Annotated in this window: 41 protein-coding genes and 2 pseudogenes (1 of these 43 cut by a window edge); 19 read left to right on the top strand and 24 right to left on the bottom strand. The window is 58.9% G+C overall.

What is annotated here, in order from left to right:
• On the bottom strand, positions 1-405 hold the 5' portion of the coding sequence (locus tag LDL32_RS17230; RefSeq protein WP_233069163.1) for a TetR/AcrR family transcriptional regulator. The gene continues 168 nt to the left of window position 1, outside the view; only the first 405 of its 573 coding nucleotides appear in the window; the start codon lies at positions 403-405; its stop codon lies beyond the left edge, outside the window.
• Positions 406-487: 82 nt separating this feature from the next.
• On the opposite strand from LDL32_RS17230, the gene LDL32_RS17235 reads away from it, so the two are divergent.
• Positions 488-1,549, top strand: coding sequence for an aldo/keto reductase (locus LDL32_RS17235; protein ID WP_110571302.1), 1,062 nt, complete (start codon positions 488-490; stop codon positions 1,547-1,549).
• A 52-nt stretch (positions 1,550-1,601) separates the two neighbouring features.
• On the opposite strand, the gene LDL32_RS17240 is transcribed toward LDL32_RS17235, so the two are convergent.
• A complete protein-coding gene (locus LDL32_RS17240; protein ID WP_170120491.1) occupies positions 1,602-1,799 on the bottom strand; it encodes a hypothetical protein in 198 nt (65 codons plus the stop codon).
• On the opposite strand from LDL32_RS17240, the gene LDL32_RS17245 reads away from it, so the two are divergent.
• On the top strand, positions 1,799-2,410 hold the full coding sequence (locus tag LDL32_RS17245) for an SDR family NAD(P)-dependent oxidoreductase (protein WP_211308939.1): 612 nt from the start codon (positions 1,799-1,801) through the stop codon (positions 2,408-2,410). The two genes, LDL32_RS17240 and LDL32_RS17245, sit on opposite strands and share 1 nt — an antisense overlap.
• Before the next feature lie 38 nt (positions 2,411-2,448).
• Here the strand turns inward: LDL32_RS17245 and LDL32_RS17250 are convergent.
• From LDL32_RS17250 to LDL32_RS17310, 13 genes and pseudogenes are all read right to left on the bottom strand, one after another.
• Positions 2,449-3,763: pseudogene (locus tag LDL32_RS17250) on the bottom strand (AMP-binding protein); the annotation flags it as partial.
• A gap of 249 nt (positions 3,764-4,012) precedes the next feature.
• Positions 4,013-5,179: an IS110 family transposase gene (locus tag LDL32_RS17255; RefSeq protein ID WP_051672012.1), complete on the bottom strand. Its 1,167-nt coding sequence runs from the start codon at positions 5,177-5,179 to the stop codon at positions 4,013-4,015.
• A gap of 73 nt (positions 5,180-5,252) precedes the next feature.
• Positions 5,253-5,768: pseudogene (locus LDL32_RS17260) on the bottom strand (AMP-binding protein); the annotation flags it as partial.
• Between the two features lie 15 nt (positions 5,769-5,783).
• Positions 5,784-7,031, bottom strand: a complete 1,248-nt coding sequence (locus LDL32_RS17265; protein ID WP_233069167.1) for an MSMEG_0569 family flavin-dependent oxidoreductase — start codon at positions 7,029-7,031, stop codon at positions 5,784-5,786.
• 16 nt (positions 7,032-7,047) lie between these two features.
• Positions 7,048-7,335 (bottom strand): MSMEG_0570 family nitrogen starvation response protein, encoded by a 288-nt coding sequence (locus LDL32_RS17270; protein ID WP_233069168.1) that lies wholly within the window; start codon positions 7,333-7,335, stop codon positions 7,048-7,050.
• Positions 7,323-8,501 carry an MSMEG_0565 family glycosyltransferase gene (locus LDL32_RS17275; protein ID WP_233069170.1) on the bottom strand — a complete coding sequence of 393 codons (1,179 nt, stop codon included), beginning with the start codon at positions 8,499-8,501 and terminating at the stop codon, positions 7,323-7,325. Before LDL32_RS17275 ends, LDL32_RS17270 begins: the two co-directional genes overlap by 13 nt.
• Positions 8,498-9,472 (bottom strand): sll0787 family AIR synthase-like protein, encoded by a 975-nt coding sequence (locus tag LDL32_RS17280; RefSeq protein ID WP_233069206.1) that lies wholly within the window; start codon positions 9,470-9,472, stop codon positions 8,498-8,500. Before LDL32_RS17280 ends, LDL32_RS17275 begins: the two co-directional genes overlap by 4 nt.
• A complete protein-coding gene (locus tag LDL32_RS17285) occupies positions 9,469-10,032 on the bottom strand; it encodes an MSMEG_0567/Sll0786 family nitrogen starvation N-acetyltransferase (protein WP_233069172.1) in 564 nt (187 codons plus the stop codon). Before LDL32_RS17285 ends, LDL32_RS17280 begins: the two co-directional genes overlap by 4 nt.
• Positions 10,029-11,138 (bottom strand): MSMEG_0568 family radical SAM protein, encoded by a 1,110-nt coding sequence (locus LDL32_RS17290; protein ID WP_233069173.1) that lies wholly within the window; start codon positions 11,136-11,138, stop codon positions 10,029-10,031. Before LDL32_RS17290 ends, LDL32_RS17285 begins: the two co-directional genes overlap by 4 nt.
• Positions 11,135-12,118 carry a Nit6803 family nitrilase gene (locus LDL32_RS17295; RefSeq protein WP_233069174.1) on the bottom strand — a complete coding sequence of 328 codons (984 nt, stop codon included), beginning with the start codon at positions 12,116-12,118 and terminating at the stop codon, positions 11,135-11,137. The genes LDL32_RS17290 and LDL32_RS17295 overlap by 4 nt, the downstream gene beginning before the upstream one ends.
• A gap of 24 nt (positions 12,119-12,142) precedes the next feature.
• Positions 12,143-12,625: an MSMEG_0572/Sll0783 family nitrogen starvation response protein gene (locus LDL32_RS17300; protein ID WP_086613587.1), complete on the bottom strand. Its 483-nt coding sequence runs from the start codon at positions 12,623-12,625 to the stop codon at positions 12,143-12,145.
• A 340-nt stretch (positions 12,626-12,965) separates the two neighbouring features.
• Positions 12,966-14,369, bottom strand: a complete 1,404-nt coding sequence (locus tag LDL32_RS17305; RefSeq protein ID WP_233069175.1) for a PLP-dependent aminotransferase family protein — start codon at positions 14,367-14,369, stop codon at positions 12,966-12,968.
• 612 nt (positions 14,370-14,981) lie between these two features.
• Positions 14,982-15,872, bottom strand: coding sequence for an alpha/beta fold hydrolase (locus LDL32_RS17310; protein ID WP_233069176.1), 891 nt, complete (start codon positions 15,870-15,872; stop codon positions 14,982-14,984).
• A 21-nt stretch (positions 15,873-15,893) separates the two neighbouring features.
• Here LDL32_RS17310 and LDL32_RS17315 point away from each other — a divergent pair, with 21 nt between their 5' ends.
• Both LDL32_RS17315 and LDL32_RS17320 read left to right on the top strand, forming a co-directional pair.
• A complete protein-coding gene (locus LDL32_RS17315; protein ID WP_233069178.1) occupies positions 15,894-16,244 on the top strand; it encodes a hypothetical protein in 351 nt (116 codons plus the stop codon).
• Between the two features lie 67 nt (positions 16,245-16,311).
• Positions 16,312-16,743: a GFA family protein gene (locus LDL32_RS17320; protein ID WP_233069180.1), complete on the top strand. Its 432-nt coding sequence runs from the start codon at positions 16,312-16,314 to the stop codon at positions 16,741-16,743.
• A 153-nt stretch (positions 16,744-16,896) separates the two neighbouring features.
• On the opposite strand, the gene LDL32_RS17325 is transcribed toward LDL32_RS17320, so the two are convergent.
• The gene (locus LDL32_RS17325; protein WP_233069181.1) at positions 16,897-17,649 is read right to left on the bottom strand and encodes a helix-turn-helix domain-containing protein; all 753 of its coding nucleotides are present in this window, start codon (positions 17,647-17,649) and stop codon (positions 16,897-16,899) included.
• 141 nt (positions 17,650-17,790) lie between these two features.
• Between LDL32_RS17325 and LDL32_RS17330 the strand changes: the two genes are divergently transcribed.
• A complete protein-coding gene (locus LDL32_RS17330; RefSeq protein ID WP_233069182.1) occupies positions 17,791-18,951 on the top strand; it encodes a CynX/NimT family MFS transporter in 1,161 nt (386 codons plus the stop codon).
• Positions 18,952-19,052: 101 nt separating this feature from the next.
• Here the strand turns inward: LDL32_RS17330 and LDL32_RS17335 are convergent, their stop codons facing one another.
• The 6 genes from LDL32_RS17335 to LDL32_RS17360 form a co-directional block, all read right to left on the bottom strand.
• Positions 19,053-19,700, bottom strand: a complete 648-nt coding sequence (locus LDL32_RS17335; protein ID WP_233069183.1) for a glutathione S-transferase — start codon at positions 19,698-19,700, stop codon at positions 19,053-19,055.
• Positions 19,701-19,802: 102 nt separating this feature from the next.
• Positions 19,803-20,693: an aldo/keto reductase gene (locus tag LDL32_RS17340; RefSeq protein WP_233069184.1), complete on the bottom strand. Its 891-nt coding sequence runs from the start codon at positions 20,691-20,693 to the stop codon at positions 19,803-19,805.
• A 48-nt stretch (positions 20,694-20,741) separates the two neighbouring features.
• A complete protein-coding gene (bdcA, locus tag LDL32_RS17345) occupies positions 20,742-21,455 on the bottom strand; it encodes an SDR family oxidoreductase (protein ID WP_233069185.1) in 714 nt (237 codons plus the stop codon).
• A complete protein-coding gene (locus LDL32_RS17350; RefSeq protein WP_233069186.1) occupies positions 21,452-21,904 on the bottom strand; it encodes an SRPBCC family protein in 453 nt (150 codons plus the stop codon). Before LDL32_RS17350 ends, bdcA begins: the two co-directional genes overlap by 4 nt.
• A gap of 31 nt (positions 21,905-21,935) precedes the next feature.
• Positions 21,936-22,697: an SDR family NAD(P)-dependent oxidoreductase gene (locus tag LDL32_RS17355; RefSeq protein ID WP_233069213.1), complete on the bottom strand. Its 762-nt coding sequence runs from the start codon at positions 22,695-22,697 to the stop codon at positions 21,936-21,938.
• Between the two features lie 159 nt (positions 22,698-22,856).
• Positions 22,857-23,495, bottom strand: a complete 639-nt coding sequence (locus LDL32_RS17360; RefSeq protein WP_233069187.1) for a TetR/AcrR family transcriptional regulator — start codon at positions 23,493-23,495, stop codon at positions 22,857-22,859.
• A 105-nt stretch (positions 23,496-23,600) separates the two neighbouring features.
• On the opposite strand from LDL32_RS17360, the gene LDL32_RS17365 reads away from it, so the two are divergent.
• The gene (locus tag LDL32_RS17365) at positions 23,601-24,809 is read left to right on the top strand and encodes an MFS transporter (protein ID WP_233069188.1); all 1,209 of its coding nucleotides are present in this window, start codon (positions 23,601-23,603) and stop codon (positions 24,807-24,809) included.
• Positions 24,810-25,077: 268 nt separating this feature from the next.
• Positions 25,078-25,542: a nuclear transport factor 2 family protein gene (locus tag LDL32_RS17370; protein WP_110571284.1), complete on the top strand. Its 465-nt coding sequence runs from the start codon at positions 25,078-25,080 to the stop codon at positions 25,540-25,542.
• A 49-nt stretch (positions 25,543-25,591) separates the two neighbouring features.
• On the opposite strand, the gene LDL32_RS17375 is transcribed toward LDL32_RS17370, so the two are convergent.
• Positions 25,592-26,350 (bottom strand): SDR family oxidoreductase, encoded by a 759-nt coding sequence (locus tag LDL32_RS17375; RefSeq protein ID WP_233069189.1) that lies wholly within the window; start codon positions 26,348-26,350, stop codon positions 25,592-25,594.
• Positions 26,351-26,491: 141 nt separating this feature from the next.
• Here LDL32_RS17375 and LDL32_RS17380 point away from each other — a divergent pair, with 141 nt between their 5' ends.
• The 12 genes from LDL32_RS17380 to LDL32_RS17435 all read left to right on the top strand — a co-directional run bounded on the left by LDL32_RS17380 (position 26,492) and on the right by LDL32_RS17435 (position 43,683).
• The gene (locus tag LDL32_RS17380; RefSeq protein WP_233069190.1) at positions 26,492-27,457 is read left to right on the top strand and encodes a helix-turn-helix domain-containing protein; all 966 of its coding nucleotides are present in this window, start codon (positions 26,492-26,494) and stop codon (positions 27,455-27,457) included.
• Positions 27,458-28,317: 860 nt separating this feature from the next.
• Positions 28,318-29,340: a ParA family protein gene (locus LDL32_RS17385; protein WP_014106763.1), complete on the top strand. Its 1,023-nt coding sequence runs from the start codon at positions 28,318-28,320 to the stop codon at positions 29,338-29,340.
• Positions 29,340-30,221, top strand: a complete 882-nt coding sequence (locus tag LDL32_RS17390; protein ID WP_110571281.1) for a ParB/RepB/Spo0J family partition protein — start codon at positions 29,340-29,342, stop codon at positions 30,219-30,221. The genes LDL32_RS17385 and LDL32_RS17390 overlap by 1 nt, the downstream gene beginning before the upstream one ends.
• A 90-nt stretch (positions 30,222-30,311) precedes the next feature.
• Positions 30,312-31,130 (top strand): replication initiator protein A, encoded by an 819-nt coding sequence (locus LDL32_RS17395; protein ID WP_010511482.1) that lies wholly within the window; start codon positions 30,312-30,314, stop codon positions 31,128-31,130.
• 805 nt (positions 31,131-31,935) lie between these two features.
• Positions 31,936-32,772 (top strand): IS5 family transposase, encoded by an 837-nt coding sequence (locus LDL32_RS17400; protein ID WP_048856220.1) that lies wholly within the window; start codon positions 31,936-31,938, stop codon positions 32,770-32,772.
• A 123-nt stretch (positions 32,773-32,895) separates the two neighbouring features.
• Positions 32,896-33,692 (top strand): IS5 family transposase gene (locus tag LDL32_RS17405; protein WP_082779839.1). Its coding sequence is split into 2 segments (ribosomal slippage): positions 32,896-33,235 and positions 33,235-33,692, totalling 798 coding nucleotides; the frame shifts between segments, so codons are not numbered across the junction.
• A 425-nt stretch (positions 33,693-34,117) separates the two neighbouring features.
• Entirely contained in the window at positions 34,118-39,214 is a 5,097-nt protein-coding gene (locus tag LDL32_RS17410; protein WP_233069191.1) for a lactate dehydrogenase, read from the top strand.
• A 177-nt stretch (positions 39,215-39,391) separates the two neighbouring features.
• On the top strand, positions 39,392-41,287 hold the full coding sequence (locus LDL32_RS17415; RefSeq protein WP_233069192.1) for a ParB/RepB/Spo0J family partition protein: 1,896 nt from the start codon (positions 39,392-39,394) through the stop codon (positions 41,285-41,287).
• A gap of 182 nt (positions 41,288-41,469) precedes the next feature.
• Positions 41,470-41,808: a hypothetical protein gene (locus LDL32_RS17420; protein WP_141261647.1), complete on the top strand. Its 339-nt coding sequence runs from the start codon at positions 41,470-41,472 to the stop codon at positions 41,806-41,808.
• On the top strand, positions 41,801-42,214 hold the full coding sequence (locus LDL32_RS17425; protein WP_233069193.1) for a hypothetical protein: 414 nt from the start codon (positions 41,801-41,803) through the stop codon (positions 42,212-42,214). Before LDL32_RS17420 ends, LDL32_RS17425 begins: the two co-directional genes overlap by 8 nt.
• A gap of 157 nt (positions 42,215-42,371) precedes the next feature.
• Complete coding sequence (locus LDL32_RS17430; RefSeq protein ID WP_233069194.1) at positions 42,372-43,403, top strand: phosphoadenosine phosphosulfate reductase family protein; 1,032 nt, start codon at positions 42,372-42,374, stop codon at positions 43,401-43,403.
• Between the two features lie 31 nt (positions 43,404-43,434).
• Positions 43,435-43,683, top strand: a complete 249-nt coding sequence (locus LDL32_RS17435; protein ID WP_233069195.1) for a hypothetical protein — start codon at positions 43,435-43,437, stop codon at positions 43,681-43,683.
• 251 nt (positions 43,684-43,934) lie between these two features.
• Here LDL32_RS17435 and LDL32_RS17440 read toward each other — a convergent pair.
• Positions 43,935-45,047 (bottom strand): IS110 family transposase (locus tag LDL32_RS17440; RefSeq protein WP_233069196.1); only part of this gene is annotated, 1,113 nt, incomplete at its 5' end.

Consider the following 45,047-nt stretch of genomic DNA (forward strand, 5'->3'; position numbering starts at 1 on the left):
TGCTTCCAATAACTGGCGGACTGCGCCGACCATGGGCCGATAGGTTTCCCGCAAATCATCTTCGGAGATTGCCGAACTGAGCGTATCGGCAACGCCATGCTTCACCTCGCCAAACCGGACAAAGCGATCGCACCATAGTCGCAAAGCGTGCAGCGGCGCATGTCGGGCGAGCAGGTCTGGGGCCAGACCCACCAGCGCGTCAATTTCCTTCCGGTATACCCCCACCAATAATGCCTCCCGGCTTGGAAAGTGGCGGTAGAGCGTGCCCGCGCCGACCCCGGCCGCCTTTGCTATGGCATTGAGAGACACTGCCGGATCAGCGGCGAACGCATCGCGCGCGATGTCAAGAATGCGCTCGCGGTTTGCTTGCGCGTCTGCGCGCAGTCTTACGTGAGGATCAGCCATCACATCCCTTGACCAAACGGAGAGTTCTCCGTTAATAACTAAGCGGAGAACTTTCCGTTTAAATGCCCTGCAAGGACACCCTATGCAATATGTGAAGCTCGGCCACTCCGGCCTTGAAGTGTCGCCCGTCTGCATCGGTTGCATGGGCTTCGGAAACCCCGCCCTCGGCCATCCCCGCTGGTCGCTTGATGAAGAAGCCAGTCGCTCGCTGATCCGTCACGCGCTCGAAGCTGGCATCAACTTCTTCGACACCGCGAATCTCTACTCGAACGGAAACAGCGAGGAGATCGTCGGCAGGGCGTTCGGGGATTTCGTGAGCCGGGACAGCGTGGTGATCGCCACCAAGCTGTGCGCGCCCATGCACAATGGTCCCAATGCGTTCGGCCTGTCGCGCAAGACGATCATGACCGAGGTGGACCACAGCCTGCGGCGGCTTGGCACCGATTACATCGACCTCTACCAGATTCACCGCCGCGATCAGACCACCCCGTGGGAGGAGACGCTGGAAGCGCTCCACGATCTCGTGAAGGCTGGCAAGGTGCGCTATCTCGGCGCGTCCTCGATGATGGCATGGGAATTTGCCAAAGCGCTGCATCTCCAGAAGACGAACGGCTGGACGCGCTTCATCTCAATGCAGGACAATTATAATCTGCTCGCCCGCGAGGAAGAGCGCGAGATGATACCGCTTTGCGCCGATGAGGGTGTGCAGACCGTCGTTTACAGCCCACTGGCGCGCGGCCGTCTGGCGCGTCCCTGGGGAACGATCACCAAACGAAGCGAAACCGAGCCCGCAGGCGCTGGGCAGAATGAGGCCACCGCTGGCGCCGACCGTCAGATCATCGATGCGGTGAACGCCATCGCAACCGAACGCGGCGTCAGCCCGGCACAGATCTCGCTTGCCTGGCTGCACCGCCAGCCCGTCGTTGCGGCACCCATCGTCGGAGCGCTCAAGTCGAAACACATTGACGATGCAATCGCGGCGCTCTCGATCACCCTCACCGACGATGAAGCAAGGCGACTGGAAGCTCCGTATACGCCGCGTCGCGATGGCCAGGGTGCATCCGACCCGGCCGCGCTTGCGCGAATCCTCGAAGTGGTGACCGGGTTCAAAAAGGACGTGCCTGATCTCATCGAAAGAAAGTAACTCTCGGATTCCGATATCGGGTAAGTCCACTGATGACGCATCGTTGACGGCACTACGCCGCCATGCCCCGGACTACCTCGGCCAACATCCCGACACCCAGCCTGATCTGGTGGACATCCAGCGCTGCATATCCCATGACCAGCCCCACACAGGCCGGGGCGTCTTCCGGCCGTGCGGGATCATAAAGCGGCGATACCGGATAGAGGCCGATCCCCTTCTGGCGGCCGCGCGCCACCAGTCCGGCTTCCACTGTCGCGGCCAGGTCGCGCAGTGGCCCTGCAACTCGACACCGGCGACACGCACGCCTTTCCTGCCTTCGCCGACGAAATCCGGCGCGTGCTGCGCGAATGGGGTGCGGAGCGCTTCAATTATCTGGTCAACATGGCCGGTACGTCCCATAGCGGGCTGTTTGGCGAGGTAACGGAAGAGGATTTTGATGCCGCCTATCGCGTGCACGCCAAAGGTCCGTTTTTCCTGACGCAGACGCTGCTGCCACTGGTCGCGGATGGTGGCCGGATCGTGAACATCTCATCCGGTCTGACGCGCTTTGCTTATCCCGGCCGGATTGCCTACGCCGCCATGAAGGGAGCGGTAGAAGTCATGACGCACTACATGGCCAAGGAACTTGGGGCCCGTCGCATTGCCGTCAACACAGTGGCGCCGGGTGCGATCCAGACGGATTTCTCGGGAGGTATGGTGCGGGACAATCCGGACATTGCCCGGCATATTGCAGAAGTAACCGCACTCGGACGTCCCGGCCTTCCTGATGACATCGGTCCGATGATCGCCTCCCTGCTGTCCGAAGACAATCGCTGGGTGAACGCGCAGCGGATCGAAGTCTCCGGTGGTCAGGCCATCTGAACGGGCCGTTCCACAAATGGCATGCCGTACTGCTACCATCAGGATACCAGCAGACGTTTGCGTGTAATCTTACCAGATACGGTGGTCGGCAGGTGACTGACGAAGTGGACTTCTTTCAGACCAATCCAGCGCCCGAGGACTTCATTGACCCGTGCTCCGATTTCCTCGGCAGAAGGTGCGCATTCCACCTCGGGATCAGGAACCACGTAGGCGACAGGTCGCTGCCCCCGCAGTTCATCCGGGGTTGCAACCACGGCGCAGGCATGAACGGCAGGGTGAGAAGCAATGATCTTTTCGATCTGTACGCCCGAAATCCGCCGGCCTGCGACCTTGATGACGTCGTCAGAACGCCCGAGCATATGAACGGCGCGGTTGGCCTCGATCATGCCTTCGTCGAAGGTACGATAATACCTGCGTGTTTCATCAAGATACGCTGCAGGAGCACGGATCGTCCTGTCCTTCCAGACACCCGCCAGACAGCCAGGGGGCAACGGCAGGGAGAGAACAATCTCGCCGCACCGTTCCCCCGGCATGGACGGCACTATGGCCGGACGGAATCCCGGCGCAGGCCGCCCGATGTCATTCATGAGCGCCACCGGTTCACGCTCGGCCAGGCCGAAGAAATGCGCGGTGATGCTCCACCCGGTTTCGGTCTGCCACCAGTGATTGACCACGGGTTTACGAAAATACGACCGCGCCCAGTCCAGCAAGGTTGGATCCGCATATTCCCCGGCAACGAAGATACGGGCCGGCGCAGGCAGGATTGCTCCTGACAGATGGCGGCTTTCCTGTCGCATGAGTCGCATCTGTGTTGGCGTCGTGAACAGGCATTTCACCTCGTGCTCATGACAGAGAGCGTGAACGGCGGAAGCAGATGCGCCCCCTTCCACGATTACGCTGGTGCAACCGCTGATCAGCGGCGCATAGACGCCATAGGAATGGCCGACGACCCAGCCGAGATCCGATGTGGTGAAGAAGGTATCTCCGGGTTTGCAGCCATAGATCAGTTCCATGGACAGGGCGAGGGCTACGGCATGACCGCCATTGTCGCGCGCAATGCCCTTCGCATGACCCGTCGTGCCAGATGTGTGAAGAATATAGAGAGGATCTTCGGAACGCAGCGTGACCGGCTCTGCTGGAGCGAAGTGTTCCAGCATGTGGAAATCATGATCCCGCACCGGCAGAAGTGAGGCCGGACAGGCTTTGCGCTGCACGATCACGCAGGCCTGTGGTCTATGCGCGGCCTCAGCCAGCGCCTCATTGAGGGCAGGCGCGGACGGGATTGCTGTCTGCCCCTCACATGAGGAGTTTCACGTCAATGGCCACTTTCACTGCGAGATCATTTTTTCTTCTCCGTGTTTTGGATCCATGGTCTGAGCCTGTTTAACGACTACCGGCGCGATGCCGCACCTGTAGAACCTCACATCCGGTCGCCGCTCGCGCGCGGCAGCACCACTATCCCGCATTCGGGGCAAAGGCTCAGGAGAACGGGACCATTCTGAAAGGTCGGCATTGCAAGCCATGGGGCCGATCGGTCCGTTCACCTGGATCCACAGGACTGATCAGGTCCTGGGGATGGGGTTTATGTCTGTGGTGTTTCCATCAGCGGGACGCCGGATGCGCGCCATCGATAACGACACCACTCGTGACATATTTCCAGAGCGCAACAAGAAGCTTGCGGGCCAGGGCAACGATCGCCGTTTTGCGGCTCCGGTTACTTCTTGCGCCCACGTGTTCATGGAACCACTGCGCCAGCGCGGTGTCAGGCTGGTAGCGGAGCCACAGCCAGGCAAGCTGGATCATGGCCGTGCGCAGGCGCGGATTACCGGATTTCGAGACGCCTTGTTCACGGTCGATCGATCCGCTTTTCCACGGCGAAGGCGCCAGACCGGCATAAGCCGCGACCTGCCGCCTGTTGTCGAAATGCCGGAACAGTCCTTCCTGCGTCAGAACGGTGGCAAACTCGGCGCCAATCCCTCTGAGACCCTGCAACAGGACAACTGGCGAACATTGATTGTTGTCATTCACTTTTGCCAATTCGTCCCGTTCGCTCTCAACCATTTTAATCTGTTCCATGAGAAGTTCGATGCGGTCCAGTTCTCGTCCGATCTGCGCCTTGAGATGCTTCGGCAAGGGATGACCATCGCCCGTTCGCAACTCGTCGAGACAGGCACGCCGATCCCGTCGCAGCGGCCGGTAACCTCGAATGCCCTGGCTCAGCAGCAGGCCCTGGACGCGGTTGATATGCCGCGTGCGCTCGCCCACCAGAACCTTACGCTCCCGACTGAGACGTCGGCGGTCTTCCTCTTCCCGTGATGGAGGGCGGACCATTGAGCAGACCCGTGCCTCTCCGCGTTTGAACGCCAGCAGCGTACGGACCAGCATCTCCCCGTCGATACGATCCGTCTTTGCACGCCGGTGCTTGCGGGGAACTGCGATCGACGCCGCATCGACGACATGGCTCTCGATCCAGTCCTCCTGCTTCAAGGCTCTATCGATCCAGAATCCATCCAATCCGGCTTCCTGAATCACCACAAGCGGAAAAAGTCTTCCTTCCCGAGCGCGGGCCTTGTCACGAAGACTAGTGAAACAGCCGAACAGGCCCGCAATATCGCCACCTTGAACCGAGTGGCGCGACATCTTCTCGCTTCCGGGTGAGAGCGATGTGACCAGCCAACTCGATTTTCCAAGTTCCAGTGAAACGAAGATCGCGCCAAGATCAACGCGGATAGCGACCGGGGTCGTGGGATGATCAGATGCCTCGAGCATGGTTCTGCCCTCCAGAGAGTTTCAGCAAGCACACTCTGACACGGCGCGGCTCGCTATCCACTCCTCATGGAATCTGAAAGCTGCAACTGGCGGTGATGATGACTTTGGGGGCCACATCATCAATCCGGCGCGCCAGTTCCGGCCCCGCATAACCGGCAAAAACCACCACATGCACCGCCCCGATCCGCGCACAGGCCAGCATGGCGATGGCTGTTTCGATCATGGTGGGCATTACGATCAGGACACGGTCGCCTTTTTCCACGCCGAGCGAGCGTAGACCACCGGAAAACCCCGCCACCCTGCCCTGCAGTTCCCGGTAGGTGACCACCTGTCGTTCCCTGGTGGCGCAGGAATGCCAGATCAATGCTGCCTGTCCGCCGCGACCATTTTCAACATGCCGGTCCACAGCATTGTAGCAGGTGTTGAGCGTGGCGTCAGGAAACCAGTCATGCCAGCCATCCGCCCGTGTCCTGCATGCGGTCACTGGCGGCTGCTTCCATGTCACGCGCTGTGCCGCAGCCAGCCAGAACTGCTCTGGCCGATTCAGCGCCGCATCATACATCGCCTCGTATGTCGTCCATGGAAGCATGGTATTTTACTCCGTTCAGGCTACGGGCACGTCTTTGCCGATGATCTGGCTGGCCAGCCACGCGGCGTCACGCGAGACACCGGAGAACCGTCCTGATCCCCATGTGTGCAGCCAAGGCAGGCCGAGGAAGTAGAATCCTGGCGCGTCGGTTACGCCTCGATGCCAGACCGGCTTGTTGGCCCCGTTGAAGACCGGAACGTCGATCCAGCGATAGTTCGGACGGAAGCCAATGCACCAGACGATCGAGGTGATGCCTGCGGCTTTCAGGTCCAGCGGGGTGTTGCTGCCATCAGGCTCCCACACAGGTGCATAAGGGGCTTCGGTTGGGGCCGTAATCCCTTCGCGGGCGATGTAGGCATCGATGGATTTCTTGATGTCGGCATTGGTCCTGTCCGCATCATCAAGGTTTTCCGCAAGATCCGGCGCGAAGTGCGCGATTTCGTCACGAATGGTCTCAAGCGTGCCATGCAGGCCCACGCCCTCCCTGGCAAAGAACCGCAGATCAAGATCATGGCCTCCATTTCGGCCGGTGACATAATGATTGGTCTTGTCGCGTGCACCGTCACGCAGGGGGTGATTATCCACCGTCAGATCGTAGAAGTGCATGTCCGCAAGCCAGTCCACCACGTCGCGGCCACGGTAGAAGCGCGAGACACGCGGGGCTGAGCCAACGCAAAGGTGGACCTTGCGTTTCTCAAGGAACAGGTCCTCGACAATCTGCGCACCGGACTGACCGCTGCCCACGACCAGAACCGCGCCGTCCGGAAGTTGGGCGGCATTGCGGTAATCCTGTGAGTGGACCTGAAAGATTGATGGATCGATGGCGCTCGCATAGCCGGGGATAACAGCGTCCTGATAGGCGCCTGACGCGATGACCACATGCTTTGCATGCCATGTCTCTCCGCCCGCCACCACGCGGTACCCCCCGCCTTCATGGCGCGTGATGGAGGTGACAGCCGTGTGTTCACGAAGCGGTGGATTGAAGGACTCAACAAAGCCTTTGACGTAGTCGATAATTTCCTGCTTCACCATGAAGCCGTGAGGATCGCTCCCTTTGTAGGGATGGCCAGGGAGTTCGCATTGCCAGTTCGGTGTGACCAGGCAGAAATTGTCCCAGCGTTCATCGTCCCATGAATGGCAGGCCGTCTTTGCCTCAAAGACAATGTGCTCCACCTTCTCGCGGCAGAGATACCAGCTCATGGAGAGCCCGGCCTGTCCGCCACCCACGATAATGACGGGAATGCTTTTTTCGTTCTGTGTCATGGTCGTTCTTTTCGTCTCAACAACTGAAAGACAGGACGCGCACCTGCGCATCGGGTCGATTAAGGAAGGGCGCACCGGCCTGTCGAATGGCGTGCAGCTGGCCAAGGGCGCGGCTGCACGGGAAGCCGTAGCGGGCGCGAACCCGCTCACTGGCCTCTGTCAGGGCAGTATCCGCCTTTTCAAGAAACTCCCTGACCGGATAATCCTGACCAGGCGTGAAATGGTCCCTTATGACCAGTGATGGGGAGTAGCACTCGGTCTCCTTCCCATCGGGCCAGCGCACGCGAAAAGTCATTTCGGGCATGGTGACAAAACTCCGGAAACAGGGGCATCGGCATGCCATAGGACTGCCAGACGCCGGTACGCAGGGAGGTGCCGACTGGCCACGCGGCTCCAGTCGAAACGGCGGGCCGTTGCGGGGCCGCTGACCCGGAAATGATCGCAGTTTTTGACGCTTAGCGCGTCCCGCAAGGCCATAAGCAGGGTGTCGGGGCGCGTGAGGTCGCACCACAGCGCATCTGCCCGCGAAAGGTGCCCGGTAAAGGGCGCGACTTCTGGCACAATGGCGGGCGTGCCGCAGGCCAGCGCTTCCAGCGGGCACAGGCCGAACCCTTCTGTTATGGACGGATAGGCCAGCACGGCAGCCTGCCGGTAAAAGGGTGGCATGTCGTCATCCGCAACCGGTCCGGTTATGGTCACGTGATCCGCTGCACCGCTTTCGTGCAGACGTGCCGCGAACAGCGTGCGGTAGGCAGAATGATCCAGCAATGAAGCCCCGCCCGCCACGACCAGATGCACATCAGGCTGTTCGCGGCGAAGGGCCAGAAACGCGTCGAGCAGTTGCAGGGTATTCTTGCGGCGCTCAATACCGCCTACGGTCAGGATCAGGCGATGGCCAACCGGCAGACGATACCGTGCCCGCAGCGAGGCATCATACGTGGTTGGTGCGGGCGAAAAGCGCACGGGATCGACCCCATTGCCGACAACGGGCGCTTTGCGCCCATGGTTGTCATGCAGGGCACTTTCCCACATTGCGCTGACGGTAAAGAGTTCGGTCGCCGCCATGAAGCCCCGCTCCTGTCGCGCGGCAAGGACGGGGTGGGAGAAACGGTCGAGATGGTGGACCGTGCGGGCAAAGCCCGGTATCTGCCCCTTTTCCACCAGATCGGCCAGCGCATTGGCGCTGATGGGGTCCTGCGCGTGTAGCACGTCAAAATGCTGCCCATGCAGTGCGTCCCTGATCTCACCAATGCGGCGCTCCACCAGCGTTGGCAGATCGCTCTCCGGCACAACCGGAATACAGTATGTGGCGCAGCGGGGCGCGCGGAAAAAACCAGTCCCGGTCACATCCGGGGCGATCAGCGTCGCGTCATGGCCAGCATCGCACAGGGCTTCCGCCAGCGCCATACCATGCACCACACCGCCGCGCGGATTGGTGGAATGGGTCAGGATGCCGATGGACAGACTCATGGCGCAAACCCCATGAGCGGCGTCCGGGCAAGATCCCAGAAGGTTTCCTTCTCATCCGTCCATGTGATATCCACACGCCGCGTCTCATTGCACTGGCCGATGGCAGAAGCTGCAATGCCCCGCCCATGAAAGCGGGCGATGACCGCATCCGCATCTTCGGGATGCACCGTGAGCAGATAGCCATAGCTGGGGAATGCGGACAGCCAGCGTTCCATAGGCGCAGCATCGGGGCGCGGAATGTCATCAAGCGTGATCGTCATGCCCACGCCTGAACATTCGGCCAGCATGAGGGCGGTACCCAGCAGCCCCGCCATACTGATGTCCTTGGCGGCACGGCTTAGCCCATCTTCGGCTATGCACGGAAGAAGTTCGAGATCCCCCCGCAGACGTGCCGCCCCTTCGGTGCCGCACAGGGCGGAGCTTGCATCCCAGAACGGATGCGGATCGTGCCAGCGGCCACGCAGGTCGATGGCGGCGATCAGAACCTCGCCCGGTCGGGCATCGAAGCTGGTCAGCAGATGACGGGCACGGCCAAGGATCGCCACTGACAGCGAGTTGTGAGTGCTGCGCATGTTGGTATGTCCGCCAACAACAGGCACTTCATAGGTGCGTGCTCCATCATGCAGACCGGTCAGTATGGACGCGGCCGTCTCGGACGTATCGCTCCACAACGCATCCACCACGGCCACCGGACGACCACCCATGGCCGCGATATCGCTGACATTGACCATTACGCCGCAATACCCGGCAAACCACGGCATTGAGCGGACAAAGCTGTCCTGAAATCCCTCGGCGGCCAGCAGAAGATAGCCGTTACCGTCCGGAATTGCAGCGCAGTCATCGCCAAGGCGGATGGCATCAGGATTTGCAGGCTTCAGGATCGCAGCCGCTTCAGCAATATCCTGTTTGCCCGCAAGGGCGCGACCGTGACGCAACGTGCGCAGCAGTGAGGCAAGTTCGTATGCCATCACGCCACCTGCCGCGGTCGGGGTTGCGGACGCAGTAGCCATGTCTGGTCCTGACCGTGCGCCGGATAGCGCGAAAGGTTGGCCTCCATGTCGTGATGCGGCAGGCCATGCAGCGTGATGACGCCGAGACTCTTCCAGTGCAGGCGGCGGAAAAACAGCACATTCTGTTCCTGCACCTGTGCCAGGAACCGCGTCGCTCCAAGCCCATGAGCCGTGCTGACCGCCATACGGATAAGCTCCGCCCCGATCCGTCCGAGCTTGCGATGATCGGCATGGACCGCCAGACGGGAACCACGCCAGACACCGGGTTCGGCTTCATGGATACGTACCGCGCCCACAACCCGATCCGGCATCCCCGCCATGCAGCAGGCCGCGATGATGGGAATGGCAACCGGGTCGGTTGTATCCCGGTCATCGTCCACAAAAACACGCTGTTCGGTGCAGAACACTTCGCGGCGCAGCGCGTGATAACCGGCGCGTTCCCACGGCGTGCGGGCAAGACGCACAACATATTCCGTGGGGATGAACGGCCGATCTTCCATGTCTTCGAGGATCGTGCTCATTGTTCGTATGCCGAGAGCGAAGAACAGGCGCCACACCGGCCACACCCGGCCCGGATATCGGTGGATTTCATGTTTGCCTCGCGCAGCATCTGGCCCAGCGGCGCCAGCACAGCTTTCATGAACTCGGCTGAAGGTGGCGCGTGATTTTCCAGCGGGGTGCCGGAAATGGGCACAAACGGCACCACGAAGGGATAGACCCCGAGCGCAATCAGGCGTTCGGCCAGAGCCAGAATGTCTTCGGCACTGTCGCCAAGACCTGCGAGAATGTAGGTATTGACCTGCCCACGCCCGAAGACCGGCACGGCGCTGGCAAAAGCGTCCATATAGCGATCGACGCTGACCGTGGCCTTACCGGGCATGATCTTCTCGCGCACGGCCTGTGTTGCGGCTTCAAGATGCATGCCCAGACTGTCAGCCCCCGCATCCCGTAAGCGCTGGAACCAGCCGTGATCGCGCGGCGGCTCGCACTGGACCTGAAGTGGCAGGTCTACTGCGGCCCGGATGGCACGGGCTGATTCCGCCAGCACGGCAGCGCCCCGATCAACCACGTTGGGTGTGCCGGTGGTCAGCACCATATCGCGCACGCCGTCCAGTTCCACGGCGGCCTTGGCAACTTCGGCCAGTTGTGCGGGCGTCTTGTAGGCGATCGTCCGGTCGGCCTCCAGCGACTGGCCGATAGCGCAGAACTGGCAGGAGGTGCGCCGGTCGGCATAGCGGATGCAGGTCTGGTGCACCGTGGTCGCCAGCGTGTCACGGCCATGCAGAAGGGCGATCTTCCAGTAAGGAATGCCGTCCGCCGTGCTCAGGCCATAAAAGCGCGGAACCCTCGGAAAATGGATTGTGCCCAGCGTCTGGCCATCACGCAGCAGCGTGCTTGTCCCACTCTGGTCAGGCGGACTGGCCTGAAACGGAGACCGTCGTGCACCAGATGTATAAACCGGGACCATGACGGTCTGACCCGCGATGGTGATCGTCTTGTGGTCGGAAGGGCCGGCCCCACCCTTGCGGGCGATACCCCCGGTCTGCTCACCGATCTGAAGCCCGAAGGATTGCAGGTCAGTGACGAGCTTGCGGCCGGAAAGCGTGCCGAGTGTCGGAACGGTCATGGCGCAACCTCGTCATTGGAGGGACCAACCGGCCCAGTGGCTCCACGCTCACCAACATAATGCACCGTGCGTGCGGGCCGCCGGTCCTGCAGCAGGCTGAGCAATTCCGGGCGTGCATAATGCCCCACGGAATCCATCATCCGCTTGCGTTTGATAATCAGGGCAAAGTCGAGATCGGCAATCACCATCCCCTCGCCTTCCGTCAGCGGCGTGCCCAGCAGCTTGCCTTCAGGTGAGACGATCGCGGTGAAACATCCGCCACGCAGCGGTCCTTCCAGCGCGGGATCGCGCGCTATATCCCTGATCTGATCTTCCGTGAGCCAGCCTGTGGCGTTCACGACAAAGCAACCGGATTCCAGCGCATGATGCCGGATGGTGACTTCCATCTGGTCGGCGAAGATCTGGCCTACCAGCGAGCCGGGGAACTGCGCGCAGTGGATTTCCTCGTGCTGGGTCATCAGCGCGTAGCGGGCGAGCGGGTTGTAATGCTCCCAGCACGCCAGCGCCCCGATGCGCCCGGCCGCACTTTCCACCACTTTCAGCCCCGAACCATCCCCCTGCCCCCAGACCATGCGCTCATGGTAAGTGGGCGTGATCTTGCGGCGCTTGAGCAGGATTTCACCTGTGGCGTCGAAGATGATCTGCGTGTTGTAAAGCGTGCCGAAATCCCGCTCGTTCACGCCCAGCACGACGACCATGCCGGTATCGCGCGCGGCTTCAGCCACCATGTCGGTTACCGGGCCGGGGATGACGACAGCGCGTTCGTAGAGCGCCAGATGCTCGCCGCCGAAGCGGAAAGCGGGCTGGATGAATGAGAAATAGGGATAATAGGGCACGAAGGTTTCGGGAAAGACCGCCAGCGCAACGCCTTTTTCGGCGGCATCGCGGATGGCCTGGCAGACTTTCCGGGCAGTCCCCAGACCATCGTCACCAAGGACGGGGCTGATCTGGATGGCTGCGGCGCGAACGATACGGGGCATGGCTTGCGGTCCTCCCTTCGGCCTTCAGAGAGTCCAGGTGTTCAGGATGAATGCGTTGTCGCGGCGGGCCAGCAGGATGATGTCGAGCACGTCCTGCGGATTGATCGGCGTGATGCCGGGGATCAGGTTCTGCTCGCCGTAGCCGTAGAGAGCCTGGAGCGCGAAGCGGCAGGCATAGACTTTGCCGCCTTCTTCAAGGATTTTCGCGATCTGCTTGTTGCAGTTCATGTGCCCCGGAAAGGCCTCGTCACCCAGGCGGGGAAAGCCGCGCTGCACACCAAGAGTCACACCCGGGCCGTACAGCAGCACCGACGTCTCGAAACCCTTGCGGATCAGGCGGGTGGCTTGCAGCAGGTTGACGAACCCGACGGAGCCTTCATTGGCGACGGTGTGGAAGGTGATGAGGGCTTTTTCGCCGGGCTTGGCTTTGACGTCCTCAAAAACCTTGTTTTCATAATTGACGAAGCAGTCGCCATCTTTATGCGGAGCGTGTTCGACTTTCGGCATGGTATGTCTCCCGTGTGCTGCGGTCTCCGGCGGGAAGCCGGGACTGACCACGTTGCCGAAGCGAACGTGGCACGGGATGGCGGAGAGCCAAAATATTGTATGCCTTCTTACAGACGTACAAACAGATCAAATAAAATCAGACACAGCCCTCACGCCAAGACAGAGGCATACAAAAAATATACAGAAACCATACAATCGTAAGAAGTTACCGTAAGTGCCTGTTTTAACGCGATTTTACAATCACGCATTCGTGAATAAAGTGCCTTTTTGTTTTCCGGAATATCCGCCTTCCATCTCATGAAATCAGAAGATTTCGTCGATTCCGGGTTCTACCATCCGGTCACACAATATCGGCAAAACCGGGGGAGCGTTTGTGCTGCAGGACAGACAGCACTCCATGCAGGGATTCCTCAAGGCTCGCGGCATCCGGTGCGCTGCCCAATGCGATCCGCGCCCGCTGCGGGGGCTCGCCACTGATGGTAAAAACGGTACTGGGCACCAGCGCCAGGCCCCGCCTGCGGGCATAGGCCACAAAATCCGCACTGCCCCACCAGTCCGGCAGTTTCAGCCAGACATGCGGTCCGTCGGGATGCATACAGTGCCCGTCCCCCAGCACCTTGCGGGCAATGGACTGGCGCAGGCGCAGTTCCTTGCGGATGGCATGCAGGATTGTATGGGCCTGCTCCGTCTGCATCCATCGTGCCGTCAACGCACTCAGCAGGCCGGCATTGGTCAGGGCTATGGCCCGGATGGCCGCCGTAACCCGCCGGGTCATATCCGCATTGGGCAGGGCAACATAAGCCATGCGCAGGCCGGGACTGAGCGTCTTGGCGAGGGTGGCCACGTAGCTGACACGGCTATGGTCAAGGGCTGCCAGCGCCGGTAACGGATTGTCCATCAGCAGGCTGTAAGGATCATCTTCCGCAATATGCAGATGATGGCGCTGGGCGACCTTCAGGATGTCCTTGCGTCGTTGCAGGGACATCGTCGCCGTGGTGGGATTGTGGATGGTCGGGATGCAGTAGAGCAGCCGGGGATGATGTTCGGCGCAGACCCGGTCGAGCTGGTCCGGCATCATCCCTTCCATGTCGCTATCTACACCGACCAGAATAAGGTCGAACTGCGCCGCTATGGTCCGGATGCCGGGATAGGCGATACGGTCGGTGACAATGACATCGCCGGGCTGCGTATGCGTGCTGACAATTGCCGCAAGCGCGCTCTGCGCGCCGGGTGAGACAAGAATTTCATCCGTGCGCCGCTGCCCGATGACGGACGCGATCCATTTCGCGCCCAGCTGGCGTTCTTCCTGTGTGCCGCCCGTTACCCGATAGGACATCAGGCTGTTCAGATCCTGCTGCTTCAGGATGGCCGTAATATCGCTCTGGATAATGCGTTGAAGGGGCGGGTCCTGCGGGATGGGCGGCAGGTTCATGGTCAGGTCAACCACGGCGGGACCGGTATGGCGCCAGTGGCTTTCCCCTGCGCCAACACGGACAAAGGTACCCCGGCCGACCGTCGCATCAATCAGGCCACGCCGCCGTGCCTCGGTAAACGCCCGGGTTACGGTCGTCAGATTGGTGCCAAGATGCTCCGCGATTGTTCGCTGTGGTGGCAGCCTGTCCCCTTCCCGCAGATCGCCCTTGCGGATGGAAAGTGCCAGGGCATCAGCCAGCGTCATGTAAATCGCATTCGGACTGCGGCTGATCTCTTCTTTCCAGTGGGCCAGATAAGGGTATGCAGACATGGGATAGAATTTCCATACATTCGATGAAATTCCATTTGACCATGTGCCATACAATCAACGCAATCACGATACTGGTAAGACTGGATATTCGGCGTAGGGGAGCCTACCAGGCTCGAGCGGGAATGTATTCCCGCGGGAAGATGGAGGTGCTATACAAGGTGGCAGGAAGGCCGGACCATGTCGGAATACAGGCACTGCACAATAGTCGCGCTGGCTATCTGCTGCGCACTCCTGTCAGTAGTGGCTTATGCCAGCGATCGCCCTGCCCCAGGGACCACTGCCAATATCGTAGATCCGGGTATCGATGAACGTGTCATGACTATACCTCTCCGGGCGGGCGGGTCTGTCCGGGCCATCTTCAGTTCTCCGGACCGGACACGGGCAACCATCATCATGTGCCCTGGCGGAACAGGTGACATCCGCCTCGGACAGGACGAGCGCATCCGGCATGCCGACAATTTCGTCGTGCGAACGCGCGAGGCATGGAACAGGCAGGACTATGCGGTGCTCATTCCGGACACGGTTGGCCACCTCAATCTTCGGGGGCAGCGTAGTTCCGCGCACTATGTCCATCTTGTCGATGACCTCATCACTCATTGCCGATCTAATTCATCAACGGCTCTGCAGGAGAAAAGGAACGGCAAGCTCTGTCACAGCATCCGCGCTCTGGCGTTGAGGGAAATGACCGGTCCCGGACAGAACATGCCGCCTGAAATACCCCCTGAACAGATGGTCCTTACCTGCTGATGTTTCCGGGTCGTTGCATGGATCATCACCTCCATGGATTACGAGTGAGGGCACATGGATGATCGGGGCGGCAACAACACGTTTCTCAAGGTATTCGAATGTTGGTGAACGCGGTGCCAGTCCCCAGCGCACGCGATAGGAATGTAGTGTGATATCTGCCCAGTCGGGATTTTCGAATGCCAGGGCCGTCGCTGCAAATTCGTCTTCCGGGATTTGCCATCCCGGGTTCCAGATCGACCAGATATACCGCATGAATTTCTGGCGGTCGTTCCGGATGAGTTCGGCACCGCGATCAAGCGCCATGAGCCAGTGATACCAGTAATTCTGCATCTGCTGGTAAGACATGGCCTGTCCAGCATCATTTGTTCCCCATCCTACGGACAGGGCCACACATCCCGCTATCCGTTCTGGCGCCAGAACGGAAGCAATATAAGCAGCTCGTGCGCCCCAGTCATGTCCGACGACGCTGAAACGGGAAAGCCCCAGAACGTCCATCATTTCAAGCATATCATGAGCGAGAGCCACAAGCTGCCCGTTTCGGGGAATGTCTACTTCCCGAAAGCGCGTTGCGCCGCAGCCGCGCAACCAGGGCACATAAGTCCGGAAACCGGCGTCGTGCAGATCCGGCAGGAGCCGGTTCCATGTCAGCGCATCGTCCGGCCACCCATGAAGCAGGATAACAGGAGGACCGTCTTCTGGCCCCGAGATCCGGCAAGCGATGTCGAGCTGGGATGTCGTAATTGTTACGTTCTGCATGAGAGCATCTCCACTCCCGCCATGCGCGTTTCCCTCTCAATTCAGAAACGAACATACGATTATATCATATCGCATTTCACGATAAAAATAATCATACTTTCGGGGACACTGGTGTTACTTCCCCTGCTCGGGATTGTCCTGAACGGGACATCTTCTCTCCTGTACGGAACGGTGCCTGAGTTGGCGCCTGACGGAAATATGAGCCGGACCTTTGCCGTATTCTATACTGGTGTGATCGGCGCAGGCGGACTGGTGCCGATTGCCTATGGCCTTCTCGCCGATCATCTCGGTCGGACCACAGGTCAACTTGCGACAGCCCTGCTTATCGTACCAATGGTACTTCGAATGGGTTCTTCCATGAAGGCCGCGTGAGGCCGCCCAGAGCAGACGACAACCGATGTCGGAGACGTGGACTATTTGTGCTCAGGAGGAAGAGATCATGACAGGTAGTAAGAACAATCGGACAGGCGGCTGCCACTGTGGTGCGGTACGCTTTGAAGTGACGCTCAGCGACGGCCTTCAATCCGTCCGTCGCTGCAACTGCTCTTATTGCCGCATGCGGGGATCGGTCATCGCCGCGGTAGCGCTGTATGGGATAAAAATTCTCCAGGGTGGGGACATCCTGACGAGCTACCGGTTCAATACGGGAACAGCCCAACATTTCTTCTGTTCCCGCTGTGGCATCCACACGCATCATCAGCGTCGGTCCGACCCGTCAAGACATGCCGTAAACGTGGCCTGTCTTGACGCGGTCAGTCCTTTTGATTTTTCGGAAGTGCCGGCAACAGACGGGATCAACCATCCGAACGACACAGGAAAACCGGCGCGACTGGCCGGTATCCTGCGTTTTGAAAGTGTAGCAGAGCACTGAAATGTTCCAGGATAGGATGAAGCATTGAGATTTGAGGTCTGCTTTTGGAACGATATCATAGGCCTTGGAGTGACTGCTATGAGGCGAGAGCAGCCGGTCGGACCTATCGCCTCGCGGCCAAATGTCCTCGACGAAGAACGAAATCTTTTGTTCTTAAACAGTCCGGCAATCAGACCATTCAACCTGATCACGAAATCGACTGGGCGGACTGCCGAGTGTCTTGCGGAATGCAAACGCAAACGCGGATGCCGTGGAATAACCAAGAGCATGCGCGACCTCTCCAACTGGCAGGCCGGATGCGAGCATGCCAACGGCGGCCTGCATCTGCACCTGCCGGCGATAGTGACTGAAGCTCATGCCAACCTCAGCTTCAAACAACCGGGCCAGCGTCCGACTGCTGGCCCCAGCCACATCCTGCCATTCGAACAGTGACCGGCCATCCGCCGGAGAGACCATCAGCGCATCAGTGACACGCCGCAGCCGTGCATCCGAAGGACGCGGCACACCCAGAGGTTCGGAACGTGCCGATGCGATCTGGTCCAGCAGCACCGCCACCATGCGCGACGCCGATGAAGGAACGGGATAATCTGACGGGCATCTGGCAACCGCATCAATCAGTTCCTGCAACAGCGTTGTAAGGGCGATGATGCGACAGGTTGGCAGAAAATCCCGGCACATCTCCGGCGCAATCAGCACGGCACGCAGCCTGCTTTCCTTGGGGCTGTGAACGGCATGCACAACACCCGGTGGCACCAGGAGTGCCCGTCCGGGCGGTACCAGCCACTGGTTATCTTCGGTCGTGACGCGGATCACGCCATGCGTGGTCGCCAGAAGCTGTCCAAGATCAGCGTGACAATGAGGTTCGACATCCGCAGCTTCCACATGATGCTCCGCATGCACGCGCACTGGACGTAACTCTGTAGGAGGCGTGCGATCAGCAAGACTGCTGGCCTGCAGGGATCGGGATTGCTTCATCTGGCATATTTTCGACAGTTTATGGCATTCTGTCGAGCGCTGGATAAAAAATCAGTCTGTATAGCAGAGAGTATGACACGTTCCGCGAAAACGCTTCTGCCCTGGCTGATGATCTTCGGTGCCGGTATCTGCCTGCGCACCGGAATTGCTTCCCTCTCTCCCATCCTCGACCAGATCAAACGAACTCTTGCCATCACCAACGCCGAACTGGGCCTGCTGACCACGCTTCCAGTCCTGTGCATGGGCGGTCTCTCTCCGCTCGGGCATATGCTGGAACGGCGACGTGGCCTGAAACGCTCCATGATAATGGCATTGGCGCTTCTGACCATCGTCCTGCTCCTTCGCCTCGATGGCGGCAGCTATGGAGTGCTGCTTTTCACGGCTGTCGGGGTAGGCGTAGGCGACGCGATCATCCGGCCACTGCTGTCGGGTTTCATCAAGGGTGAGTTTGCCTCCCGCGCGCCTGCGGCCATGAGCATCTATGCCGCCAGCATGGGAGTAGGCTCAGCCGTGGCCGCTTTCGGAACGCCCCGCATCAGTGATGCCACCGGGAACTGGCCGCTGGGTCTGGCTTTCTGGGCGCTTCCCACGGCACTCGCCGGGTTTTGCTGGATACTATGGCGTGAGGATATTGCTGCGTCTGCGCGTTCCGCGGCACAGCCTTCTCTCACGATCAGCCGGAGCGGCATTCTGGGACTGACGCTGTTCTTCGGTCTTCAGGCCGGGATCAATTACGCAGCAATTGCGTGGCTGCCGTCCCTGTATGATACCCTGGGCTATTCTGACCATACGGCAGGGCTTCTTGTCGCCATCATGATGCTGTTCCAGACGGGCGTCAGCTTTAGCATGCACGTCATCATGCGCGCCCTGAAACTTACAACCATCAAGGCAGCTCTGGCTTTTTCCGGCCTCGCCATTTTGGGTACGCTCTGCCTGCTGCTTGCAAAGCCGCTGCCATGGCTGGCACCCGTGGTGATTGGAGTTGCGACAGGAGGGCTGTTCCCGATAGCGCTCCTCCAGCCTCTGGATTTCGCACATGACAGATCAGAGGCAACACGACTTGCCGGGCTAACCCAGACGGGCGGCTATCTGCTTGGCGGTATCCTACCGTGGATTACAGGTCTGCTGATCGATCATCTCGGCGTTGACCCAGCACTCCTGACGTTGCTGGTTGGTAGTGCTGGCTTGCTTACTGTGGTTACGGTGCTGATCCAGCGCACTTATCAGAAATGACACAGCCCGCCATGAATGTCTGCTTTCAGCTCCCTTCTGGAAAGATCCGGGTATCCCGGTGAAGACGCAGGCTATCCGTCCGTTCGGGATTACTTTGCGCGTCAATGCTTTGGCGGAACAATTGCCAGTTGCGCCCGGACACTCGGACGCTCCTGCATCCGCGCGAACCAGGCTAAAAGCGCCTCGCACTCCTGCGGGATCGGCAATTTCACGGCTGTAGCGAATATAAAACCCCCGATAACTGCAATATCCGCCATAGAGAAAGCCTCACCGGCTATAAAGGGCTGTTTCCGCAGCACTGCATCAAAGTAATGCATCCCGCACAGAGCCTTATCGCGCTGGCGCAGGCCCCATTCCCGGTTCTGGTAGACTTCCACATCGGGACCAAGACCCGGTGTGGCATGATGAAAATAGACGCTGATGGCGTCCAGCATCTCGATCTCGGCGCGTTTTGTCATCATCTGGATCGCACCTTTTTCAAGCGGGGTTCGACCAGTCAGTGTCGGTTCCCCGGCGAGCGCATCAAGATAGACCGTGATAGCCGTACATTCAGCGAGAAAGAGTCCACCGTCCAGTTCAAGAACTGGCAACGTTCCGGAATAATTCTTGGCGCGAAAACCTGGTGTCTTGTGTTCGCCCTTCCACAAGTTGATCGGCACGAATTCGACGTCGGACAGGAGATTCTTTTCTGCCAGAGCAATCCGGACACGGGCTGGATAGGGCCCTGTGGGCCAGTCGTAAATTTTCATTGGAGCAGCCTTATTGGCATCGAACGCAAAAATATCAGGCGTCGTCCGGACATTTCCCCTGACCTTTCGGCACCAGGGCTGTGACTGCCCGGGAGCCCTCCCCTACAGCGTTGACTGAAACGCCTTTCGTCCTTCTGAATCCAGTGCTGCGAAATCTTCGTCGGACAGCGTTATGCTGGCGGCGGCGACATTCTGCTCCAGATGAGCGACTTTCGAGGTTCCGGGGATTGGCAGCATCACCGGACTGCGTTTCAGGACCCATGCCAGCGCGATCTGGCTTGGGTGCGCGCCGTATTTCCCTGCCATGGTATCCAGGATTGAGCCCGGCTTCGCGAGGTCGCCAGCGGCAAGCGGAAACCAGGGGATGAACCCGATGTTCTTGGCGGCGCAATAATCGAGCACGTCCTCGCTGGTGCGATCGACAAGATTATAGCGGTTCTGGACGGTTGCCACGTCAAAGAACTTTGAGGCGGCCTTGATGTCTTCGACGGAGACTTCGCTCAGTCCTGCATGCCGGATCAGTTTCTGGTCGATGAAGGACCTGATCGCGTCAAACTGCTCGTCCGCCGGAACCTTGGGATCGATCCGGTGCAATTGCCACAGATCGATCTGTTCGACGCCGAGATTGCGCAGGCTCTTGTGTACCTGCTGGAGCAGGTATTCCGGCCGTCCAACCGGCTTCCAGATATCCGGCCCCGAACGGGTCAGACCACCCTTCGTGGCGATCACCAGTCCCTTGGGGTATGGGTGCAGCGCCTCTTTAATCAGCCATTCCGAAACATCGGGGCCGTAGGAATCGGCAGTGTCGATGAAGTTGACGCCGATTTCGGGAAGACGCCTCAGCGTGCGGATGGCCTCGTCGTGGTCGGCGGGCGGTCCCCATATGCCCGGGCCGGTGATGCGCATCGCGCCGAAGCCAAGACGATGAACGGCAAGGTCGCCGCCGATGCTGAAGGTGCCGGCGTCGGGGGCGTTAGCGGATAAACTGGTCATGGCCTTCGTTCCTTTTTTCCAGCAGGTGATTGGGGATCAGTCATTCCATCAGGCCGCGAAGCCACCATCGATGTTATATGCAGCACCGGTGATGATGCCTGCCTCTGGCCCGGCAAGATACGCGACCAGCCCCGCGATCTCCGCGCCCGTGGCATGGCGTTTGATCGCCATGAAGTCGTGCATCACGTCCTTCAGCGGACCATCGGCAGGATTCATGTCGGTATCGGTGGGGCCGGGCTGAACAACGTTGACGGTGATGCCGCGCGCCCCGAAATCGCGCGCCAGTCCTTTGACCATGCCTTTCAGTGCGGCCTTGCTGGCGCTGTAGGCAGCAAGGCCAGTCATCGGCATACGGTCGGCATTGGCTGAGCCGATGAAGATGATGCGGCCGCCGTCGGGCATGGTCCGTGCGGCAGCAACTGCCGCGTGATAGGGCGCGAGGGTATTGATGCGGAAAAGCCGGTCGATGGCGTCCGGCGGCATGTCCAGTGGATCACCCGCGCCAAGAATTCCGGAATTGACGACCAGCACGTCGAGAGGACCAAGCGAGGCGATCAGCGCGGTGAGAGAGTCCCGGTCTCCGCTATCGGCGCGCATGGCCCTGCTTCCGGTCTCGGCCGCCAGGGCCTGAGCATCATCAGGGGAGGATAGATACGTGAAAACGACTTTCGCGCCATCCGTTGCGAAGCGACGCACGATGGCAGCCCCAATCCCGCGGCTGCCGCCAAGCACGAGGACAGACTCGCCATTAAAGCTGCTCATGACTGTGTTTCCATCAACGCCAGAATTCCTGCCAGCCTGTCGAACGCTGGCTGGTAGATATGGGTCGGCATCCGGGCCTCCATGCTGGCTGCGTGTTCGGCAGCCGCTTCGAACTGGCCGCGCCACCGGATAAATGTGCGATCGCCATCCGTTACGGGCAGAAGCGTGATGGTCGACCGGTAGTTCCGGATCGGTAAAGCCGATTCAATGATCGAGAACGTCACCGCATGATCCACGTCGGACAGCGCCAGAAGCTGTTCACGGATGACGCCGACATCGCCCATTTCAACACGACGGATCGCGCCAATACGGTCGCCGGGATCATCGCCTTCGATCACGCAGCTTTTCACGCCCGGCAACCAGTGACCAAGAGCGCCGAAATCGCGGATCAGCCCCCAGACAGACGAAACGGGTGCATTGATGACGCTGCTGGCCATAACATTGATCATACGGACTTCCCCTGCCCTTTTCCGTGCGGAATCAAAGCGACTGGCCACCTGTCACCTCGATGCGCTGGCCATTCACCCAGTGCATATCGTCCGACAGGAGGCCACGGACCGCAGCCCCGATATCATCGGACTGGCCGACGCGCCCCAGCGGCGTGATCTCTGCCAGGCTCCTGTTGACCGTGGCATCGTCGCGGACCAGGCCACCGCCGAAATCCGATGCGACCGCGCCGGGGGCGACGGCATTGACGGTAATGCCGCGCTCGCCCAGTTCTTTCGCCATATACAGCGAGATGACTTCGGTGGCGGCTTTCATGGCCGCGTAAGGACCATGATCCGGCAGGTAGAAGCGTGTTGCGGCAGAGGTGATGTTGAGAATGCGGCCACTATCGCGGATCAGCGGAAGGAGCGCTACCGTCAGCAGGTAGGGACCCTTGAAGTGGATGTTGTACTGGTTGTCGAGCTGTTCAGACGTCGCGGCATCGAAGCGTGTGTGAATGATGTTGCCAGCGTTCTGAACAACATAATTCAATCCCCCCTGCCCGAACTCGCCTGCAAGAAGGGCTTTGACCCGCTGAGAAAAATCCGTGAACGACGCATGGTTCGCGATGTCCAGTTGCAGCATGCGCAGCTTTGCGCCCTCCTGACTGAGGGCGCATTCGGCTGCTTTCGCCTCATCTTCATTGGCGTGATAAGTGCCGATCACGCTGATGCCGGAGGCTGTCAGATGCTTCGCAATACTGTAGCCGATGCCGCGATTGGCGCCCGTGACGAGGGCGATTTTTGATGTACTCATGATCGGATTCCCTGAAGAGGCATGGCGTCGTGTTCCGAACAGCACAACTTCCATACCGATCAATCCATAATAGGGAGGCAGCACGAGGTCAATGGTTTATGGATCGACTGGTATGGAATACTCGTCCCGGACCTGGATCGTCTCGCCACCGTCAACCCGTCAGCGTTTTTTGGACCGCTTTGCTGTTCCCCGTTTCACCGCGTTGATATCCCACAACGTCAGCAGCGACGTGACGGCCGCATCCAGAGTGTCCGAACTCATCCCGTCCCGGGTTTCGCACGTCATGCCGTGGAAAAAAGTCGCGAGAATATCGGGCAGCACATCTGTCGCCGGGGACGCTTGCAAATCGCCATTAGCGATGGCGCGTTCCACGCAGGCTCTGATGCCGGCGCGCGTGCGCTGTCGTTCCGCCGCGAGGAGCGCCTGAACGGGTTCGTTTTCGGGTGAGCAGTTACTGGCGCCACAGACGACCAGACACCCGGCCGGGTGTGCGCGGGCGGCCTGCATGCGTGCCGAACCGCGCAACGTCCGTTCGATGGCATCGCGCGGGGACAGGCTTTCATCCCATAACGGCGCCATCACCTGTCCGTAGGTCTCCAGATAACGTTGCACAACTTCGCGGAACAGGGATTCCTTCGAGCCGAACGCGGCATAGAAGCTCGCGGGCGAAATGTTGCCCATGCAGGACTTGAGTTGAGTCAGGGAAGTCGGTTCATAGCCTTGCGCCCAGAAGAGTGCTGTGGCGGCGTCAATCGCCCTGTCGCGGTCAAACTCACGGGGACGCCCGGTCCGCGCCATGTCATCGTTCCTTCCTAAAGACTTCCATATTAAGTGATCCAGAAGTGATTGCCAAGGCTGCCATGTCTCTATATGTGTATCGTCCGATCCATATATGAGCGACCCATGACCCCGACCATCACAGTGCCCACGACAAAACCCGATGAGCGCCTGCCGGTTGCCGGTCTGCTCGCGCTGGCCATGACCGGCTTTATCTGCATCATGACCGAAACCCTGCCCGCCGGTCTGTTGCCCGAGATTGGTGCGGGTCTGCATATTTCTCCGGCGCTCGCCGGGCAGATGGTGACGGCTTATGCCATAGGCTCGTTGAGTGCAGCGATCCCGCTCACACTTGTCACGCAGCGATGGCGGCGCAGGAAGGTTCTGCTACTGGCGATCATAGGCTTCGTGATATTCAATTCCATCACGGCGTTTTCGACGCATTACGGCGTGACCCTCGTAGCCCGGTACGGAGCGGGTGCGGCGGCGGGTCTCGCCTGGGCGTTGCTGGCCGGCTATGCGCGCCGGATGGTAACGCGCGCCCAGCAGGGCCGTGCCCTGGCGATTGCCATGGTCGGCACGCCGATTGCGCTCTCGCTGGGGGTGCCCGCCGGGACATGGCTGGGCGCTGCCGTCGGCTGGCGTCTGGCCTTCTGGATCATGTCGGGCCTGACCGTGCTGCTGATCGCATGGGTGCTGGCGAAGGTTCCGGACTTTCCGGGGGCTGCGCATCACGAGCGCCTGCCATTCCGGCATGTTCTGTACATGCCCGGCGTGCGGTCTGTCCTCGGTGCCGTGATGGCATGGATGCTCGCGCACAATGTTCTCTACACCTACATCGTGCCGTTCGTCACACCTGCCGGACTGGCGGGCCAGGCAGACCGCATCCTGCTGCTGTTCGGGGTCGCCGCCCTGGTTGGCATCTGGCTGACAAGCCGCACGGTCGATCACGCCCTGCGCCTGTCCGTCCTGCTCAGTCTTGCCATATTCGTGGTTGTGGCGGGGGCTTTCGCCATCGGATCAGCGTCGCCTGCGGTGATCATGATCGGTGTCACGATATGGGGTCTGACCTTTGGAGGCGCTGCGACGTTGCTCCAGACGGCGCTCGCCGATGCAGCCGGCGATGGCGCGGATGTCGCGCTGTCGATGAATGTCGTGGCGTGGAACAGTGCCATAGCCGGTGGGGGCCTTCTGGGCGGCACGCTGCTCGACACATGGGGGCCGGCATCGTTCCCCTGGGCGGTGATGGGGCTTGTCGCGGTCGGCTTCCTGATCGCATGGCAGGCCCGGTCCCATGGGTTTCGACCTGGCCACCGGCTCGGGCATGAGAGCTAAGGATACGATGGGGATGTTACAGGCATCTTCTACCCTGTGCAGGGCTATCATGTTCACCATCACTTTTAACCCTGCTCAAGCACACGTCCTGCAATTCTGAAGCCTGTGGCGGAACCTGCCGCATCAGGCATCTGAAAATCCGGATAAAGGACAAAGGCAATGGATCTGGTCATGCCCTGAAACGAGGGATGACTGTCAGTTCGTCAGTGTCGTGAAGGAAACACAATGTTGCGACAACCATGGCTGCTACACCACACGGAGCTTATCCATGTCACGACCGCCATTCCCGCCTTTTGATATTGAAAGTGCGACACGCAAGGTCCGGCTTGCTGAAGATGCCTGGAATTCCCGGAATCCGGAACAGGTAACGCAGGCCTATACAATGGATAGCCAGTGGCGCAACCGGGTGGAATTCATCCGTGGGCGCGATGAGATCGTGGCGTTCCTGACACGCAAATGGAACGTGGAGCACGAATACCGCCTGATCAAGGAGCTCTGGGGTTTCCGCAATAACCGCATGGCTGTCCGTTTTGCCTATGAATGGCATGATGATGCGGGCCAATGGTTTCGGTCTTACGGCAATGAACTGTGGGAATTCGATACCGCCGGGCTTATGCGCTGCCGGGTCGCATCAATCAATGACCTGCCGATAGAGGCTGGAGAGCGACTGTTCCATTGGCCCGCGGGAAGACGACCGGACGATCACCCGGGGCTGTCCGATCTTGAACTTTAATGTTCTGAAAGAAATTGCTCTCGCCAGAGTTCTTTCATGATTTCGATCCTCACCATCCCTGTTCGGTGGGCAGAAGGAAGAGTTCTGCGACATCCATTCGGGATGGTGCGTTCAGCGCAAACAGGATCGTGTCAGCAATGTCCTCGCCTTCCAGATAGGTCATGGAAGCCGCCAGGTCATCCATCTGCCTGCGGTAAGTGGGATCGGTAATCTGCTCGTACAGTTCCGACTTCACGGCACCCGGTTGAATGCAGGTGACGCGGATATTGTGCTTTGGCCCGATCTCCATCCTGAGCCCATCGGAAAACGCCGCAACGGCGGCCTTGGTGGCGCAATAGACGGCCAGGCCGGTAAAGACTTTGCGGCCCGCAATCGAGGACATGTTGAAGATATGGCCCGAATGCTGTGCGATCATTTGTGGAAGAACCGCCGCCGTTGCATTGAGAACACCGGACACGTTTACGTCCACCATACGCTGCCATTCGTCCACTTTCAGGCTGTCAACATCAGACAGAGGCATCAGGCCCGCATTGTTCACCAGCACATCAATCCTGCCGAAACGGGCGATGAGGGCATCTGCTGCAGCCTTACATGACTTCAGATCCGTAACGTCGGTTGGAAGGGCAACGGCTTTGCCCCCTGTCCCGTTGATTTCCGTCGCCAGCGCGTCCAGACGGTCCTTGCGCCGTGCTGCCAGACCGACTATTGCACCCTCTGTCGCAAGTTTGCGTGCTGTTGCAGCTCCTATCCCGCTGGAGGCTCCAGTAACAAGGGCGATCTTACCTCTGATACTCATGATAATCTTCACCTATCCCGTTTAAAAAAGGTCAAGAAAACAGGTAAAGATCAGGGCAGATGGTTTCTGTCGTCCTCTTGCTTAAATCATTGTGATTTTGCGATTTTGTGAGTTGATCGGGACAATTCACGGCACGACTGAAAGGTAACCCGGATGCTTCACCCGCATCGTTCTTCGCTGCATGCCGCCAGTTATGCCCTGGAGGGCCGTATTCCGGGCCGGAAAATCGGGCAAAGCCAGGGAGGGGCATGGAAAGAGGCCGAGGCGCAGCTATTCCGCCGACCGCAACACGAAGATGAAGTGCTGGTCCCGGCCGTGGCCGAACCTTTGCTGGTCTGGATCATCTCAGGAGAAGCGCAGATCGAGGAATGCGAACTGACCGGTGAATGGACGAAAAGTCAGGCCGGGTCCGGATCATTTTTCCTGACACAGACCAATGCGCCTTACCTCATGCGCTGGCAGGCTGATCCGGACCATCCGTTTGAGGTCCTTCATCTTTATCTGGGACTCACTCTGGTGAACCGCGCTGCCCGATCGTTAGGGCTCAATCCATCACGGCTCTCTATGCGCGACATTTCCGGTGTTCAGGATGCATTCATATCTGGCGTTCTGGCAGGCCTGACGGCTGAGATCCAGACGTCTCATTCGGCAAGTTCTCTATTTGTGAACGGACTTCTGGAAAGTCTGACCGTCCATCTTCTGCGTCATTATGCACAGACACAGCCTTCGCCTACGCCCAAACCCGCACAACTGCCAGCGTGGAAGCTGCGCAAGGCACTGGATCATATGGAGGCCCATCTCGCCGAACCGTTCGACCTCGATTTTCTGGCCGGATTGTGCGGGATGAGCCGGTTTCATTTCAGTCGGTCATTTCACAACACCATGGGGCAAAGCCCATCACGCTGGTTTATCTGGCGGCGCGTGGAACATGCAAAGGACCTTTTATCACAGACCAACAGGTCCATCATCGAAATCGCCCTGACCAGTGGCTATGAGAGTGCGAGCCATTTTGCACATATGTTTCGCAGGGAAACCGGCATGAGCCCACGCGACTACAGGAAGCTATGCAGCATCCTGGTCAATCCCGATGCTGCGATCCATCTTGCTGTCATAGGCTAGTCCCGCCAAGGTGCGGAAGTGCTCAGTCTTACCATGTCCAGCGAACGTATCGCCGCAGCAGTTGCATTCCATGGCGATCTTTCAGATGAAACGCCGACCACATGAAGACAGTGGAATTGGTTGCAGCCCCCTCATCGACATAGCACGCCTTGCGATCGCTCACAGTAGACGATGAGGAAAAACGGTGCATTATGCAAGTCCCCAGTCAGGGTGAATTCATGTTCGATAGGTTTCCTGAACTTGGTGGGAGTGCGATCAAGGAGGCGACTACGATCTCGATGACCAACGACGTCCAGAACCATTGCTCATAAAAATCCGGTACGCACCTTCTAATGTTCTGACGTCCGAACATCAGCATATGCTCAAATGCCCTGAAGTTCCCGCATTTTGCAATAGGACGTATTATTCCCATCCAACAATGACCTCACAAATTTCCTTTGAGAATGTTCTGACGTCCGAACATTGGGCATGAGGATAAACTAGAACCAGAAGACTGTCGTAACACGTCGCACAGCAGAATATCATCCTCCATGATATGTTTGATCGCTATCTCCTCGGCTGATTTATGCCCCGTTTTTAGTGATTCGTCTGCTTTGACAAAGCCTCATTCAAGACACAAGTAATCCATAACATAGTCCTAAGTTGCCGCTTCAGTCATGCCGCTCCTGGATCGGATTAGATCTTCGACGAGAGCAGACACACATTGATCGTATCTCTCGAAGACCAACTTAGGGCTTCATATCAGCCCATATGCAGTCGATTTTTTCCTTGACAAGAAAGACTGATAACAATCAACATCAACCATCATCGTTGATGTTGATGCTATTTTATGCATCAAAAGTCTGTTTGGGGAAGCCATAATGAACGGTCAGACATTTCGAAATAGCCGACTGACTTTGCGATTAAGTCAGGCCGACATCAAAGATGAACTCAACCGCAGACTTGGCCGAAGCTATGATAAACCCAAGATTAGCCGCTGGGAAAACGATAAAGAACCGATCCCGGATGATGTGGCCGAGGTGATACGTAATATGGCTGGCGCAGTTCAAGATTCTGCAAGAATACTCGTGCTGGCAAACCAAAAAGGCGGCGTCGGGAAAACAACGTCTTCGCTCAATCTTGCATACGCGTTGTCATCACTGGGAGGACGCGTTCTTCTCATTGATATGGATCCCCAAGCAACAGCTACAGCCGGAATACTCGCCGGCGCCAGTGTTGAACTTTATCATCAGGGTAAAACGACAGCCCACCTCATTCTCGGTGGGAAACCTCTCTCTGAAATCGTGGTTGCGGCAGGTACACTACCAGACGGACGCGAACTGCCCTTCGATTTCATCGCCAGCCATATTGACCTAGCCGAAACGGACGGCCGGAGAGAGCCCGGTTTTGACGCCGCGTTACGGGAAGCCATTGATCCTGTCCGTGAGGACTACGACTGGATCGTGATCGATGCACCTCCCAATCTCGGCATGCTTACATGGATGAGCCTTGCTGCTGCCGATGATGCAATTGTCCCTGTAAGAACCGAGCCTTACGACACAATGGGCGTTGGCCTGATTATCGGCACAATCGGCAAGATCCAGCGTCGTCTGAATCCGGGGCTTCGACTCCTTGGTATTTTACCGACCCAATATAACGCACGCAAATCTGTGGACCGTGAAGTCCTTCAACACTTATGTTCCATGATGAAGGATCGCGCCCCAGTTCTGGAACCCGTGCCATCAAGCGCTGTGTACGGTCATGCTGCACGCGCAGGCAGGATTGCGTTGGAGTCCTCTTCTTCAGCGGCCGCAACGGCACCATACCTTCGGCTGGCACAAGCACTCCAAACGAAGACAGATTTTCCGCTTGCAGATATCGAACAGCCCGAAGGTAATGCGTGATGGCAACCCGACGCAAAACAAAAGCCCCGTCTCCTATTCTCGGCGTAGCCGCTGGTCTCATTGACGACGCCAGCAACAGTTTCGTTCGCCAGGACGGCAAATTTCGACATACATTCGAAGTTCCTTTGACGGAAGTCGCGCCAGATCCGGACCAACCACGAAAAAGTTTCGACGACGAGAGTATCGCCGCACTGGCAGAAACAATGGTCGCTGAAGGACAGCTTCAGCCCATTCTTGTACGTCGTGTCACGAACTCACAATCCGACAAACGGTGGGTCATAGTCGCGGGCGAACGCCGTTGGCGAGCAGCGCAACATGCTGGCTGGTCCAGCATGCTCGCAATTGAACACGATGGTGATGCTGAAGTCGCAGCGCTCATTGAGAACCTTCAGAGAGTGGACCTAAACCCTCTGGAAGAAGCAACCGGTATCCAACGACTGATTGAAAAAAGAGGCTGGAACCAGAGCCAGGCAGGTGAAGTTCTTGGAAAAAGTCGCGGCGAAATTAGCTCTATCCTGAAGATCCTGACGCTCCCAACCGATATCCTTGAGGAGTTGACGTCAGAACGAGGTGTGGCACGAAATACCCTTGTGGAACTCGCACGAGTCCCGGATCCTGTGAGACGACAAGAGCTCATTGAACAAGCCAGAACCGGACAACTCACAGTAAAAGCTATTCGACTGGGTCGAGCTGACCTCGAACGGCCGGAATCCGCACCGACCCGCAAACCTTCCGGATTTACGTTTACATCCGTAGACAGGATGGCCCAGCGTCTAAGTGAAGTCCGTGCCCAACAACTCCCGCTTAATTCGGAAGACCGTGAACGCTTGCGAAGACTCCGGGCCGAGATTGATCAGGTGCTGGGTGATGAAAATACGTAACACTGACGAGAGAATCATTGACCCTGGCTGTATTAACCGGTTTGTTTGCATTCGGAACATCGCGCACAAAAGGCAAGGCTGGGGTAGATAATGGCTAGCAACGAAGCTGACCTGTTTGTCGACTCCCTAATAGGGGCTCCGTTAAAGGATGACAGAGCCCTTATGGAATATCCGTTCTTCAGCATCCAGAAGCAACCGCGCATGGAGCCTCTGGTATATGACGACGGGAAAATACAAATTACCATAGAACCTGGCCCAAAAGGGCTTGCGACGATTTGGGATAAGGACATACTTCTTTATGTAGTCTCCCTTATCAATGAACGCATTGAGCGCGGAATGACTGTCGACCATACAGTCCGCTTCGCTGCGCATGATCTCCTGCGCGTCACGGGTCGAGGAACAGGTAAGCGCAGCTATGACCTTTTGCTCGATGCGCTTCATCGTCTGAGATCTACGAACATCATGACAACAATCGAATCCGCAGACGAACGCGACCGGCGCGGGTTTGGCTGGATAGAGACATGGCGCGTAGTCGAGCGGAAAACATCGACCGGCCGTAAAATTATGGCAGCCATTGAAATTACGCTCAATGACTGGATGTTTCGTGCCCTCGTCAAGGAACGCAGGGTGCTGACAATTAACCCCACTTATTTTAGTCTCGATAGTGGCTTGGGTCGCCGTATTTATGAGATCGGACGAAAGCATCTTGGTAACCAAGAAATATGGAAAATTAGTCTAGATAAACTTGCCAAGAAAATCGGTACTACACGCGAATTACGATTTTTCAAAAGAGATCTTCTCAAAATTATAGGCGATGACGTTATCCCCGATTATCAACTATCTCTCGAAGTAGGTCCAAGGGGAGGGCGTCCCGTAGTGATTTTTGAACATCGAGAATCACAATCTTAGCGATAAAACATGAGCAGGACATGTGCGCGATGTTCCGAACCATGAGACGCTGTCGCGTTTGTTTTCCTAGGCGGCTGTAAAGCGCAAAATACCCAAGATACCAAGCCTGCTGGTTATCGGATGCCATAACTTGTCATCGCCCAAGGAATCAAACGCATAGACGTCCGAACGCTAGGGACCTACCTTAAACGTGCGCGATGTTCCGAATTCATGGCGTTTGGGCAAAGACTGAGCCTCATAAACACCTTGGACAACTATCGGCATGAACTTGATAACCGAATTAGCAAGGTGAAGATCGTTAATGTGCGCGATATTCCGAATGTCTGGCCTAATGCCTTTTCCGGCGTGCGCGATATTCCGAAGTTTTCTCTTCCCTATATCCATTCCCAAGAATTGGAGGCCTGTTGCAGTTGTTCTTGACGGTCGCAAAGTATGCCTTCTGCCCTGTCGACGATGATTACTCCCGTTATTCACAGGAACGCGATTCTCATTCGGAATATCGCGCACGTCTTATCGGAACATCGCGCACATCCCAACGGAATATCGCGCACGTTTTCTTTCGGAATATCGCGCACGTCTTATCGGAACATCGCGCACAGAAATAGCCCCTAACCAAATGATATTAAACGCACATTTCAGCCTTTAACTTTTTAACAGTTTAAAAATAACCTTCTAACTTGACCGTTGGGGATAAGTCTGCCTTCCTTGCATTCCATCTTCAGTTCGCGCTAAGAGCCCGATCCGAAAGTTTTTGAACAATACCAGCCTGTTGTGATTCATCCGTCTTTGCAGAGAGATGGAGTGAATGGTGACATGGACTGGTATTGCCCGGCGCGAGTATAGCCGGGAAAGATTGCGATATCCATCGGACATGACGGACGGGGAGTGGACTTTGATCATGCCATTTGTGCCCCCGGCGAAACGGGGCGGTCGTCCGCGCACGACGGATATGCGCGAGGTGGTCAATGCGATGCTCTACATAGCCTCGGCCGGGTGTGCGTGGCGTCTGCTGCCGAAATGCTTTCCGCCGGTCTCGACCATCAGGCGCTATTTTTACGCCTGGCGTGATGCCGGAGTGTTCGAGGTCATGAATACGGTGCTGGTCATGAGCCTGCGCGAGATCGAGGGACGTGACGCCTCTCCGAGCGCGGGCGTGATTGACAGCCAGTCGGTGAAAACCACGGAAAGCGGCGGGATTTCGGGCTATGACGCGGGGAAGAAGGTCAAGGGCCGCAAGCGCCATATCGTGACGGATACCTGCGGCTTCCTGATCTTTCTCCTCGTTCATGCCGCTGATATCCAGGACCGTGATGGGGCCGTTGATGTTCTGGCAGCGATACGCAGGCGCTTTCCCTGGCTGCGCCACATCTTCGCTGATGGCGGCTATGCTGGCGACAAATTGCGATCCGCGCTCGCCTCCATGGGAAAATGGACCCTCGAAATCATCAGGCGGTCCGATACGGTGAAGGGTTTTCAGATCCTGCCGCGTCGCTGGGTGGTGGAACGGACATTCGCATGGCTGGGACGATGCAGGCGGCTCGCCAAAGATTGGGAACAATCCATTGCTTCCTCAACCGCATGGACATTGATCGCCTCAATCCGAATGCTCACACGACGGACAGCAAGGCATTGTCAGGGTTGAAAAACTTTCGGATCGGGCTCTAAGACGCGTTACCTTTCGGTATCTAAGCAGCAACATTCCCCCCCTTGCAGAAGCAGCTTATTAGGGCCTGTTAGATCTTGAATTTCTTCCCATATTGTAGGGATGGAAGAAGGAGACAGAACAGGCACCTTTACGGACGAGACATGGGCGATCTGGGAACCTCTGATTGAGGAGGTTCGCCCGAGGGGCAAGACGCCGCCACATGATCTGCGGCGGACGATAGCAGCGATTTTCTGGCGTCATGAGAATGGCGCGAAATGGCGGAGTATCCCCGCTGAACTGGGTCCGTGGTGGCGGGCTGCGCAGCTTTTCATCCGCTGGGCGAAGCTCGGCGTATGGGAGCGGCTGCTCGCACTGGTTCAGGAACAACAGGGAGTGGCATTCGGAATGACTTTTCTGGATGGCACAAACATCAGGGCTCACCACAAAGCGGCGGGAGCCCAAAAAAAGGGGCCTCTTTCGAAGAGCGAGACCATCGTGAAGCACTTGGCCGCTCTCGCGGCGGCTATGGCACAAAAGTCTGCGTGATCGCTGATGGACATGGAAAAGCCTTCGGTTTTGCGCTGGCCCCTGGACAGGCTCATGAACTGCCTCTGGCACCAGCCATGCTCGACAGCCTTCCCGCCACTCCCCTGTGGGTAGTAGCGGACAAGGGCTACGCGTCGAACGCCATGCGTGAACGGATATGGGACATGGGAGCACGGCCAGCCATTCCCGCGAAACGACGCGATGGCCCGGTCGCCTGCCCCAAATGGGCCTATCGGTGTCGGCATCTCGTTGAGAACCTCTGGGCTCGCCTCAAGGAGTGGCGCGCTGTCGCAACCAGATATGAAAAAACAGCAACGTCGTTCCTCGCGGTCATCCACATCGCTGCCGCAGCAGACTGGATCAAGCCCTAACAGGCCCTAGACATTGAATTAACGTCGCAATGTCTGCATCTGCTACAATCGAGAAACACCCATTTAGGGATACGATTTAGATCCGAGAATTCCAAAGCTGCTGGAACAAGAATAAAAGAAATAAAAATATCATAATAGAAATATAAACCAGTATGTAAAACACCAGATCGGTCAGCACGCCGCAAGGGGCTGCTCCTCCCCGTGCTCGGCGTCTGCGTCGCCTGCGCGCGGGTCCGGTGCTGCCGCTACGCGGCACCCTTGCCCCGCACCGCCCGACCCGCTGGCAACGAGAGCTGAAGGAAAGAGTAATCAGGCAGCACAACCTGGTTAGCACGCCCGTTCCTGACATCCCGAAAACCTGACCCCGGAACCATCCCGGCCTGCAGAAGCAGTGCCGGGTGCCGGCGTTTGTACGGAGCACGGCCATGTCGTTCCAGCTCAACCTCTTCGGTACAACCGCTCTCGCAGATACCCAGAACGACCTTTTCTGGGGCGAACTTGAAGGTGAAGACGGTTCATCCCCTGCCTCGCCCGCCACACCGGCCGCGATGGCCCTTCCCCAGATCGACTTTCATACGGTTACCGACCGAAGCCTCGCAGCCACCTGGAAACAGCGAGCCCGTGACAATGCGCTGGCAATCGCACTGCTCAAGGAGATCGAAGAAGCTGACCGAAACGCATCGTCCCCCGAACAGATCGTCCTGTCACGCTTCATCGGCTTTGGAGCAGGAGAACTGGCGAACAACCTGTTCCCATCTGGAAGCGATAGTGCCCGTCCAGGCTGGGAAGAAATTGGCGAGGCGATCCATGCCTCCACAACAGACATTGAGAGGGCAGGACTGAAGCGCGCAACACAATATGCGCACTTCACCCCTGAACTGATCGTGCACGCACTCTGGAGTAAAGTGTTGCGGATGGGATTCAGAGGCGGTTCCGTGCTCGAACCCGGGTGTGGCACCGGTCTTTTTATCGCGGCCCGACCGGAAAAGCTCGAGGGACGCATCGCCTTTACCGGGATCGAGAATGATCCGATCACAGCAAGGATTGCGCGCAGGCTCTATCCGAACCAGTGGATCCGCAGCGAGGATTTCACGACAGCGAAGCTCGCAACCGGGTACGACCTTGCGATCGGTAATCCACCCTTTTCCAATCGCACCGTGCGGGGCCCCGAAGGTCTGGGGCGGCTTGGCCTGAGCCTGCATGACTTTTTCATCGCCCGATCCATCGAAGCACTCCGCCCGGGCGGCATTGCAATCTTCGTGACATCCCGCCATACGCTGGACAAGACGGACAGCACCGCGCGTCGGACCATCGCTAAAATGGCTGACCTCGTGGGGGCGGTCCGTCTTCCGGCCGGAGCCATGCGCGATGACGCCGGCACGGACGTCGTGGTGGACGTGCTGGTGTTTCGAAAGCGCATGATCGGCGACATGGCCGATGATGAGGCCTGGCTGGAAACCAGCGCTCTTGTGGACACCGACCAGGGCAACGGCCCGCTCCTTGTTAACCGCTATTTCCTCGACCATCCGGAGCAGGTGCTTGGCCGTCACGGCTGGACCACCACCCAGTTCGGCCCCGATTACACATGCCACGCGCGTGCCGACTGCGGACTCGATGTGATGTTGCCCGAGGCCCTGAGCCGGATCGGGCAGGACGTGCGCTTTTCGGAACCTCTGGACCAGCGCATCGTCCGGCCGGCAGGAGCCGGTGTGCTGGTCGGCACGGCTGCCGATGGCGCCCAGCTGAAAGAGGGCTCCTACTTCGTCACGAAAGGTGTCCTGCAACAGATCTGCGACGGCCAGACCGCCACGGTCGCCATCAGGAAAGGGGATCAGAAGGACGGCCTTTTCCAGAAGCATGCCCGGATCATTACCGCACTGATACCCGTCCGGGATGCGGCACGCGCGGTTCTGCGGGCGCAGATGGAGAACCTGCCCTATGGACGCCTGCAGGGCGACCTGAAGCGTGCCTATTTCAGCTTTGTCCGACAGTTCGGACCGATCAACCTGATGAACGTGACGGTCAGGATCGACCCGGAAACCGGGGTCGAGAACGAAACCCAGCGGCGGCCAAACCTGATGCCATTTTACGATGATCCCGATGTCTGGCTGGTTTCGTCCATCGAGGAATATGACGAGGCGACACAGAAGGGCCGGATGGGACCGATTTTCTCGGAACGGGTCATTCATGCGCCTGTCGAACCGGAAATCCATTCCGCCCACGACGCCCTGGCTGTCTGCCTGCATGAAACAGGCGGCGTGGAAATGCCGCGGATCGCGGAACTCATGGGACAGTCCGAAGCTGAGGTCGCAGCCGCACTGGGGGATGCGGTGTATCTCGATCCGGTACGGAGCGTGGACGGTCGCGATGTCTGGGTCATGGCTGACGAAATGCTCTCCGGCCCAGTGCGTACCAAGCTGGAAGAGGCACGCGATGCAGCCCGGATCGATGGACGCTACGCCCGGAGCGTCACGGCGCTGGAAGCCGTCCAGCCAGCCGATCTGCGTCCTTCGGAAATCACCGCGCGCCTCGGGGCTCCGTGGTTGCCGGTCAGTGACATTATTGCCTTTACCGCCGAGGTGCTCGAGGTCGAGACGATCATCTATCACGCGCCCGCGGTCGCCTGCTGGACCGTGGAGAAACGGGCATTCATGGGCAAGGCCGAGGCAACGTCAGTCTGGGGAACGGAACGGCGACATGCCGGCGAACTGCTGGAAGACGCCCTGACGCAGGCATCGCCAAAAATATGGGATGTCTGGCGTGATGGCGATGGCAATGAGCACCGCGAACTGAACACACAGGAGACGGAAGCCGCAAAGGAAAAACTGGCGGCGATCAAGCGTGCGTTCGAGACATGGGTCTGGCAGGACGGTGACCGGGCCGAGCGGCTGGTACGGCTGTATAACGACACCTACAACAACCTGGTTGCACGCGCGTTTGATGGCTCCCATCTGCGCCTGCCTGGTGCAAGCACCACGATCAGCCTGCGCCCCCACCAGAAACGGGTCATCTGGCGGATCATCGCCGCAGGCGGCACGTATATCGCGCATGCGGTCGGTTCGGGAAAGACCTTCTCGATGGTCGCGGCCGTCATGGAGCAGAAGCGGCTCGGCCTGATCAGCAAGGCGATGATCGCCGTCCCCGGTCACTGCCTCGCCCAGATGGCCCGCGAATTCCTCATGCTCTACCCGACCGCGCGGATACTTGTCGCTGACGAGACGAACTTCGTGAAGGCAAAGCGCCAGCGGTTCCTTGCCCGGGCCGCGACCGGAAACTGGGACGCGATCATCATCACGCACGATGCGTTCAGGTTCATCCCGGTGGAGGGCGATTTCGAGCGGCAGATGATCGAGGAGCAGATCGCGTCTTACGAGGAAGTGCTGGAGAGCGTCGACGCGGATGACCGCCTGTCGCGCAAGCGGGTCGAGAGCATGAAGGAGAAGATGCAGGCTAAGCTGGAAGGGCTGTCCGGTCGCAAGGACGATCTCCTGCATCTGGGTGAGATCGGCATCGACCAGATCCTCGTCGACGAGGCACAGCAGTTCCGGAAGCTGAGTTTTGCAACCAACCAGTCCGACCTGAAAGGGGTCGATCCGAACGGCTCGCAGCGGGCCTGGGATCTCTTCGTGAAGACCCGCTATCTGGCGGCAAAAAATCCGGAACGCCCGCTGATCATGGCGTCCGGCTCCCCGATCACCAATACGCTTGCCGAAATGTGGACGGTCAGCCGCTATATGGATCTCGCCGCCCTGCAGAAGCGCTATCTGCATGAGTTCGATGCCTGGGCAGCCAATTTCGGCGAAACCCGTACAGAGCTGGAACTGCAGCCGAGCGGGCTCTACAAGCCGGTCACGCGGTTCACCGAGTTTGTGAATGTCGCCGACCTCATGGCGATGTATCGCGACTTCGCAGATGTCGTGCAGCAGGATGACCTGCGGCAGTACGTAAAACTGCCAGCGATCCGTGGCGGGCGACGTGAAATCATTGTCGCGCCGACAAACGACAACTTCAGGGCCTACCAGAAGACGCTGGCTGCCCGGATCGACGCCATCGAAGCGCGGCAGGGACGACCCCAGAAGGGTGATGACATCCTTCTGTCCGTCATTACTGATGCCCGCCATGCTTCGATCGACCTGCGCTTTGTGGCATCCCTTGTCGCGAGTGACGATACATCGAAGCTGAACCTGATGATCGTGAACGTGTTCCGGATCTGGCAGGAGACATCGGAAAGCCGTTACACCGATCCCGAAACCGGTCGACCACATGATCTGCCAGGTGCGGTGCAGATGATCTTTTCGGATCTGGGCACCGAAAGCGCGATGGAGACGCGCGGTTTTTCGGCCTATACGTGGATCCGCGATGAACTGATCCGCATGGGCGTGCCGCGCACGGAAATCGCGTTCATGCAGCATTATAAGAAAAGTGCGGCGAAGCAGAAGCTGTTCGGTGACCTGAATGCCGGCCGCAAGCGGATCCTGATCGGTTCGACGGCCACCATGGGTACGGGCGTCAACGCCCAGCAGCGCCTCAAGGCCCTGCACCATCTCGATGTGCCGTGGCTGGTCTCCGACATCATCCAGCGCGAGGGACGGATCGAGCGGCAGGGCAACCAGCACGCGGAAATCGAGCTCTATGCCTATGCACAGCAGGGTTCTGTTGACGCGACCAACTGGCAGCTCCTCGAGCGCAAGCAGCGCTTTATTGGCCTTGCCATGTCAGGTGATCGTTCCATCCGTCGGATTGAGGACATTGGCGGGGAAGGGGGAAACCAGTTCGCCATGGCCAAGGCGCTGGCCTCAGGCGATGCACGGCTGATGCAGAAAGCCGGGCTGGAGGCCGATCTTGCGCGGCTCGAGAGACTGGCGGCCGCCCATTATGACGACCAGTTCGCTGTAAAACGTGCAATCGACCGGGCCGAACGCGAGATCGCTGATGCAGAGCGCCAGATCCCGCTCATCGAGGCGGATATCGCCTGTCGCGAGCCTACGAAGGGGGATGCGTTCGTACTGCGTCGGGACAAGGGGGACGTCAGCGAGCGAGAGAAGGCCGGATCATGGCTCCTGTCCCAGGTCCGTCTGGCGGCGAAGAACGGTGAGGCAGGGGTCTGGAACCTCGGACGCATCGGTGGGTTCGCTGTCATGTGCGAAGCTGTGCCTGGCCGCCGCATGCGCGGCGAAAAGCGCGCGGTCGACGTGACGCTGTTTCTGGAAGCGCGCTCAGGTCGCATCGAAATCGCCGTCGAGGACGGCACGAAGGGCCTCGGACTGGCCTCGCGCCTCGAACATGCGCTGCTTCGGATCGATGATGTGCTCCGTGACGCAATCCGGATGCGGGAGGAAGCGCAGCGTCGCCTGCCATCTTACCGCGCCCGTCTGGGCCTGCCGTTCGCGGAACAGGCAATGCTTGACGAGAAGCGCGCGGAGCTGAAAGCGCTGGAAGACGATCTGGCCGCGACCGCCACCGAAGACGATCCTGCGAATGACGATACCCAGAAAAAGCGGAAAGAAGAGGCAGCTGCCTGAGAAGGGCTGCCATCTCCGGTCAGGCGCCGCAAGGGGTGGCACCTCCCCGTGCTCGGCGTCTGCGCCGCCTGCGCGCGGGTCCGGTGCCGCCGCTACGCGGCGCCCTTGCCCCGCCAGCCCGGCGCTGCCTGCCCGAAAGCATCAGGAAAGGAATCCTGACAACACGGAGTGAAAACCATGGAACTGCGCGAAGTCGATCCAAAATCCCTGCTCGACAACCCTGAAAACCCCCGGAAATCCGCGCCCAACGAAGCGGAAGACCGCCAGCTGGCGCTGAATGTCAAGGCCGTCGGGATCATCCATCCGCCTCTGGTCCGCGAAACCCCGGACGGTCTGATGATCGTTGCGGGACATCGCCGCCGGCGTGCTGCGGTCAAGGCCGGGCTGAAAACCATTCAGGTGACGGTGGCTGGGGACGATGCGGAACTGGACCGGATGCGTGCTGCGTCGGAGAACATGATCCGTCAGCCCATGACCCAGGTTGAACAGTGGCGGGTTGTTGCAAAGCTTCGGGAAGAAAAGAAGTGGAATGATACTGCGATCTGCAAGGCGCTGATGCTCACACCGGTGCAATTGAAGCAGATCGGTCGGCTGTCCTCCATCCTTCCCGATATTCTCGCGTGGATCGAGGCAGGCAAAGGCCCGGGCAATCGCGAGTTGGCAAGCATCGCTCTCGCATCCACCGCGCTGCAGGAACAGGTCTGGGGCCATTTCGGGTTTTCGGTTGGCGCTGCGCCGCCCGAAGAGGTTGAAGCCTGTGAAGATGACGGCGAGCAGCTGCCCGACGGAAATTGGGAGCCCGGCGCGGCAGTCCCCGACTGGGACCGGATCGCATCGGCCCTGCGGCAGGACCGTTTTTACGCAATCGAGGCCTCCTTCGATGACGCCATTGCAAAAAGCTGCCGGATCGCCTGGCAGGAAGATCTGTTCGGTGAAGCCGGGAAGGACGGCCGTTATACCGATGACGGCTTCGCCTATGAGAAGGCGCAGCGCCAGTGGCTGGGTCAGAACACGCCTGAAGACGCACTGATCCTGCAGAGCGACGAGAACGGCGACCCGGTCCTCGAACCCGGCATGGTCCGGATCTACTGGCAGCGCGAGGGCGCCACGAAATTCTTCTGGCTTGATCATCGCCTCAAGGTTCGCGAGGGCTGGTGCGTTCTGCCGGGCAGTGAGGCGGCAGGTCGCACGACGCCGTCCGCCGTCATTGAAGCCCTGCCCGAAGGGCCAAGGGAACGGCCCGATATTTCGGGGCGCGGTTTTGACATGATCGGCAGTTTCCGCACCCAGGCGCTGCATGCCGCATTGGACGGCATGCGGGGTTCTGCCGATCCATGGATCCTGGTCGGACTGATGATCGCGGCCCTCAACGCGCAGAATGTCCGGGTTGATGGCGATGCCGGAGCACATTATCCGCAGCGTTGCCCTTCACGCCGGCTTCTGGCCGCCGCCGGACTGTTCCAGGATGGCGAGATGGCGCTGGACGAGGCGGTCCTGCGTGGCGCCGCTGTCGACGTGCTGAAAGCCGTGCTGTCGTGCGAGAAGAACGGGACGAATAGCGGTGACTGGAGTGTCCTGGTCGGCCATATCGTGAAAGCGGATGCCCACCTGCCCACCATGGCGGACGAGGACTTCCTGAAAACGCTCAGCAAGCCCGGCATCACGAAGGCCATAAAGACCGAAGGCATCCTGCCGCGCAATACCGGTAAGGAAATGCGCCGCGCCCTGATGGACCATGTCGGACAGGGGATCTGGGTGCACCCTGCAGCACGTTTCCAGGTCGATGTCGCAGCGCTGAATGCCACCTTCGCGGAAGCGCTTACCCCGCCATCCGAAGCGGATGACGATGATATCGACCCGGAACACGATGCTGGTGCGCTGGCTGATGGTCCGGGAACCGATGATCCTGCTGCGACGGGCATTGAGCTCGATGAAGTGACTGACACGCCCCCGGACCAGGCGGCAGATCAGGAGGATGACGTGCCGCACGGCAGGGTGGAAAGTCTGGCTTCGCCATCGCAGACACCTGAAGAATTCCTCAGGACGCATGTTGAGTTTGTAGGTTTCAGCTGAGCGAGGCTGGTGCTGCCGTACTGCTCTGGCTCACGGCCCGTCGCCCCAATGGTGACGTCGGGCGGTGAGCCAGCAACGGCCTCTGGGAGAACGTCGACCGGGAAATTCTGCGATGCGTCCCCACCGGGCTTATCCGGAACGTCAGGTTACGCGTTCACCTGCGTCGGCGAAGGAGAACCGTGGTGACCCATGAATACATGACGGAAAAGCGTCTGATCGGCAGGTATGTGGTTGAACTGGGCTTCCACCCGGATGGTGGGGTTCTGATCCGGACGCCTGAAATCTACCCGCCCGCGGCCCGCCGATGGCGGGGACCCTATGAGAGCGTGGAGGCGGCGGTGGTCGAATTTTCCGCTTTCACGGCGGTTCCAAGAGTCACGTCGGACGAACTGGCCCGGCTGAGAGAGAGTGGTTCTGTCGCTGAAATCTGCGGAAAGGACGTGATGATCTGGCACTGCCCATGGCGGGAAGCCACGACACTGAGTGAATTTGTCCTGGTAAGGGAGGACGGCAATGCCTGATTTTCGTGTCACGCTGGTTGAGCGCCTGTTTGAAGCGGATGCCGGCGATTTCAGGGTCACGGCGACGGATGCCGAGGCGGCTGCGCGGATCGTCCTCAATGCCGTCCCCGACAGTGTGGACTCTGACGGGATCCGGACTACCATTCTGCCTGACGGCCAGGAAGTGGATCTTGAGGTCGAGGAAGTCGTCCATGGCGAGATCGTGGCCATGGTCCACGATGCCGGGACCGGTGTGCTGCGGGGGCAGTTTGGTTTTTCCCTTGTTTTCAGCCCGGGGCGAGAGGCAGCCACCGTTCTCGCCAGAGTGACGGATCGTGTCCTTGCGGATGACGGTGAGCGGGAGACCCATGCAGCCTGCATGCTGTTGCGCCGGTACCTGCACGAATACCTGAACGCGGACGCGTAGGAAACGCAGGAAGAAACAGGAAAAAATATGTCTGAAGGGCCACCGCGCCTCAAACGGTGGCTCTTGTCCCGCTCCGCGGGCCTGCGATGCCGGCGCACGCGCCGCGTTTGACCCGCGATATCCCTTCAGACCGCCAGAAGACATTCAGACAAGGAGAATGTCCATGGCGACCGCAAGCCCGTCATCCCGTCAGAGAACTGTCGTGCCGGGGCAGGAAGAGATGCCTGATCTGTCGCGTTATGATCACGTCGTCGTCGCCTGTTCCTTTGGCAAGGATTCCCTCGCCTGCACGCTGCACCTGCTTGAAAATGGCGTGCCGCCCGACCGCATCGAGTGGTGGCACCATCTTGTGGATGATGACGGGGACGTTTTTGACTGGCCGCATGTGCCTGATTACGGGCGGCATCTGGCTGCAGGCCTTGGCGTCAGGCTGTATTTCTCCGCCCGCCAGGGCGGGATCATGCGGGAAATGCTGCGCGAGAATGCGCCGACTGCACCGGTCTGGTTCGATACGCCAACAGGGCGGGTTACTGTCGGTGGCAAGGGACCGCCCAATACACGACGCCGCTTCCCGCAGGTTTCGGCGAACCTGTCGGTCCGCTGGTGCTCCCCATACGCCAAGATCATGGTTGCGGATGGCGCCCTGCGGAACCAGGCGCGCTTCAGTCATGCCCGGACCCTGTTTGTAACCGGAGAACGCGCGGCGGAATCCGCGAACCGTGCCCGTTACGCTGTCTTTGAGCGACACCGGGCAGACAGTAGTGATGGTCGGGTCCGACGGCATATCGATCACTGGCGGCCGGTACATGCCTGGAGTGAAGCGGCTGTCTGGCAGGTCCTGCGTCGGCATGGCGTGATTCCGCCGCTTCCCTATCAGCTCGGGTTTGGCCGTCTGTCCTGCCTGGCATGTGTATTCATGTCTGCTGATCAGGCTGCAACGCTGCGGCACATGGACCCGGATCGGTTCGCCCGGCTGTGTGAGTGGGAACGCGCATTTGGCTGCACCATCCGACGCGACCGGGACCTCGGCACGCTGGCCAATGGCGGCACGGTCTACGGCCCCGTGCGTCGGCACCCGGGTCTGGTGCGCCGCGCGCTCTGCCACAACTGGCGTGGCCGTGTCCTCACCTCCCCCGAACAATGGGTCCTGCCCGCTGGCGCATTCGGCGAGAGCGCCGGGCCGGTCTGACCCGCCTCATCCTTAAGCAGGGAGAAACCCGATGTTAGCGCCTTTCCAGATCCGGAAATTCCTCGACCTGAGCACCGGCCACCTCCCCCTGTCGGACCGTGGATACCTTGAGAGATATGCAAGGTCAGGTGGTTCCTTTGGGCTGACCTGCCTGTCCGGCCCGCACGGATGGTTTGTCCATGTCCCGCTTATGTGGACGGCCTTTACGATGCAAGAGGTCACATTGATTGCATTGTCGTATCTTTCTTCTGCGTATTTTCGCTCCAGCGAAATGCACTGATACTGTCATGATGTGGAGATCCGGTCAGATGCGCCCTTATGTCCGGCCTGTTTATGCGAAATCCTTCGCTGGCCATCATGGGTGTTCGCTTGCGTGTCAGGCACCAATCTGGATCTCGTGCTCAATGGCACATGGGGACATTCGGTATTGCCTGAACTGCTTCTGATTACAGTCTTTCCCATCACGCGGTCAGTGCATACTGCCGGATCTACCGGAGCTTATTCCGGTATCCATCATCCTGGTGGTACATGTCAGACTATAGCGACACTGCGACCGGCCGGACGATAGATCTCTTTGCGCGACAACAAAACCCAGATGATCCGGGCCAGCTTGTTGGCTAACGCCACGGTTGCCAGACGGCCCGGGCGACGTTCCAGAAGCTTGCAAAGCCATACTCCCGCAGCGCTATCCCATTTCTGTGCGCGGTAAAGCATGGATGTTGCGCCCAGAACGAGCATCTTTCTTATTTCCCGGTTGCCCGTTTTGGTAATTCTGCCCAATCGGGTTTTTCCGCCCGATGAATGCTGGCGCGGTACGAGACCAAGCCAGGCTGCGAAGTGCCGGGCCGTATCGAAAGCCCCAATATCGGTAACAGACGCGACAATCAGGGAGGCGGTTACCGGACCAATGCCCGGGATGGTCAAAAGACGGCGAGCATCTTCATCCTGTTTGGCATGTGTCCGGATACCTCCTTCCAGGTTTTCTATGCTTTCGTTCAGTCGACCATACTGTTCAAAGAGCAGCATGGTTGTCTGTTTCAGGGCATCAGGCAGATTGGATGAGGTTTCGATTTTCGCCAGAAGTTCGGGGAGACGGGCATTTCCAAGGGGAACAATCAAACCGAATTCCGCTGCAAGTGCACGCAACGCATTCACCAGCATCGTTTGCTGTTTGACCAGAAGGGTACGAGTTGAGTGCAGCGATAACAGGCTTTGCTGCTCCCGATTTTTAATCGGGACGAAGCGCGTGTCGGGATGGATCGCGGCAAGACAAATCGCGGCGGCATCAACAGCATCGTTTTTCTTGCCACGTTTGACAAATGGTTTGACCATTTCAGGGGGAATGAGTTTTACCTCATGACCGGTGTCACGGATGACACGAGCCCAGTGATGCGACGTGCTACAGGCTTCGAGTACGACCAGGCAGCGCTCCAGCTTTTCAAAGAATGAGATAACTTCACTCCGCCCGAGTTTCTTCTTGAGCAGACATTTTCCGCTTGCGTCCGTGCCATGCACTTGAAAAACAGACTTGGCGATATCCAGGCCGATTATGGTAACTTTCATCCGGGCGGTCTCCTCTGAATGGTCTTCCGACCTCATCATGGCACATTGATGTCGCATGGAGGCCGTCCACCCCATCTGGAT

The organism is Komagataeibacter sp. FNDCF1 (assembly GCF_021295335.1).
Taxonomy (GTDB): Bacteria; Pseudomonadota; Alphaproteobacteria; order Acetobacterales; family Acetobacteraceae; genus Komagataeibacter.

Bases quoted from the DNA above. Each gene is read 5' to 3' on its own strand.
- LDL32_RS17235 (WP_110571302.1), top strand. From the start codon at position 488: ATGCAATATGTGAAGCTCGGCCACTCCGGCCTTGAAGTGTCGCCCGTC.
- LDL32_RS17255 (WP_051672012.1), bottom strand. From the start codon at position 5,179: ATGCTCGAGGCATCTGATCATCCCACGACCCCGGTCGCTATCCGCGTT.
- LDL32_RS17265 (WP_233069167.1), bottom strand. From the start codon at position 7,031: ATGACACAGAACGAAAAAAGCATTCCCGTCATTATCGTGGGTGGCGGA.
- LDL32_RS17270 (WP_233069168.1), bottom strand. From the start codon at position 7,335: ATGCCCGAAATGACTTTTCGCGTGCGCTGGCCCGATGGGAAGGAGACC.
- LDL32_RS17275 (WP_233069170.1), bottom strand. From the start codon at position 8,501: ATGAGTCTGTCCATCGGCATCCTGACCCATTCCACCAATCCGCGCGGC.
- LDL32_RS17285 (WP_233069172.1), bottom strand. From the start codon at position 10,032: ATGAGCACGATCCTCGAAGACATGGAAGATCGGCCGTTCATCCCCACG.
- LDL32_RS17290 (WP_233069173.1), bottom strand. From the start codon at position 11,138: ATGACCGTTCCGACACTCGGCACGCTTTCCGGCCGCAAGCTCGTCACT.
- LDL32_RS17295 (WP_233069174.1), bottom strand. From the start codon at position 12,118: ATGCCCCGTATCGTTCGCGCCGCAGCCATCCAGATCAGCCCCGTCCTT.
- LDL32_RS17300 (WP_086613587.1), bottom strand. From the start codon at position 12,625: ATGCCGAAAGTCGAACACGCTCCGCATAAAGATGGCGACTGCTTCGTC.
- LDL32_RS17305 (WP_233069175.1), bottom strand. From the start codon at position 14,369: ATGTCTGCATACCCTTATCTGGCCCACTGGAAAGAAGAGATCAGCCGC.
- LDL32_RS17310 (WP_233069176.1), bottom strand. From the start codon at position 15,872: ATGCAGAACGTAACAATTACGACATCCCAGCTCGACATCGCTTGCCGG.
- LDL32_RS17315 (WP_233069178.1), top strand. From the start codon at position 15,894: ATGCGCGTTTCCCTCTCAATTCAGAAACGAACATACGATTATATCATA.
- LDL32_RS17320 (WP_233069180.1), top strand. From the start codon at position 16,312: ATGACAGGTAGTAAGAACAATCGGACAGGCGGCTGCCACTGTGGTGCG.
- LDL32_RS17330 (WP_233069182.1), top strand. From the start codon at position 17,791: ATGACACGTTCCGCGAAAACGCTTCTGCCCTGGCTGATGATCTTCGGT.
- LDL32_RS17335 (WP_233069183.1), bottom strand. From the start codon at position 19,700: ATGAAAATTTACGACTGGCCCACAGGGCCCTATCCAGCCCGTGTCCGG.
- LDL32_RS17340 (WP_233069184.1), bottom strand. From the start codon at position 20,693: ATGACCAGTTTATCCGCTAACGCCCCCGACGCCGGCACCTTCAGCATC.
- bdcA (WP_233069185.1), bottom strand. From the start codon at position 21,455: ATGAGCAGCTTTAATGGCGAGTCTGTCCTCGTGCTTGGCGGCAGCCGC.
- LDL32_RS17350 (WP_233069186.1), bottom strand. From the start codon at position 21,904: ATGATCAATGTTATGGCCAGCAGCGTCATCAATGCACCCGTTTCGTCT.
- LDL32_RS17355 (WP_233069213.1), bottom strand. From the start codon at position 22,697: ATGAGTACATCAAAAATCGCCCTCGTCACGGGCGCCAATCGCGGCATC.
- LDL32_RS17360 (WP_233069187.1), bottom strand. From the start codon at position 23,495: ATGGCGCGGACCGGGCGTCCCCGTGAGTTTGACCGCGACAGGGCGATT.
- LDL32_RS17365 (WP_233069188.1), top strand. From the start codon at position 23,601: ATGACCCCGACCATCACAGTGCCCACGACAAAACCCGATGAGCGCCTG.
- LDL32_RS17370 (WP_110571284.1), top strand. From the start codon at position 25,078: ATGTCACGACCGCCATTCCCGCCTTTTGATATTGAAAGTGCGACACGC.
- LDL32_RS17380 (WP_233069190.1), top strand. From the start codon at position 26,492: ATGCTTCACCCGCATCGTTCTTCGCTGCATGCCGCCAGTTATGCCCTG.
- LDL32_RS17385 (WP_014106763.1), top strand. From the start codon at position 28,318: ATGAACGGTCAGACATTTCGAAATAGCCGACTGACTTTGCGATTAAGT.
- LDL32_RS17390 (WP_110571281.1), top strand. From the start codon at position 29,340: ATGGCAACCCGACGCAAAACAAAAGCCCCGTCTCCTATTCTCGGCGTA.
- LDL32_RS17395 (WP_010511482.1), top strand. From the start codon at position 30,312: ATGGCTAGCAACGAAGCTGACCTGTTTGTCGACTCCCTAATAGGGGCT.
- LDL32_RS17400 (WP_048856220.1), top strand. From the start codon at position 31,936: ATGGTGACATGGACTGGTATTGCCCGGCGCGAGTATAGCCGGGAAAGA.
- LDL32_RS17410 (WP_233069191.1), top strand. From the start codon at position 34,118: ATGTCGTTCCAGCTCAACCTCTTCGGTACAACCGCTCTCGCAGATACC.
- LDL32_RS17415 (WP_233069192.1), top strand. From the start codon at position 39,392: ATGGAACTGCGCGAAGTCGATCCAAAATCCCTGCTCGACAACCCTGAA.
- LDL32_RS17425 (WP_233069193.1), top strand. From the start codon at position 41,801: ATGCCTGATTTTCGTGTCACGCTGGTTGAGCGCCTGTTTGAAGCGGAT.
- LDL32_RS17430 (WP_233069194.1), top strand. From the start codon at position 42,372: ATGTCCATGGCGACCGCAAGCCCGTCATCCCGTCAGAGAACTGTCGTG.
- LDL32_RS17435 (WP_233069195.1), top strand. From the start codon at position 43,435: ATGTTAGCGCCTTTCCAGATCCGGAAATTCCTCGACCTGAGCACCGGC.